General features: G+C 69.0%; 57 protein-coding genes (2 of these 57 only partly in view). 31 read left to right on the forward strand and 26 right to left on the reverse strand.

The annotated features are described in order from the left end of the window. The 6 genes from HWX00_RS16615 to HWX00_RS16640 form a co-directional block, all read left to right on the forward strand. On the forward strand, positions 1 to 844 hold the 3' portion of the coding sequence (locus HWX00_RS16615; RefSeq protein WP_034189426.1) for a substrate-binding domain-containing protein. It extends 101 nt beyond the left edge of the window; only the last 844 of its 945 coding nucleotides appear in the window; its start codon lies beyond the left edge, outside the window; its stop codon occupies positions 842 to 844. 62 nt (positions 845 to 906) lie between these two features. Beyond that, complete coding sequence (locus HWX00_RS16620) at positions 907 to 2,427, forward strand: sugar ABC transporter ATP-binding protein (protein WP_069246049.1); 1,521 nt, start codon at positions 907 to 909, stop codon at positions 2,425 to 2,427. Then, on the forward strand, positions 2,414 to 3,421 hold the full coding sequence (locus HWX00_RS16625; protein WP_069706864.1) for an ABC transporter permease: 1,008 nt from the start codon (positions 2,414 to 2,416) through the stop codon (positions 3,419 to 3,421). Before HWX00_RS16620 ends, HWX00_RS16625 begins: the two co-directional genes overlap by 14 nt. Before the next feature lie 46 nt (positions 3,422 to 3,467). Beyond that, complete coding sequence (locus HWX00_RS16630; RefSeq protein ID WP_175028410.1) at positions 3,468 to 4,556, forward strand: alcohol dehydrogenase catalytic domain-containing protein; 1,089 nt, start codon at positions 3,468 to 3,470, stop codon at positions 4,554 to 4,556. 31 nt (positions 4,557 to 4,587) lie between these two features. Beyond that, positions 4,588 to 6,132 (forward strand): FGGY-family carbohydrate kinase, encoded by a 1,545-nt coding sequence (locus HWX00_RS16635; protein ID WP_175028409.1) that lies wholly within the window; start codon positions 4,588 to 4,590, stop codon positions 6,130 to 6,132. Continuing rightward, entirely contained in the window at positions 6,129 to 6,887 is a 759-nt protein-coding gene (locus HWX00_RS16640) for an SDR family oxidoreductase (protein ID WP_175028408.1), read from the forward strand. Before HWX00_RS16635 ends, HWX00_RS16640 begins: the two co-directional genes overlap by 4 nt. 68 nt (positions 6,888 to 6,955) lie before the next feature. Here the strand turns inward: HWX00_RS16640 and HWX00_RS16645 are convergent, their stop codons facing one another. From HWX00_RS16645 to HWX00_RS16680, 8 genes are all read right to left on the reverse strand, one after another. Then, on the reverse strand, positions 6,956 to 7,096 hold the full coding sequence (locus HWX00_RS16645; RefSeq protein WP_021158153.1) for a hypothetical protein: 141 nt from the start codon (positions 7,094 to 7,096) through the stop codon (positions 6,956 to 6,958). Between the two features lie 178 nt (positions 7,097 to 7,274). After that, positions 7,275 to 7,859: a nucleotidyltransferase family protein gene (locus HWX00_RS16650; protein WP_175028407.1), complete on the reverse strand. Its 585-nt coding sequence runs from the start codon at positions 7,857 to 7,859 to the stop codon at positions 7,275 to 7,277. Positions 7,860 to 7,961: 102 nt separating this feature from the next. Continuing rightward, positions 7,962 to 8,600: a M15 family metallopeptidase gene (locus HWX00_RS16655; RefSeq protein WP_226194099.1), complete on the reverse strand. Its 639-nt coding sequence runs from the start codon at positions 8,598 to 8,600 to the stop codon at positions 7,962 to 7,964. A 186-nt stretch (positions 8,601 to 8,786) separates the two neighbouring features. Continuing rightward, complete coding sequence (locus HWX00_RS16660) at positions 8,787 to 9,182, reverse strand: type II toxin-antitoxin system VapC family toxin (protein ID WP_059556955.1); 396 nt, start codon at positions 9,180 to 9,182, stop codon at positions 8,787 to 8,789. After that, entirely contained in the window at positions 9,179 to 9,418 is a 240-nt protein-coding gene (locus tag HWX00_RS16665) for a type II toxin-antitoxin system Phd/YefM family antitoxin (protein ID WP_048245635.1), read from the reverse strand. The genes HWX00_RS16660 and HWX00_RS16665 overlap by 4 nt, the downstream gene beginning before the upstream one ends. Positions 9,419 to 9,538: 120 nt before the next feature. After that, positions 9,539 to 10,222 carry a Fe2+-dependent dioxygenase gene (locus HWX00_RS16670; protein ID WP_034189433.1) on the reverse strand — a complete coding sequence of 228 codons (684 nt, stop codon included), beginning with the start codon at positions 10,220 to 10,222 and terminating at the stop codon, positions 9,539 to 9,541. Next, positions 10,219 to 10,974 (reverse strand): tetratricopeptide repeat protein, encoded by a 756-nt coding sequence (locus tag HWX00_RS16675; RefSeq protein ID WP_175028406.1) that lies wholly within the window; start codon positions 10,972 to 10,974, stop codon positions 10,219 to 10,221. The genes HWX00_RS16670 and HWX00_RS16675 overlap by 4 nt, the downstream gene beginning before the upstream one ends. A 3-nt stretch (positions 10,975 to 10,977) precedes the next feature. Further along, positions 10,978 to 13,221, reverse strand: coding sequence for a TonB-dependent receptor (locus HWX00_RS16680; protein ID WP_175028405.1), 2,244 nt, complete (start codon positions 13,219 to 13,221; stop codon positions 10,978 to 10,980). 321 nt (positions 13,222 to 13,542) lie between these two features. On the opposite strand from HWX00_RS16680, the gene HWX00_RS16685 reads away from it, so the two are divergent. Both HWX00_RS16685 and HWX00_RS16690 read left to right on the forward strand, forming a co-directional pair. Beyond that, entirely contained in the window at positions 13,543 to 13,782 is a 240-nt protein-coding gene (locus tag HWX00_RS16685) for a FitA-like ribbon-helix-helix domain-containing protein (RefSeq protein ID WP_069706871.1), read from the forward strand. Next, positions 13,779 to 14,198, forward strand: a complete 420-nt coding sequence (locus tag HWX00_RS16690; protein WP_059556772.1) for a type II toxin-antitoxin system VapC family toxin — start codon at positions 13,779 to 13,781, stop codon at positions 14,196 to 14,198. Before HWX00_RS16685 ends, HWX00_RS16690 begins: the two co-directional genes overlap by 4 nt. A gap of 131 nt (positions 14,199 to 14,329) precedes the next feature. On the opposite strand, the gene HWX00_RS16695 is transcribed toward HWX00_RS16690, so the two are convergent. Beyond that, the gene (locus HWX00_RS16695; RefSeq protein WP_034189438.1) at positions 14,330 to 15,625 is read right to left on the reverse strand and encodes an aspartate carbamoyltransferase; all 1,296 of its coding nucleotides are present in this window, start codon (positions 15,623 to 15,625) and stop codon (positions 14,330 to 14,332) included. 232 nt (positions 15,626 to 15,857) lie between these two features. On the opposite strand from HWX00_RS16695, the gene HWX00_RS16700 reads away from it, so the two are divergent. Further along, positions 15,858 to 15,992 (forward strand): entericidin A/B family lipoprotein, encoded by a 135-nt coding sequence (locus HWX00_RS16700; RefSeq protein WP_021158165.1) that lies wholly within the window; start codon positions 15,858 to 15,860, stop codon positions 15,990 to 15,992. 97 nt (positions 15,993 to 16,089) lie between these two features. Here the strand turns inward: HWX00_RS16700 and HWX00_RS16705 are convergent, their stop codons facing one another. From HWX00_RS16705 to HWX00_RS16715, 3 genes are all read right to left on the reverse strand, one after another. Continuing rightward, complete coding sequence (locus tag HWX00_RS16705; protein ID WP_049030176.1) at positions 16,090 to 16,638, reverse strand: hypothetical protein; 549 nt, start codon at positions 16,636 to 16,638, stop codon at positions 16,090 to 16,092. 187 nt (positions 16,639 to 16,825) lie between these two features. Then, entirely contained in the window at positions 16,826 to 17,779 is a 954-nt protein-coding gene (locus HWX00_RS16710; protein WP_175028404.1) for a DMT family transporter, read from the reverse strand. Positions 17,780 to 17,959: 180 nt separating this feature from the next. Further along, the gene (locus HWX00_RS16715) at positions 17,960 to 18,754 is read right to left on the reverse strand and encodes an AraC family transcriptional regulator (RefSeq protein WP_049029533.1); all 795 of its coding nucleotides are present in this window, start codon (positions 18,752 to 18,754) and stop codon (positions 17,960 to 17,962) included. 170 nt (positions 18,755 to 18,924) lie between these two features. Here HWX00_RS16715 and HWX00_RS16720 point away from each other — a divergent pair, with 170 nt between their 5' ends. Both HWX00_RS16720 and HWX00_RS16725 read left to right on the forward strand, forming a co-directional pair. Then, on the forward strand, positions 18,925 to 19,758 hold the full coding sequence (locus HWX00_RS16720; RefSeq protein WP_175028403.1) for a molybdenum cofactor biosynthesis F family protein: 834 nt from the start codon (positions 18,925 to 18,927) through the stop codon (positions 19,756 to 19,758). Then, positions 19,755 to 20,564: an SDR family oxidoreductase gene (locus HWX00_RS16725; protein WP_124670303.1), complete on the forward strand. Its 810-nt coding sequence runs from the start codon at positions 19,755 to 19,757 to the stop codon at positions 20,562 to 20,564. Before HWX00_RS16720 ends, HWX00_RS16725 begins: the two co-directional genes overlap by 4 nt. A 104-nt stretch (positions 20,565 to 20,668) precedes the next feature. Here the strand turns inward: HWX00_RS16725 and HWX00_RS16730 are convergent, their stop codons facing one another. The 6 genes from HWX00_RS16730 to HWX00_RS16755 form a co-directional block, all read right to left on the reverse strand. Continuing rightward, positions 20,669 to 21,391, reverse strand: coding sequence for a dihydrodipicolinate reductase C-terminal domain-containing protein (locus tag HWX00_RS16730; RefSeq protein ID WP_175028402.1), 723 nt, complete (start codon positions 21,389 to 21,391; stop codon positions 20,669 to 20,671). A gap of 151 nt (positions 21,392 to 21,542) precedes the next feature. Next, the gene (locus tag HWX00_RS16735; protein WP_175028401.1) at positions 21,543 to 22,310 is read right to left on the reverse strand and encodes a DUF4410 domain-containing protein; all 768 of its coding nucleotides are present in this window, start codon (positions 22,308 to 22,310) and stop codon (positions 21,543 to 21,545) included. 227 nt (positions 22,311 to 22,537) lie between these two features. Then, a complete protein-coding gene (locus HWX00_RS16740; RefSeq protein WP_175028400.1) occupies positions 22,538 to 23,884 on the reverse strand; it encodes an ATP-binding protein in 1,347 nt (448 codons plus the stop codon). After that, entirely contained in the window at positions 23,884 to 24,597 is a 714-nt protein-coding gene (locus HWX00_RS16745; RefSeq protein ID WP_175028399.1) for a response regulator, read from the reverse strand. The genes HWX00_RS16740 and HWX00_RS16745 overlap by 1 nt, the downstream gene beginning before the upstream one ends. 45 nt (positions 24,598 to 24,642) lie before the next feature. Next, on the reverse strand, positions 24,643 to 24,948 hold the full coding sequence (locus HWX00_RS16750; RefSeq protein WP_226194096.1) for an EF-hand domain-containing protein: 306 nt from the start codon (positions 24,946 to 24,948) through the stop codon (positions 24,643 to 24,645). Positions 24,949 to 25,040: 92 nt separating this feature from the next. After that, on the reverse strand, positions 25,041 to 26,117 hold the full coding sequence (locus HWX00_RS16755) for a hypothetical protein (protein ID WP_059556952.1): 1,077 nt from the start codon (positions 26,115 to 26,117) through the stop codon (positions 25,041 to 25,043). A gap of 710 nt (positions 26,118 to 26,827) precedes the next feature. On the opposite strand from HWX00_RS16755, the gene HWX00_RS16760 reads away from it, so the two are divergent. From HWX00_RS16760 to creD, 5 genes are all read left to right on the forward strand, one after another. Continuing rightward, on the forward strand, positions 26,828 to 27,736 hold the full coding sequence (locus HWX00_RS16760) for a sterol desaturase family protein (protein ID WP_175028398.1): 909 nt from the start codon (positions 26,828 to 26,830) through the stop codon (positions 27,734 to 27,736). 56 nt (positions 27,737 to 27,792) lie between these two features. Further along, the gene (locus HWX00_RS16765; RefSeq protein ID WP_069245965.1) at positions 27,793 to 28,506 is read left to right on the forward strand and encodes an SDR family NAD(P)-dependent oxidoreductase; all 714 of its coding nucleotides are present in this window, start codon (positions 27,793 to 27,795) and stop codon (positions 28,504 to 28,506) included. A 79-nt stretch (positions 28,507 to 28,585) separates the two neighbouring features. Continuing rightward, a complete protein-coding gene (creB, locus tag HWX00_RS16770; RefSeq protein WP_034189447.1) occupies positions 28,586 to 29,296 on the forward strand; it encodes a two-component system response regulator CreB in 711 nt (236 codons plus the stop codon). Positions 29,297 to 29,311: 15 nt separating this feature from the next. Beyond that, positions 29,312 to 30,763 (forward strand): two-component system sensor histidine kinase CreC, encoded by a 1,452-nt coding sequence (gene creC, locus HWX00_RS16775; protein ID WP_175028397.1) that lies wholly within the window; start codon positions 29,312 to 29,314, stop codon positions 30,761 to 30,763. 103 nt (positions 30,764 to 30,866) lie between these two features. Then, positions 30,867 to 32,252, forward strand: coding sequence for a cell envelope integrity protein CreD (gene creD / locus HWX00_RS16780; protein WP_175028396.1), 1,386 nt, complete (start codon positions 30,867 to 30,869; stop codon positions 32,250 to 32,252). 76 nt (positions 32,253 to 32,328) lie between these two features. Here the strand turns inward: creD and HWX00_RS16785 are convergent, their stop codons facing one another. After that, positions 32,329 to 32,751, reverse strand: coding sequence for a RidA family protein (locus HWX00_RS16785; protein ID WP_049032533.1), 423 nt, complete (start codon positions 32,749 to 32,751; stop codon positions 32,329 to 32,331). A gap of 161 nt (positions 32,752 to 32,912) precedes the next feature. On the opposite strand from HWX00_RS16785, the gene HWX00_RS16790 reads away from it, so the two are divergent. Beyond that, positions 32,913 to 33,110, forward strand: a complete 198-nt coding sequence (locus HWX00_RS16790) for an oxidoreductase-like domain-containing protein (protein ID WP_034189451.1) — start codon at positions 32,913 to 32,915, stop codon at positions 33,108 to 33,110. 68 nt (positions 33,111 to 33,178) lie between these two features. Here the strand turns inward: HWX00_RS16790 and HWX00_RS16795 are convergent, their stop codons facing one another. After that, positions 33,179 to 34,639 carry an MFS transporter gene (locus tag HWX00_RS16795; RefSeq protein WP_059556765.1) on the reverse strand — a complete coding sequence of 487 codons (1,461 nt, stop codon included), beginning with the start codon at positions 34,637 to 34,639 and terminating at the stop codon, positions 33,179 to 33,181. A 144-nt stretch (positions 34,640 to 34,783) separates the two neighbouring features. Between HWX00_RS16795 and HWX00_RS16800 the strand changes: the two genes are divergently transcribed. After that, positions 34,784 to 35,656, forward strand: coding sequence for a LysR family transcriptional regulator (locus HWX00_RS16800; RefSeq protein WP_034189453.1), 873 nt, complete (start codon positions 34,784 to 34,786; stop codon positions 35,654 to 35,656). A 60-nt stretch (positions 35,657 to 35,716) separates the two neighbouring features. Continuing rightward, positions 35,717 to 36,037 carry a DUF7660 family protein gene (locus HWX00_RS16805; protein WP_034189454.1) on the forward strand — a complete coding sequence of 107 codons (321 nt, stop codon included), beginning with the start codon at positions 35,717 to 35,719 and terminating at the stop codon, positions 36,035 to 36,037. A 31-nt stretch (positions 36,038 to 36,068) separates the two neighbouring features. On the opposite strand, the gene HWX00_RS16810 is transcribed toward HWX00_RS16805, so the two are convergent. Continuing rightward, positions 36,069 to 36,971 (reverse strand): LysR family transcriptional regulator, encoded by a 903-nt coding sequence (locus HWX00_RS16810; protein ID WP_049033348.1) that lies wholly within the window; start codon positions 36,969 to 36,971, stop codon positions 36,069 to 36,071. Positions 36,972 to 37,069: 98 nt separating this feature from the next. Here HWX00_RS16810 and HWX00_RS16815 point away from each other — a divergent pair, with 98 nt between their 5' ends. After that, entirely contained in the window at positions 37,070 to 38,050 is a 981-nt protein-coding gene (locus HWX00_RS16815) for an NAD-dependent epimerase/dehydratase family protein (protein ID WP_175028395.1), read from the forward strand. Between the two features lie 348 nt (positions 38,051 to 38,398). Here HWX00_RS16815 and HWX00_RS16820 read toward each other — a convergent pair whose 3' ends face one another. The 5 genes from HWX00_RS16820 to HWX00_RS16840 all read right to left on the reverse strand — a co-directional run bounded on the left by HWX00_RS16820 (position 38,399) and on the right by HWX00_RS16840 (position 43,333). Continuing rightward, the gene (locus HWX00_RS16820) at positions 38,399 to 39,100 is read right to left on the reverse strand and encodes a DUF2848 domain-containing protein (RefSeq protein ID WP_034189531.1); all 702 of its coding nucleotides are present in this window, start codon (positions 39,098 to 39,100) and stop codon (positions 38,399 to 38,401) included. Between the two features lie 46 nt (positions 39,101 to 39,146). Further along, the gene (locus HWX00_RS16825; protein ID WP_049033354.1) at positions 39,147 to 40,454 is read right to left on the reverse strand and encodes an MFS transporter; all 1,308 of its coding nucleotides are present in this window, start codon (positions 40,452 to 40,454) and stop codon (positions 39,147 to 39,149) included. An 83-nt stretch (positions 40,455 to 40,537) separates the two neighbouring features. Continuing rightward, positions 40,538 to 41,227: a DUF4286 family protein gene (locus HWX00_RS16830; RefSeq protein WP_175028394.1), complete on the reverse strand. Its 690-nt coding sequence runs from the start codon at positions 41,225 to 41,227 to the stop codon at positions 40,538 to 40,540. 99 nt (positions 41,228 to 41,326) lie between these two features. Next, the gene (locus tag HWX00_RS16835; protein ID WP_175028393.1) at positions 41,327 to 42,370 is read right to left on the reverse strand and encodes a LysR family transcriptional regulator; all 1,044 of its coding nucleotides are present in this window, start codon (positions 42,368 to 42,370) and stop codon (positions 41,327 to 41,329) included. Positions 42,371 to 42,541: 171 nt separating this feature from the next. Further along, on the reverse strand, positions 42,542 to 43,333 hold the full coding sequence (locus tag HWX00_RS16840; RefSeq protein ID WP_034189532.1) for an SDR family NAD(P)-dependent oxidoreductase: 792 nt from the start codon (positions 43,331 to 43,333) through the stop codon (positions 42,542 to 42,544). Between the two features lie 401 nt (positions 43,334 to 43,734). Here HWX00_RS16840 and ypfJ point away from each other — a divergent pair, with 401 nt between their 5' ends. The 11 genes from ypfJ to HWX00_RS16895 form a co-directional block, all read left to right on the forward strand. Next, positions 43,735 to 44,616, forward strand: a complete 882-nt coding sequence (ypfJ, locus tag HWX00_RS16845; protein ID WP_034189460.1) for a KPN_02809 family neutral zinc metallopeptidase — start codon at positions 43,735 to 43,737, stop codon at positions 44,614 to 44,616. 161 nt (positions 44,617 to 44,777) lie between these two features. Then, complete coding sequence (locus HWX00_RS16850) at positions 44,778 to 45,506, forward strand: helix-turn-helix transcriptional regulator (protein WP_175028392.1); 729 nt, start codon at positions 44,778 to 44,780, stop codon at positions 45,504 to 45,506. A 37-nt stretch (positions 45,507 to 45,543) separates the two neighbouring features. Next, positions 45,544 to 45,783 (forward strand): hypothetical protein, encoded by a 240-nt coding sequence (locus HWX00_RS16855; RefSeq protein WP_226194094.1) that lies wholly within the window; start codon positions 45,544 to 45,546, stop codon positions 45,781 to 45,783. 179 nt (positions 45,784 to 45,962) lie between these two features. Next, a complete protein-coding gene (locus HWX00_RS16860) occupies positions 45,963 to 47,465 on the forward strand; it encodes an aldehyde dehydrogenase family protein (protein ID WP_034189463.1) in 1,503 nt (500 codons plus the stop codon). Positions 47,466 to 47,528: 63 nt separating this feature from the next. Beyond that, positions 47,529 to 48,869, forward strand: a complete 1,341-nt coding sequence (locus HWX00_RS16865) for an aspartate aminotransferase family protein (protein WP_034189464.1) — start codon at positions 47,529 to 47,531, stop codon at positions 48,867 to 48,869. Between the two features lie 239 nt (positions 48,870 to 49,108). Continuing rightward, a complete protein-coding gene (locus HWX00_RS16870) occupies positions 49,109 to 50,611 on the forward strand; it encodes an APC family permease (protein WP_175028391.1) in 1,503 nt (500 codons plus the stop codon). Further along, positions 50,608 to 51,195, forward strand: a complete 588-nt coding sequence (locus HWX00_RS16875) for a DUF3156 family protein (RefSeq protein WP_175028390.1) — start codon at positions 50,608 to 50,610, stop codon at positions 51,193 to 51,195. The genes HWX00_RS16870 and HWX00_RS16875 overlap by 4 nt, the downstream gene beginning before the upstream one ends. Before the next feature lie 69 nt (positions 51,196 to 51,264). Further along, entirely contained in the window at positions 51,265 to 52,203 is a 939-nt protein-coding gene (locus HWX00_RS16880) for a helix-turn-helix domain-containing protein (protein WP_034189533.1), read from the forward strand. 166 nt (positions 52,204 to 52,369) lie between these two features. Further along, a complete protein-coding gene (locus HWX00_RS16885) occupies positions 52,370 to 53,578 on the forward strand; it encodes a porin (RefSeq protein WP_034189467.1) in 1,209 nt (402 codons plus the stop codon). 195 nt (positions 53,579 to 53,773) lie between these two features. Further along, entirely contained in the window at positions 53,774 to 55,012 is a 1,239-nt protein-coding gene (locus tag HWX00_RS16890; RefSeq protein WP_175028389.1) for an ABC transporter substrate-binding protein, read from the forward strand. A gap of 34 nt (positions 55,013 to 55,046) precedes the next feature. Next, on the forward strand, positions 55,047 to 55,487 hold the 5' portion of the coding sequence (locus tag HWX00_RS16895; RefSeq protein ID WP_034189469.1) for a carbohydrate ABC transporter permease. 429 nt of this gene lie beyond the right edge of the window; 441 of the gene's 870 nt are visible here — the first part of the coding sequence; the start codon lies at positions 55,047 to 55,049; the stop codon falls past the right edge of the window.

The following is a 55,487-nucleotide window of genomic DNA, read 5'->3' on the forward strand; positions in this document are numbered from 1 at the left end:
GGCCGCGCCGCTGCGGATCGGCATGACGTTCCAGGAGCTGAACAACCCGTATTTCGTGACGATGCAGAAGGCGCTGAACGACGCGGCCGCGTCGATCGGCGCGCAGGTCGTCGTCACCGATGCGCATCACGACGTCAGCAAGCAGGTGAGCGACGTCGAGGACATGCTGCAGAAGAAGATCGACATCCTGCTCGTGAACCCGACCGACTCGACCGGCATCCAGTCGGCGATCACGCAGGCGAAGAAGGCCGGCGCGGTGGTGGTGGCCGTCGACGCGAACGCGAACGGCCCGGTCGACTCGTTCGTCGGCTCGAAGAACTACGACGCCGGCGTGATGTCGTGCGAATACCTCGCGAAGGCGATCGGCGGCAGCGGCGAGGTCGCGATCCTCGACGGCATCCCGGTCGTGCCGATCCTCGAACGCGTGCGCGGCTGCAAGGCCGGGCTCGCGAAATTCCCGAACGTGAAGCTGGTCGACACGCAGAACGGCAAGCAGGAGCGCGCGACCGCGCTGTCGGTCACCGAAAACATGATCTCCGCGCATCCGAACCTGAAGGGCATCTTCAGCGTGAACGACGGCGGCTCGATGGGCGCGCTCGCGGCCATCGAAGGGTCGGGCAAGGACATCAAGCTGACGAGCGTCGACGGCGCGCCCGAGGCGATCGCCGCGATCCAGAAGCCGAACTCGAAGTTCATCGAGACGACCGCGCAGTTCCCGGCCGACCAGGTGCGCATCGCGCTCGGCATCGCGATGGCGCGCAAGTGGGGCGCGACGGTGCCGAAGGCGATCCCGGTCGACGTGAAGGTGGTCGATCGCGGCAACGCGAAGGGCTTCAGCTGGTGAACGACGTGCGACGCGACGCGAAGGGCGGCGGCACGGCCGAGGCCCTTCGCACGGAGAATCCGATGGACACGATACTCAGGCTCAGCCACATCACGAAAAGCTTTCCGGGCGTGAAGGCGCTGTCCGACATTCATCTGGATATCGCGCGCGGCGAGATTCATGCACTGCTCGGCGAGAACGGCGCGGGCAAGTCGACGCTGATGAAGATCCTGTGCGGCATTCATCAGCCGGATGCCGGCACGATCGAGATCGACGGCACCGCGCGCCATTTCGCGGACTATCACGACGCGGTCGCGGCGGGCGTCGGCATCGTGTTCCAGGAATTCAGCCTGATTCCGCACCTCGATGCCGTCGACAACCTGTTCCTCGGCCGCGAGCTGCGCAACCGCTGGGGCGCGCGCGACCGCAAGCGGATGCGCCACGCGGCCGCCGCGATCTTCGCGCGCCTGGGCGTCGCGATCGATCTCGATGCGCCGATCCGCGCGCTGTCGGTCGCGCAGCAGCAGTTTGTCGAGATCGGCAAGGCGCTGTCGCTCGACGCGCGCATCCTGATCCTCGACGAGCCGACCGCCACGCTCACACCGGCCGAGGCCGGGCACCTGTTCGCGATCATGCGCGAGCTGAAGCGCCAGGGCGTTGCGATGATCTTCATCTCGCACCATCTCGACGAGATCTTCGCGGTGTGCGACCGCATCACGGTGCTGCGCGACGGCCAGTACGTGGCGACGACCGACGTCGCGCGCACCGACGTCGAGCAACTGGTGCGGATGATGGTCGGCCGCCGGATCGAGAGCAGCTTTCCGCCGAAGCCCAGGTTGCCGAGCGACGCGCCGGCCGTGCTCGAAGTCGACGCGCTGCAGATCGAGCGCGACGGCCCCGTGAACCGCTTCACGCTGCGAGCCGGCGAGATTCTCGGTTTCGCCGGGCTGGTCGGCTCGGGCCGCACCGAGACCGCGCTCGCGGTGATCGGCGCGACGCGTGCGCACCGCAAGGACGTGCGCGTGCGCGGCACGGCGGCGAAGCTCGCCGATCCGGCCGATGCGTTGCGCGCCGGTATCGGCATCCTGCCGGAGAGCCGCAAGACGGAAGGGCTCGTCACGTCGTTCTCGATCCGCGACAACATCTCGCTGAACAATCTCGGCAAGTACCGGTCGATGCGCTGGCTGATCGACCGCGGCAGCGAGGCGCGCACGACGCACGACGTGATGCGGCGCGTCGGCGTGAAGGCGCCGTCGATCCACACGGAAGTCGCGACGCTGTCCGGCGGCAACCAGCAGAAGGTCGTGATCGCGCGCTGGCTGAACCATCACACGTCGGTGCTGATCTTCGACGAGCCGACGCGCGGCATCGACGTCGGCGCGAAAGCCGAAATCTACGGGCTGATGCGCGAACTCACCGCGCGCGGCTACGCCATCATCATGATCTCGTCCGAGCTGCCGGAAATCGTCGGCATGTGCGATCGCGTCGCCGTATTCCGGCAAGGACGCATCGAGGCGACGCTCGCCGGCGACGAGATCGATCCCGACACGGTCATGACCTATGCCACGGCCGGCACGCGAGGAGCGACCCATGAACCTGCCTGATTCTTCTTCCACGCCTTCCACGACGCTCGCGGCGACGGCCGGCGACGCGCCGCCGCCACGCGCGCCGTGGATGCAGCTGCGGCGCTCGACGCTGTTCTATCCGCTCGTCGGCCTGATCGTCGTATGCATCGCGATGATGATCGCGAGCCCGAGCTTCCTGTCCGCCGCGAACCTCGAGAACGTGCTGCGCCAGGTGTCGATCAACGCGATCATCGCGGTCGGCATGACCTGCGTGATCCTGACCGGCGGGATCGACCTGTCGGTCGGCTCGGTGATGGCGCTGTCGGGCACGCTCGCGGCCGGGTTGATGGTCGCGGGCGTCAATGCGGTCGCCGCGCTCGCGATCGGCATCGCGGTCGGCCTCGGCTTCGGCTTCCTGAACGGCGTGTTCGTCGCGTTCGCGGGGATGCCGCCGATCATCGTCACGCTTGCCACGATGGGCATCGCGCGCGGCCTCGCGCTGATCTATACGGGCGGCTATCCGATCGACGGCTTGCCCGACTGGGTCGCGTTCTTCGGCAGCGGCAAGGTGCTCGGCATCCAGGCGCCCGTGCTGATCATGCTGGTGGTGTACGCGATCGCGTGGCTGCTGCTCGACCGCATGCCGTTCGGCCGCTACGTGTATGCGATCGGCGGCAACGAGCAGGCGACGCGGCTCACCGGCGTGCGCGTCGCGCGCGTGAAGCTGATCGTCTACACGCTGGCCGGCGTCACGTCGGCGCTGGCCGCGATCGTGCTGACGGGCCGGCTGATGAGCGGGCAGCCGAACGCGGGCGTCGGCTTCGAGCTCGACGCGATCGCGGCCGTCGTGATGGGCGGCACGTCGATCTCCGGCGGGCGCGGCGCGATCCTCGGCACGCTGGTCGGCGCGCTGCTGCTCGGCGTGCTCAACAACGGGCTGAACATGATCGGCGTGAACCCGTATGTGCAGAACGTGATCAAGGGCGGAATCATCCTGCTCGCGATCTACATCAGCCGCGAACGGTCGCGGTAACGATCGATTCATCGGTCTTCCGAATCATCAACGAAAGAGACAACTCATGACGACACCCGAAGCCCAGCCGCGGATGACCGCGGTCGTCTGCCACGGCCCCGAGGATTACCGCGTCGAGCAGGTCGCGAAGCCGCGCCCCGGTGCGAACGAGCTCGTGATCCGCATCGCCGCGTGCGGGATCTGCGCGAGCGACTGCAAGTGCTATACCGGCGCGAAGATGTTCTGGGGCGGCCCGAGCCCGTGGGTGAAGGCGCCCGTGATTCCCGGCCATGAATTCTTCGGTTACGTCGAAGCGCTCGGCGAAGGCGCGGCCGAGCATTTCGGCGTGGCGCCGGGCGATCGCGTGATCGCCGAGCAGATCGTGCCGTGCGGCAAGTGCCGCTATTGCAAGTCGGGCCAGTACTGGATGTGCGAAGTGCACAACATCTTCGGCTTCCAGCGCGAGGTCGCCGACGGCGGGATGGCCGACTACATGCGCATCCCGCCGACCGCGATCGTCCACAAGATCCCGCTCGGCGTATCGCTCGAGGATGCGGCGATCATCGAGCCGCTGTCGTGCGCGATCCACACGGTGAACCGCGGTGACGTCCAGCTCGACGACGTCGTCGTGATTGCCGGCGCGGGCCCGCTGGGGCTGATGATGACGCAGGTCGCGCACCTGAAGACGCCGAAGCGGCTCGTCGTGATCGACCTGATCGACGAACGGCTCGAACTCGCGCGGCAGTACGGCGCCGACGTGACGATCAACCCGACGCGCGACGATGCGCGCGAGATCGTCCGCGCGCTGACCGACGGCTACGGCTGCGACGTGTACATCGAGACGACCGGTGCGCCGGTCGGCGTGAACCAGGGGCTCGACCTGATCCGCAAGCTCGGCCGCTTCGTCGAATTCAGCGTGTTCGGCGAGGATGCGACGGTCGACTGGTCGATCATCGGCGACCGCAAGGAGCTCGACGTGCGCGGCGCGCACCTGGGGCCATACTGCTATCCGGTCGCGATCGACCTGCTCGCGCGCGGGCTCGTCACGTCGAAAGGCATCGTCACGCACGATTTCGCGCTCGAGGACTGGGACGACGCGATCCGCGTCGCGAAATCGCCCGAATCGATCAAGGTGCTGCTGAAGCCGGCCCGCTGATGCGGCCGGCGTGCGCGTTACCGGAGACATCATGGAATACGTGATTGGCGTCGACATCGGCACGCAAAGCACCAAGGCGCTGCTGGTCGACCGGCATGGCACGATCGTCGCGCGGCACGCGGCCGGCTACCAGCCCGATACGCCGCGCCCGCTGTGGGCCGAGCAGTGGCCGCAGGTCTGGTTCGACGCGGTGCTCGAGTGCATCGCGGGCTGCGTGCGCGACGCGCGTGCGCAGGGCGTGCCGGCCGCTGCGATCCGCGCGGTGTGCGTGAGCAGCCTGTACGGCGGCTCGGGCATTCCGGTCGACATCGACATGCGGCCGCTGCATCCGTGCCTGATCTGGATGGACCGGCGCGCGACCGCGGAAGTCGACTGGGTCAACGAACACGTGAACGTCGAGCGGCTGCGCGTGATCACGGGCAATGGCGTCGACAGCTACTACGGCTTCACGAAGATGCTGTGGTTGCGCGGCCAGCGGCCTGATGTGTGGGCGAACGTGCGCTATTTCCTGCCGCCGAACGCGTACGTGATCTACCTGCTGACCGGCGAAGTGGCGGTCGATCACAGTTCGGCCGGCAACATCGGCGGCGTGTACGACGTCGCGCGCCGCGAGTGGTCCGACGACGCGCTCGACATGCTCGGCATTCCGGCGACGATGATGCCCGAGCGGCTCGTCGATTCGACGGAGATCGTCGGCGGGCTGCTGTCGCAGTGGACGGAGCAGCTCGGCTTGCCGGCCGGCACGCCTGTCGTCGCGGGCGGTGTCGACGCGGCCGTCGCGACCTTCGCGGCCGGCGCGACGCGTACCGGGCAGCATGTCGCGATGATCGGCACCAGCATGTGCTGGGGCTACGTGAGCCGGCATGTCGATGCGCGGCACGGGCTCGTCAGCATGCCGCACGTGTTCGACGGGCAGCGCGACCTGTACGTGTTCGGCGGCGCGATCACGGCCGGCGCGTCGGTTGCGTGGTTCCGCGACCAGTTCTGCCAGGCGGAAATCGATGCGGCGCGCCTGCTGCCGCACGGCGATCCGCACGTGCTGCTCGAGGCGGCGGCCGAGCACGTGCCGGCCGGCGCCGACGGCGTGCTGTTCCTGCCGTACCTGATGGGCGAGCGCAGCCCGGTGTGGGATGCGAAGGCCAGCGGCGCATTCGTCGGGCTGAGTCTCGCGCATACGCGCGCGCACCTGTATCGCGCGGTGCTCGAAGGCGTCGCGTTCGCGTTGCGCCACAACATCGAGGCCGGCCGGCGCGGCGCGGTCGCGCTGGACGACCGGTTGATCGTCGTCGGCGGCGCCGCGCATTCGGCGCTGTGGATGCAGATCATCGCCGACGTGACGGGTTTTCCGGTGTGGACGATCGAGCAGGACGTCGAAGCCGCGATGGGCGCCGCGCTGCTCGCGGCTGTCGGGGCGGGGCTCGTGCCGCACGACGAGGCGCAAGGGGGCTGGGTCACGCTCGTCGAGCGTGCGCGGCCCGACGCCGGCCGCGCCGCGACGTACGACGCGCGTTTCTCGCTCTACACGGCGCTGTATCCGGCACTCAAGCCGATCATGCACAGGCTGGGCACATCATGAACTCACGATTCGATTTCAGCGGTGCGCGGGTGCTCGTCACGGGGGCATCGAGCGGGATCGGGCGCGCGTGCGCGGTCGCGCTGGCGCAGGCCGGTGCGCAGGTCGTCGCGGCGGCGCGCGACATGGCCGCGCTCGATGCGCTGGCCGGCGAGACCGCGTGCGAGACACTGCGCATCGACGTCGGCGGCGACGAGCGTGCGATCGACGCGGCGCTCGCCGCGCACGATGCGTTCGACGGCCTCGTCAATTGCGCGGGGATCGCGTCGCTCGAACCGGCGCTCGAGGTCGGCGCCGAACAGTTCGATCGCGTGATGGCCGTCAATGCGCGCGGTGCGGCGCTCGTCGCGCGCGCCGTCGCGCGGAAGATGATCGAACGCGACGCGCGCGGCGCGGCCCGTGCACGGGGCAGCATCGTCAACGTGTCGAGCCAGGCCGCGCTGGTCGGCCTGCCCGCGCATTTGAGCTACTGCGCGTCGAAGGCGGCGATGGACGCGATCACGCGCGTGCTGTGCATCGAACTCGGGCCGCACGGCATTCGTGTGAACAGCGTGAACCCGACCGTCACGCTCACGCCGATGGCGCAGTTCGCGTGGAGCGAGCCGGAGAAGCGCGCGCCGATGCTGGCCGCGATTCCGCTCGGGCGCTTTGCGGAACCCGACGAAGTCGTCGAGCCGATCCTGTTTTTGCTGAGCGACGCGGCGTCGATGATCAGCGGCGTGTCGCTGCCGGTCGACGGCGGGTATACGGCGCGCTAGGCCGCGTCATGCGGCGATCGCGCATGACGGAAACCCGGCCATGAAGGCGCGCGGCAGCCGATGCGCGGCTAAACCGGGTCCTTGCTCGGCGGTCCGTCCGGTTGTTGCGGGTTGTCGTGATGACCGGGCGGCGACGACAGCGGGTCGTCTTCCGGATCGCGGTTCGGGTCGGCCGGTGGCTCGGGCGTCGGGGTCGTGTGGTCGGTCATGGAGAACTCGCGCAGTGCGTGACGGCGGCGCGGCGGGTGCGCCTCGTCTCCGTTATAGCCAATCGGGCGCACGTTTGCAGCGGGATTGTTGCCGCCGGTCGGCGAGCGTCGGGGAAGTTCGCGCGTGGGCGGTTTGCGTGCGGGATCGTGCCGGGCGCGGGCTCCCGCGCGATCGCGGTCAGCGTAAATCCGCAGGCGTATCGACGTCGCGCAGGATGCCGGGATCGTCGACCTCGAGCAGTTTCACCGGCGCACTGGCGAACAGCGCGCGGGCGCCCGTGTCGCCGTCGAGGGCGGCGAGCGCATCGAAATGGTGCGCGGCGAAACCGACCGGATGGCCGCGTACGCCGCGATAGGCGGGCGCCACGATCGAGGCGTCGTCGGCTTCGAGCGCGCGTGTGACCGTTTCGTAGGTGGCCGCGGCGATCCACGGCATGTCGGCGAGCGCGACGAGCCAGCCGCTTGCGTCGGGCGCCGTGCGGACGCCGGCCGCGAGGCTGGCGCCCATGCCGCGCAACGCGTCGGGCGCATAGACGACATGACAGCCGGCTTCGTTCAGCAGAATCGCGAGTTTCTCGGCGCCGGGACGGACGACCGCGATCACGTCGGCCGTGGCCACCGCGAGACGGCGGGCGGCGGCGACCGCCACCGGCGTACCGTCGGGAAGCACCGCGAGCAGCTTGCTGTGCAGGCCGCTCGGGTCGAAGCGTTGACCAAGGCCGCCCGCGAGCAGGACGCCGGTGGCAAGTGATGCATAGGACATCGGCGCGGGGGGAGTGAGGCAGGTGCTGCGATTGTGCGGGAGCGGGCGGGGATCGGCAAGTGAGGATGTTACCGAGGCGCGCCCGTCAGGCCGGCAAGACTGTCATCGCGATGTCTCGTCGAGCATGCTTTCCTCGACAGGACCGTAAATGGCGTGCGATTCGTTCTTGATGAGGGCCCAATAGCGATCGCCGAACGACCAGTGCCACCATTCGGACGGGTAATTCGTGAAGCCGGCGCTGGCCAGCGCGGCGCTCAATATCTGGCGGTTGCGTGCGGCCGGGCGGCTGATGAACGCGTTGTGCGTGTAGCACGCACCGGACGATTCCTGGTCGGTGGCGTTCATGATGCTGCCCATGTCGGCTTCGACGCCGTCTGCCGAAATCAGCGTGAGGTCGACGGCGGCACCGGTCGGGTGAGCGGCGACCTCGGGCGGCGCGACATAGTGGCTCGCGAGTTCGACCAGCACGTCATCGGCCGGCAGCGGATTCAGCGTCGCGCGCAGCGCCGCGAGGTGGCTGGCGAAGTATTCGCGCTGAAGGGCGAGCGGGCGATAGCCTTCCTTCACATACAGGCGCAGGCCGGCCGGGAGCGCGTGCGCGGCGGCGGTCAGCCTTTGCGCGACACCGCGGCGAACCTTCAGGAAATGCGGACTCGTGTTCGCCACGACGCTGCGCGAGTGGTCGACGGCGATGCGTTCATCGAAGGAAGCGAGATCGACGAACCCTTCGTGCGACTCCATCAGGGGGATCGACCGGACGGCGGGATCGGAGAGCGATATCACGGTAGCGGGCAAGTGGCGCGACGACGGTGGCAGGCCACGAACCGATGGGGTGAGGCGGCCGTGGTCGTTCTGGTCAGACGAATCGTCAATATGCCAGAGTCCGGCCGGGGACGCGCGACGATTGGGCCCGCAGGCGGGCGATGCTTACCAGAGTGTCTTCACGTGCGCGTACGCGCGGATTTTTTCGTCTCGGGTGACGAGCGGCGCGCCGAGCCGCCGTGCGGTTGCAACGATCATGCGGTCGGCCGGATCCTTGTGGAACGTGCCGGGCAGGTCGGTGGATTTCGCGGCGATGTCGGCGTCGACGGGCACGAACCGCATGCCGTCGATCTGCGCGACGGTGGCGAGCCACGCGTCGACATCCATCGTCAGGGCGAGGCGATCGTTGCGCACCAGCATGGCGATCTCCCACGCGGAGATCGCCGACGCGGCGAGCCCGCCTTCGCTGCGTGCGCGATCGATCGCGCTGCGCGCTTTCTTGCTGAGCGATGCGTCGCCCGCCGCCCACCATACCAATGCATGCGTATCCAGCACGATCACCGCGACGCCTCCCAATCATCTTCCGCAATCGGATCGAGAGGATTGTCGTAGCGCATGACCGAGCCGCGCAATATGTCCAACGGCTGAGCCTCGCGTGCGTGATACGGCCGGATTTCGAGCGTCGGCTTGCCGTGATCGGTGACGATCAGGCTTTCGCCCGACGACTCGACGAGCCGGAAGTATTCGAGTGCGCGAGCCTTGAATTCGGATTTCGATACGGGAGCGTGAGGCATCATGATATGAGCATGGTCATATGACGATGGTCATTTTAGGCCAGCATTTCGACCCGACGCAAGCGCCGGGCGTCACGCGTGCGCAACGCGTGGCGCCGGAAAGGGCGGCGTTACCGGTTCGCGCTACGCATCGGCCCACTTCCTCAACAGGTTGTGATAAATCCCCGTCAACGCAATGACCATCGGATCCTTCGCGCCTTTTTCCGCGGAAAGCGCCTGAATCTGCGTATCGAGCTGGAACAGCAGCGTGCGGTCGCCGTCGTCGCGCACCATGCTCTGGATCCAGAAGAACGACGCGACGCGCTCGCCGCGCGTCACCGGCGTCACGTGATGCAGGCTCGACGCGGGATACAGCACGAGATCGCCCGCCGGCAGCTTCGCGCGATGCACGCCGTACGTATCCTCGACGCACAGCTCGCCGCCGTCGTACGCATCGGGTTCCGCGAGAAACAGCGTCGCCGACAGATCGCTGCGCACGCGGAAATCGGTGCCGCGCAGCAGCCGGATCGCGTTGTCGACGTGCGTGTCGAACGTCTCGCCGCCGGCATAGCGATTGAACAGCGGCGGGAATACCTTCAACGGCAGCGCCGCCGAAAAGAACAGCGGATGGCGCGCGAGCGCATCCTGGATCGCGTCGCCGACGGCACGCGCGACGGGCGAGCCTTCCGGCAACTGCCGGTTGCGTTTCGCGAGCGCCGACTGCGCGCCGGACGTCGCGTTGCCGTCGACCCATTCGGCGGCATCGAGCAGGTCGCGGCATTGCGCGACCTGCGCCTGGGTCAGTACACCGGGGACATGAAGCATCATGATGCGGATTCCATCGGGTGCGGCGCCAGTTGCATGGCTGCCGAGCGAAAGGCGTCGACGGGCGACGACGCGAGATACGCGCGCATCTTCGCGACGAACGCGGGCGTCGCGGTGGCCGGCACGCGCGCGAGCCAGTCGAGCGCTTCGTCGATGTGCCCGCGCTCGGCGAGCAGCCGCGCATAGTTGAACTGGCCGCGGAAGTCGCCGGCTTCGGCCGCGCGGCGATAGTGGTCGAACGCGGCACCGGTGTCGACCGGTACGACCCAGCCATCCTCGTAGAAGCCGCCGATCAGGTTGATCGACTTCGCATGGCCGAGCGCGGCCGCACGGCGGAACCAGTCGAGCGCGTCGGGGCGGTTCTCGTCGACGCCGTTGCCGAGCGCGAGCGCCGTCGCGTAGTTGTACATGCCCCAGTCGAGCCCCGCCTGCGCGGCGAGCCGGTACCAGTACACGGCGACCGGCGCGCAGGCGGCCGTGCCCCAGCCGAACTCGTAGCAGCGGCCGAGCATGTTCATCGCCATCGGATGGCCGGCTCGGGCCGCATACCGGAACCAGTCGAACGCGGCCGCCGGATCGCGCGCGACGCCGTGCCCGTCGAGCAGGTACTGCCCGTAGACGGCCTGCGCATCGACGATGCCGTGGCCGGCGGCCGCCGCGACCCACGCGGCGGCGCGCTCGGGCGGCCCGGCCAGGATGTCGGCGAACTCGCGCGGCGATACCGACGCGAGCGCCTTCAGCGACACGGCCTCCATCGATCAGTAGCGCGCGTTCAGCGTGACGAACGCCGAGCGGCCCGGCGCGATCGACGCATAGTGCGCCGGATACGCCTGATCGAAGTACGTGCGGTTGAACAGGTTGTTCACGTTCAGCTGCAGATCCAGCTTCTTGTTGATCCGGTACTGCGCCATCGCGTCGAAGCGCCAGTACGACGGCACGGCGCGCAGGTTCGCGGGATCGCCGAACACTTCCGACATGTAGAACGCGCCGCCGCCGACCGTGAACTTCGGCGTCACGTCGTAGTTCGACCACATCGTGAGGCTGTGTTTCGGCGTGTTGGGGAAGCGGTTGCCGTTGTTCGCGCGGTCCTTGCCGTTGTCGCGCAACTCGCTCTTCATGTAGGTGTAACCGCCGAACACCTGCCACTGCTTCGTGATCTGGCCGGCGAGGCCGAGTTCGAGGCCTTGCACGCGCTTGTTGCCGACCATCGCGTACTGGTTGTTCGGCAGCGTCACGCGCGCGTTCGTCGTGTCGATCTGGAACAGTGCGGCCGTCAGCGACAGCTTGTCGTTCAGCACGTTCCACTTCGTGCCGAGCTCGATGCTGCGGTTCTTTTCCGGCGACAGCTGATCGGCGTTCGCACCGACGCCGCCGCGGCCCGGCGTGAGCGACTGCGTTTCGCTGCCTTCGCCGAGCATCATGCCGGCCGGCGTCGACGACGTCGCATACGACGCATAGATGCTGCCGTTCCGTGCGGGCTTGAACACGAGGCCGGCTTGCCAGTTGAACAGCGTGTCGTCGCGGGTGGTGGTCTTGCCGCCGTTGGCCTTGGTGTCGGTGAAGCGGGTCGAGTAGTCGTCGACACGCACGCCGGCGTTCACCTGCCAGCGCGGCGTGATCTCGATCGTGTCGAAACCGTAGATCGACTTCGTCGTGGTGCGCGCATGCGTGTAGTCGTTGTTGCGCGTGATCGAACCGGCCCACGGGTCGTTCGGGTTCGGCGACCACAGGCTCGTGCAGTTGTAGCCCGACGCGGCGCCGATGCCTTTCTGGCAGATCTTGCCGGTGTCGGTCGCGACCGTGTACGAATCGCGCTTGCCCCATTCGCGCGACAGCTCGATGCCGGTACTGAAGCTGTGCTTGAACGGGCCCGTGCGGAATTCGCCGAACAGTTCGGTCTGGTTCGCGAGGCTGTTGATCGAGCTGTTGCGGTTGTTGTTGCGGCGCCAGACCTTGCCGTTCACCACGTTGCCCTGACTGTCGTCCGGCTGCGTCCAGATGTAGTCCTGCGTCGATTCCGTGTAGCGCGTGGTGTTGCGGATCGTCAGCGACGACGTGATGTCGTGCTCGATCCTGATCGTGCTGATGTCCGACGTGGTCTTGCGGAAGTCGCGGTCGATCAGGCCGTAGAAGTTGTGGCGGTCGACGGGCGCCGGATAGATCGTGTCGACGTTCGCGGGCTTGTTCGACGTCGTGTAGAAGTACGGGATGCCGCCGTCGGGCATGTCGTCCGTCGACAGGTGGTAGTAGCTCGCGGTCACGCGCGTCGGCGTGCCGAGGCCGAACGCGATCGACGGCGCGACGCCCCAGCGCTCGTTGTTGACGGCATCGCGGCCGGCGACGTCGTTGTTGTGGCTCATCAGGTTCAGGCGGAACGCGGCGTGATCGGCGAACTGCCAGTTGCCGTCGGCCGTGAAGCGGCGGTAGCGGTCGGTGCCGAGGCCCGCGCTCGCGGCGGCCGTCGTGCCGAGGTGCGGGGCCTTCGTGATCAGGTTGATGCTGCCGCCTGCGCCGCCGCGGCCGCCGTAGGCGCCGTCGGAACCCTTGGTGATCTCGACGCGCTCGGTGTTGAAGATCTCGCGCGTGGTCGCGCCCGTGTCGCGCATGCCGTCGACGAACAGGCTGCCCTGCGTGTCGTAGCCGCGGATGAACGGACGGTCGCCGAGCGGGTTGCCGCCTTCGCCGGCGCCGAACGTGATGCCGGGTACGGTGCGCAGCGCTTCGGTCAGCGTCGACGCGCCGCTGCTGCGGATCAGTTCCTGCGGGATCACGGTGACGGATTTCGGCGTGTCGACGAGCGGCGCGGTGAATTTCGCGGAAGCGGAAAAGTCGGCCTTGTAGCTGGGCTCGGTCTTGCCCTGGATCTCGATCGGCGCGAGATGGCCTTCGGTGCTGGCGGGGGCGGCGGGCGGCGTGCCGTCGGCGAATGCCGGGCTCGCGGCGAGCACGCCGCAGAGGGTGGTGAATGTACCGAGCTTCAGCTCGTCGGGACGGGACTTCATGATGCGCTTCGACCTCGCGAGGTGGCCCCGGAGACGGTGTGGTGCAGGAATGTGCATGCCGCCGGGAATTATTACGATTTGTTTTCAGGCGGCATTCTATGTAATTTCATGTTGAATGAGAAGCATTCTTGTTTGTATTTGTGACGGAATCGTTAACGAATGTGTCGGAGGGCTGCGGGCCGGCGATGCGCGGAGAGATGGCCGATCGGGCCGAGTATGGCGCGGGTATCGGGCGGGCTAGAGTGGTTGCGACTCGACTCGGTCCGTGTGACTGCAAGATGATAAATGACTGCATTGAAAGCAATCTTGGTGGAACGCGTCATGCCAGTGCTCACCGTTCGAAATTTGCCCGACGAAGTGCATCGCGCACTTCGGATTCGTGCTGCCCGGCATGGTCGCAGTACCGAAGCCGAGGTGCGCGACATCCTCGAACAAGCCGTTCTGCCCGAGGGGCGGCTCAAGCTGGGAACATTGCTGGCGGAATTCGGGCCGGAGGCAGGCGATGGCGATTTCGGCATCCAGCGCGACAAGGCGCCAGCCGCTCCGATGAGCTTCGAATGATCCTGGTCGACACGAACGTCATTTCGGAGCCGTTGCGGCGCGAGCCGAGCGCGGCAGTCGTCGAGTGGCTCGATGCGCAGCACGTCGAGACGCTGTTCCTGTCGGCGGTCAGTCTTGCGGAATTGCGGTTCGGCGTCGCCGCGTTGCCGGAGGGGCGCAGGCGGGACTGGCTGCATCAAGGCATCGAGCAGCGCGTCGTCCCGCTGTTTCGAGGTCGGATCCTGCCGTTCGACGATGCGGCGAGCAAAGCGTATGCGAGCCTTTGCGCGCGGGCTCGTGCCGCAGGCAACGCGGTCGCCGTCGCCGACGGTTACATTGCCGCCACGGCCGAGGCGAACGGGCTGATCGTGGCCGCGCGCGACGTCGCGCCGTTCAAGGCGCTCGGGCTTCGCGTCATCGACCCTTGGGCGCGATAGTTCGCGATTTTCTGCCTCTTTCCTTGCGCCGAAATTGAAAACGCGCCGTGCAAGACGGCGCGTTCCGCGTCAGGCCAATCCGGTGCGCTCCCGCAGCGATGGCGGGTGGGCGCTAAATGTCCGGTGCGATGTCAGTCCACCCCGTGAAACACCGCGTCTTCCGGCCCGAGGTAGGCAGGCGGGCGCCACGTCGCGTCGCGCATCGAATGCTGAACGAGATTCTCGACGCCGAGCAGCACCGCGAAGATCGCCATCCGCACCGGAATGCCGTTGTCGGTCTGCCGGAAGATGGCTAGACGCGGGTCGCGGTTCAGGTCGACCGACAGGTCGTTCGCGCCGGGCCGGCTGTCGCGCGGCAGCGGGTGCATGATCAGTGTGTCCGGCTTGCACGCCGAATCGACGAGCGCCTGGTTGATCTGGAAATCCGGTGTGTAGCCTTCGAACGATTCGTCGGTGAAGCGCTCCTTCTGGATCCGCGTCGCGTACACGACGTCCGCACCGCGCAATCCGGCCGCGAGGTCGGTCGTCTGCTCGATCACATGGCCGTTCGTCGCGATCTGGTCGACGATGTACGCCGGCATCTCGAGCGTCGGCGGCGACACGAGCGTGAACTTCAGCCCGCGGTACAACGCGAGCAGCTTGACGAGCGAGTGCACGGTACGGCCGTACTTCAGGTCGCCGACCAACGCGATGTGCGCGCCGTCGACGATCTTGCCGAGCCGCGAGAACTCGCGCTGGATCGTATAGAGATCGAGCAGCGCCTGGCTCGGATGTTCGCCGGGGCCGTCGCCGCCGTTGATCACGGGCAGGTTGGTGGCGCGCGCGAACTCGGCCACCGAGCCTTTCTCCGGATGGCGGATCACGAGCGCGTCGACGTAGCCGGCCATCACGCGGCTCGTGTCGTAGATCGATTCGCCCTTGGCCATCGACGAGAACGTGAAGCCCGTCGTGTCGCATACCGAGCCGCCGAGCCGGCAGAAGGCCGCGCCGAACGATACGCGGGTGCGCGTGCTGGCCTCGAAGAACAGGTTGCCGAGCACCGCGCCTTCCAGCACGCGCGAGATCTTGTGGCGGCGCGCGATCGGTTGCATCACGTCGGCCACGCGGAACAGCGCCTCGACCGAGTCCCGCGAGAACTGGTCGACCGAGATCAGCTGCGGCTTGCCTTCGAACAGGAACTGCTTCGAGAGTCCTTGCTTGTCTACGCTTTGCGTATAGTCCCCGCCATCCGGTGCCGAGCGCTCGACGATTTCCGACACGAAGCGCTCGACGATCTCGGGCATCCCGCGCGATTCCTGCGAGTCGTCGGGCAGCAGCCACGTATCGAGCGCGCGCCGGCTGACGCCGATACGATTGGCGAACGCTTCGCGGGTCATGTTGAGGCGGCGCATCGCGTCGCGGAGGAAGGCTTGCTGGGGAACGGTCATCGGCGGCTCCTGACGGAAAATATACGCGATGCGTATATTAGTTCGTGACGCAATGAAGTCAAGGAAAATCTGCGCGACCGGCTGTGTGGCGCGGGTAACACGCGGCGGGTTGGTGCTGGCGCGCCGCTTCCGTCTCCGTATAATCAGGTCAGGCCCCGTGTCCGGCACCTGTCGTGCGCCGGGCCACACACGATTCGCCCGGTCGGGCTTGTTGATTCGAAGGAGAATGAGAATGACGCGTACGATTGCTGCAATGCTGCTGGTGGTGACCGCCGCGCTCGCCGGATGCAATACGGTCGCCGGCGTGGGCCAGGACATTTCGAAGGGTGGTCAGGCGATCAGCGATACGGCCGAAAAGGCCAAGTAAGGCGACCGGTTCCGGAATGCAGAAGGCGCCGGGCCGTCCCGCGATTGCGGGGCGGCCCGGCGCCTTTTTTGTGTCTGGCGTCGGCGCGGGTGCGGCGTCAGGCGTGTTCGACGAACGCGTAGCGGCCTTCGACCTTGCGCGGCGTGAACCAGCCGTAGTCGGGGAACATCCGGTTGCGCACGTACCACACGTAGCCCACCAGCAGAGCCGTGATCAAGAGGCTGGGCAGCGCGGTCGACGGGTCGCGTCCGAGCTCGGCGATGGTCTTCGGCAACTGCAGCAGCGACAGCAGGATGAACGCGTGATAGGCGCCGACGCGATTCGTCGCAAAACCCCAGATGAACAGCAGCGACAGCGGCACGGTCAACGCGAGGAACACGAGCACGAGGACATTGCCGGCGCCGCTTGCGAAGAAGTAATACGCGAGCATGAGGCTGATCGCCAGCTGGGCGATACCGAGCGCGACCAGGATCCGGATGTGCACCTTGTTCTTGCGGCAGCGCTCGGGGTCGGGGCGCGACGCGATCAGGTGCGCGAGCACGCGATCCTTGAGCCCCTGTCCTGACAGTTCGGCCAGTGCGTCGGCCTTCCTCGTTCCCGCGGAGAGCAGCACCGCGATTCTTGTTTTGGCTTCCTTCCTGTTCATTGCTGGGCGGATTGTCGTTCGGTGGTTGTCAAAGGTTCCGGCCAAGCGAATATTGCATCTTGCGAGGTGGCGCGCAATCGATTTGCGGCCCGCGGACACATTCCTACAGTTGCCGGAGCGTGCGGGCGATGGGCCATATGACGACGGGAAGCGGCCGCCGTTGCCGTCATCCCGCGATGGGCGCGGGTCAGTCGGCGGCGGCTTGCGCGGTGGTGGGCGCGGGGCTCGCGGGCTTCGCATCGCGTGTGTCTGCGCGGCGCTCGCGCCGCCGAGTCGCACCGACGAGCATGCCCGCGACGACGAGCGCGATGCCGGCGACTCGCGTGCCGGTCAGCGTTTCACCGAACAGCGCGACCGCGAACAGCACGGCCGAGACCGGCGCGACCGCCGTGAAGAGCGCGGCCTCGGTGCCGCTGGTGCGGGCCGAGCCGGCGTACCAGCACAGGTAGCCGAGCACGGTCGGTACCAGCGCGTAGTAGGCGATCGCCGATACCGCGCCGACGGTCCAGCCATGCGCGGCCGCGCGCCATTCGAATGCCGCCGGCACGAGCGCGAGCACGAAGCCGAGGCCCGACATCGCGGTGGACAGCGCGAGCGGCGTCAGCGGCGCGGCCAGCCGCCGGTTGAGCAGGATGAAGACGGCTTCGCACGCGACGGCGGCCAGCACCAGCGCGTCGCCGGCAAGCGTCTGGAACGACGGCATCGCGTGGCCCGGTGCGAACGTGACGAACAGCACGCCGGCCGTGGCGAGCGCGGCGGCCGCCCAGTCGCGCGGCGTCTGCCGCTCGCGCAGCACGACGGCCGCGATCAGCGTGGACATGGCCGGCAGCGTGCCGAGCATCACGCCCGCGTCGAGCGGCGACGACAACTGCGTGCCGCTGATCAGCAGCACCGTATAGCCGACGCCGCCCGCCGCGGCCTGAATGACGAGCAGGACGGCGTCGCGCGCGGAAAGGCGCGGCCAGCGCATGCGCTGCGCGCGCATCAGCGCGAACAGCAGCGGCGTCGCGATCAGGAAACGCAGTGCCGTGGCCGCGAACGGCGGCAGGCCGCCGGCCGCGAGACGGCTCGCGATGACGGTGCTGCCGACGCCCGCCATCGCGGCGGCGAGATAGAGATAGCCGATCAGTCGTGTTTTCATGCGCCGCATCGTCGCGTGCGGCGGCCACGTGCGTCTTGAATGAAATTGCAGCGACGGAGGCCTGATTGCGGTGTGCTGCTTGCGTGCGCCGGCGATCCGCGGACCACCGGTGACCGTCGTGCGGGCGACTGCCTTCAAATGCGGTGCGACTGGGCCCGGCGCATCAAGAGGGCGCTCGCGTCAAACCGCCTGCGCGAACCGCCCGGGCGTGATTCCGAACTGGCGCGCGAATGCGCGCGTCAGGTGGCTCTGGTCGGCAAAACCGGCTTCGGCCGCGGCATCGGCGATCGGCATTCCGCTGGCGAGCAGCGCGCGCGCCAGCCGGGCGCGCGACTGGATCAGGTAGGCATGCGGGGTGATGCCGAGCTCGCGCGCAAAGCCGCGCAGCAGCTGGAAGCGGCTCACCCCGCTCAGGCCGGCCAGTTCGGCGAGCGAAACGGGCGCGGCCGGCGCCGCGTCGAGCCGCTCACGGGCCACGCGGACCGCCGGTGCGACGCCGGCCGCCGGCAGCGTGCGGTTCGCATGCCGGGCGAGCAGCCCGGCGACGAGCATCACGAGCGCCTCGTCGCGGGCGATCGACTCGGATGCGCCGGCGACGATGCGAGCATGCAGCCGGCCGACGGCGGCCGCGAGCCGCGCGTCGCGCACGGCCGGATGCGCCAGCTCGACGCCGCCAAGGCCTTCTTCCGCCGCGACGCCCGCCACCAGCGCGGGTGCGAGGTACAGCATCCGCCAGCGCCGGCCCGTGCCGGCATCGATCGGCGATCCGTCGTGCATTTCGCCCGGGTTGACCATGATCGCATCGCCGGCCAGCGCGTCGACCTGCCCGCGGCCGCTCCACGACCGGTGCGCGCCGCTGACGATCACGCCGACTCCGAATTCGTCGTGCGCGTGACGCGGAAACGCGCGGTCGGATTCGAGGCTGATCGCCTCGATGCCTTCGCCGGTGCGTCGGTAGTGGGTGACACGGTGCATGTGCGCTCCTCGCGCCGGTCGCGGCGCGGATCACGTGCACTTTAGCGCGTTCCGGCGCCGCGCGCCCTTCATCCTTTTGGCGGATACCGCGCGGCATGCGCAGCCCGCACCATGTGCATATCGGCAGCGTACACGGCCCGTCGGGCCTGAAGCTGCGCGGGAGACGGCAGGTGGAACGACAGGATCCGGTATTCATTCAGGTTGGTGCGCTCGCGGACGGCTTCGCGCCGGAAGCGAACATCCTCGCGTCCGTCGACGCGCTCGCCGGGCGCACGCTCGTGCTCGGTGATGCAGCGGGCGCATGGCGCGTCTATTCGTTCGAGCCGGGCGCGCTGCAGTGGCGCGACGCGGCGACCGACACGGGCGGCCGCGAGCCGTGCCGCGTGACGCGGCTGCGCGAGGGGCTGTACTTCGTCGACTACATCGACACGGCTGCCCGCGCGACGTCGGTCAGTCTCGTGATCGATCTCGACCAGGGCGTATGGACGTCGGTCGTCGGCGTGCTGCCGACCGAAGCCGACACGCGCATCGACGCATTCACGCGCGTCGCGCGCGGGTTGCCGCTGACGGGCGTCGACGCGGCATTCCGGCACGGCACGCTCGGCGGCCACGCGCAGCCGGGGCCGCTGCATGCACCCACGCGCGAGTTGATCGGCAAGCGCACGATGTACCGTTACAGCCCGACCGAATGCTACGAGCACATCTACCTGAACGAGAACTTCTACGCGTGGCAGTGCCTGCAGGGCGTCGAAGGCGGGCTGGCCGATGTCGACCGCTGTCACTACTTCAGGATCGCCGACGCGCTGTATCTGTTCGTGTGGCGCGAAAAGGTGGTGCCGACGCTTGGCGTCGTCCTGATCGATCTCGCGCAGCGCAAGACCGACGGCAAGATCTTCGGCTATCAGGGCGGCGATTTCGGGTCGCTGTCGAACTTCCAGATCGGCGCGTACGCGCAGGTGCTGAACGAAACCGTGCACCCGCTCGGCGGCGAGGCGCAGCGATGAATGCGGTGCCGGGCAGCGGCCGCCTGCGCGCGGATTTCAGCGGGCGCGTCGTGCTCGTCACGGGCGCCGCGCAGGGGATCGGCGCGGCGATCGCACGCCGTTTCGCGGAGTCCGATGCGTTCGTCGCCGTCGCCGACCTGAACGGCGACGCGGCTGCCGCGCAGGCCGAAGCGCTGGCCCGCGCGGGCGGCGACGCGCGGGCGTACCGGGTCGACGCAGCCAGCCGGGACGAACTGGGCGCGCTCGTCGCGGCAGTCGAGCGCGACGGCGGCCGGCTCGATGTCGTCGTTCACAACGCCGCGTATTTTCCGCTGACGCCGTTCACGCACATCGACGAGCCGACGCTCGCGCGCACGCTGTCGGTCAACCTGTCGGCGCTGTTCTGGCTCGCGCAGGCCGCGTTGCCGGCGTTCGAGCGTGCGGGGGCGGGCCGGCTGCTCGTCACGTCGTCGGTGACGGGGCCGCGCGTCGCCTATCCGGGGCTCGCGCATTACGCGGCGTCGAAGGCCGGCGTGAACGGCTTCATTCGCGCGGCGGCGCTGGAGCTTGCGCGTCGCAACGTGACGGTGAACGGCGTCGAGCCGGGAATGATCCGTACCCCGGCGGCCGGCAATCTCGGCGACGCGTCGGTCACGGCGCAGATCGCACGCGATATCCCGCTCGCGCGGATGGGCGAGCCGGAGGACATCGCGAACGCGATGCTGTTTCTCGCATCGGCCGACGCGGCGTACATCACGGGGCAGACGATCGTCGTCGACGGCGGGGCGACCTTGCCGGAAAGCGGTGCGGTGCTGGGAGACGCCTGACGGCGGGCGCGAACCGTCGCAAGCCGCCTCGGCGGGAAGGCCGCGGCCGGCAGGCGTGGCGGGCGTGGCGGGCGGCGTCACCGCTGGCCCGCCTGTCGCCGTGACTACAGCCAGCCGTTGCGGATGAATTCGACGATCGAATACCGGCGGTTCTCGAGATCCTGTTGCAGGACGGCTTCGACGATGCGCGATACGCCGTCCGCGTAAGGGGTCGCGCCGTACACACGCGATTCGAGCCGCAGGCTGCATGCACCGTCGTCGATGTGTATCCGGTGCACCGCATGGCGGCCGAGCTGATCGTCGGGGATGCCGAATTCGCCGCGCTGCACGTCCGGGTCGCGCACGGAGCGGATGTCCTCCGCCGGCACGCCGAGCGACTGGGCGATGCCGACGGCCGTGCCGGGGACGGACGTCTTGGCGGCCTGATGCGACTCGGTCAGGCTGATCTCGCAACCGCGAAACAGGTGGCCGCTGGTTTCCAGCATGCTCATGAACTTGAGCATCAGGATGTTCGTGTTCGGACAGAGCACGACCGGAAAATCGTGCGACGCGGTTTCGAGGTCGGAGCCGGTGGACAACTCGATGAGCGGCGACACGGTGGCGCGGCAGAACGCGATCGCGGCGGGGAGTTCGCGGCCGGAACCGGCGTGCACGACGATCGATCGGGCGTCGGTACGTCGGGCGTCGCTACGTCGGACGTCGGTACCTCGGGTGTCGGTTCGCGTGCTGTCCGCCCAGGGCAGCACGCGACAGATTGCCGGGTCGAGCGTGTGCGCATCGAGCAGTTCGTGGGCCAGCTTGCCGGTTCCTACGACGATTACTTGCATGGACTTGACGGGTTGGGATTCGGGATTCGGGCCGCGGTCGACGCGGGCCGGCGGGTGGCCCGGTACGGCGGCGCGGCGCGCTGGCCTCGCGCATTATGCCCGGCCGTCCGCCTCCGTGCCGGCCGGGCCGTGCGCGAGACGTCGCGGCGCGTCAGCTTGCCGACGTGGTCGGCAGCCATGCATTCGCCGCATTCTGCGCGGCGAATTGCTTCGCGATCGAACGCGCGAGGCGGTCCGTATCGGAAGCCACCGTGTCGTGCTTTGCTTCCGACGCGCCATGCAGGCCGGCGCCGACTGCCGCCGACGTCGCGAGCCGGCCGGCCACCGCGCCCACTCCGGCGGTTTCGATCATGCCGGGCAGGTGGCCGCTGTTCGCGCTGGCCGAGAACGTGCCGAGCGGCTGCGCGATGCCGTGCGCCGGCTGAAACAGCACCGTGACCGATGCGCCCACTTCGCTCTTGCCCGCGCCGAGCCCGATCAGGATGCGGCGGCGACGGTTGCCGGCGTCGATCGTGTCGAACCGGCCTTCGATCACCAGCGCGTCGCGGCCGTCGGGTACCGGGCCGCGCAGCGCGGGCATGCCCTGCGCCCGGAGTTCACGCACGAGCGCATCGGCGAGTTGATCGCGGGTCTTCAGCGCGCGCTGCTGGCGCTGTGCGTCGGCGGACGAACCGGTGGCGAGCGTCGCGAGCGTGTGGATCATTCCTCCGTCGACCTGGACGTCGGTGGTGCCCACGTCGAACGCGGAGACGTAGACGACCTCGGCATGAACCCGCGGCAGCGTGCGGGCTGCCGGCGCGGCGGCCGTGGTCGTGGTTGCGGTCGATGCGCAACCGGTCATCGCGAGCGTGCCGGCAATCAGCGCGACGCGGGTCAGATGTTTGGCATGGGCGGCAAATGCGCGAAGGGAAGGGAACATGTCGATCTCCGTGGTCTGGATGAAGGTGCCGATACCATCGCGGCATTCAGGAACGCGAACGATCGGAAGCGGGGCGTGATCGCTGGCGAGGGAGAGGGTTCATGCCGCTGCGCAACACGCAGGCGCAAGTATGCTGAGGTCGGGTGTCGCGCGCCACGCAGGAATTATGTCGGCGCATGTCACGCGCCGGTGCGCGACATGCGCCGCGCAGTCGGGCTGTCAGGCCGTCACGCCGACAGCGGCGGCCGGGCCGGCGCAGGCGGATCGAGCGGCAGCGCGACGACGGCCTCCAGGCCGCCGCCATCGCGGTCGCGAAACGTCAGCGAACCCCCGTGCAGGCGGGCGATCCGTTCGACGATCGCAAGGCCGAGCCCCGTGCCGCCGGCATGGCCGCGCGCGTTCGCGCCGCGGCTGAACGGTGCCTTCAGCCGTTCGAGTTCGGCGGCGCCGACGCCGTTGCCGCGATCGCTGACGACCGCATACGCGATGCCGTGCTCGGTCCAGGTCCGTACGCCGAGGCCCGTGCGACCGTAGACGACCGCGTTCTGCATCAGGTTCATCAGCAGCCGCATCAGGCCGATCGGGCGGAACGCAAACGCGGGCACGTCGCCGTCGTCGAATTCGAATGCGTGTCCGAGCCCCGCGAAATCCGCGACGAGCTGGCCGATCAGCGCATTCAGGTCGCCGGTTTGCGGGGTCTCGCGCTCGCCGCTGCCGGCGTAATCCATGAATTGCTGCAGGATCGTATCGATCTGGTCGAGGTAGTGCTCGGTCGATGCGGTGAGCGTGTCGTGCGTGCCGCGCGGCAGCGCCATCGCGATCGCCAGGCGCAATTTCGTGAGCGGCGTGCGGATGTCGTGCGACACGCCGGCCAGCATCAGCGAGCGGGTTGCGTCCGCCTGTTGCAGCGCATCGGCCATCCTGTTGAACGCACGGCTCACGTCGGCGATTTCGGTCGGGCCGTCGGTGGGCAGCGGCGGCGGGCGTTCGCCCGCGCTGACTCGCTGCGCCGCGCGCGCCAGCGCGTCGAGCGGCCGGTTCAGGTGGAGCTGGATCAGGTAGCCGGTCAGCGCCGCGAGCAGCGCCAGCGCGACCGACAGCACGAGGGCCGTCGTGATGCCGCTCGCCTGTGCGTCGGCGGCCATCGGCAGCGGCACCCACACCGGCGAGCCGGCGGCATGGAGCCGGATCCACAGGCGTTCGTCGTCGCCCGACTGCCAGCGCGCCGGCAGGTCGGACGGCAGGTGGCGTTCGAGCGCCTGCATGAATACGTCGCGCTGCCAGGTGCGGAAGAAGGCCGCGAGGTCCGGCGCATGCGGCGGTGCCGCAGGCGGCGGCGAGGCCCGCCCGCCGAGGTGCACGACGAGCGCGCGGCCCGCATCGGGCGGCATGCCGGCGAGTGCCCGGTCGAGCAACTGCACGTAGTCGGAAAAGATGATCGACGCGCGCTCGATACGCGGACGCTGCACGTAGTGCAGCAGCACGCCGAGCGAACAGACGAGCGACAGCGCGACGAGCGCGACCAGCAGCGCGATGTTGCGCGCGAGCAGCGAGCGCGGCAGCGGGATGCGCATCACGATTCGACGCCGGCCACCAGCATGTAGCCGATGCCCCAGACCGTCTTGATGAAGCGCGGCTTGCCGGGATCGTCCTCGACGATCTGGCGCAGCCTCAGGATCTGCACGTCGACGCTGCGGTCGAGTGCGGCGTGGTCGCGGCCGCGCGCGCGGGCGAGCAGGTTTTCGCGGCTCACCGCGCGGTTCGGCGACGAACCGAGCGCATGCAACAGCAGCATCTGCGCCGAATGGATCTCGACGGGCACGCCGTCGCGCATCAGGGTTTGCTGGCCGACGTTGAACGTAAACGCGCCGAAACGCAAGCGCTGCGACGTGACCGTCGGTTCGCCGGCCGCCATTCTCTGCCGTCGCAACAGCGCACGGATGCGGGCCACGAGTTCGTCGGGGAGAAACGGCTTGGCCAGGTAATCGTCGGCACCCGTCTCCAGGCCGACGACCTTGTCCGCGGCGTCGCCTTTCGCGGTGAGCATCAGGATCGGCAGCGTCTGGCCTTCGGCGCGCAGGCGCCGGCACACGCTCAGGCCATCCTCGGGTTCCATCATCAGGTCGAGCACGAGCAGGTCGTACGGTTCGCGCTGCAGCAGGCGGTCGAGCCGCTTGCCGTCGGCCACCGCGCGCACCTGGAAGCCGTGGCCGGTCAGGAAGCGTTGCAGCATGTTGCGCAACTCGGCTTCGTCGTCGAGCACGACGATCCTGCAAGGCTGTTCCATTGGCTGCCTCCCGGTGCGTACTGCGGGGCCGCACGCGCGCCGCGATCAGCGGGCCGCCATGCGCTGGCGCATGAAACCGGCGAGCTGCGAGAGCGTGACGTAGCCGTTGTGCTGCACGTCGATCTCGTCGAAATGCTGCGCGACCATCGGCATGCCCGCGGCGGCCTGCTCGCGGGTGAGCTTGCCGTCGTGCGTCGTGTTCGCGCTGGCGAAACGGGTCTGCAACTGCATCAGCGCATGTTCGGCGCGCAGGCCGCCAGCCGCCGCACCCGGCGGCACCTGCTGGGCCGACGCTGCTGCAGAAACGATACACAAAACGACGGCGGCAATCATCTTCTTGATGGACTTCATGGGGTTTCTCCTTGCGTGGCTGACGGGTCTGCGCCGGCCGGGTGGGTTGATGAAACGGAATCGGGTGGAATGCGAAACGGGCTTCGGCGGAATTACGCCCAGTGCGCGGGGACCCAGACGCGGCCGGCCCAGTGCGCGGGCACCCAGATGACGGCGCGCGGCGGGTGAGCGGCATAGACGGCGCGCGGGGCGGCGTACACGGCCCGGGGCAGCGGCGGCGCGAGGTACAGGACCTTCGGCGGCGGCGGTGCGACGTAGACGACGTGTGGCGCGGCGGCGACCACGACGGCCTTCGGTGGCGCGACATGCACGACTTTCGGTGGGGGCGGCGGCGTGACGATGACGGCAGCCGGTGCGGGCGGCGGTGCCGCGGCCACGGCTGCGGCAGGTGCCGGCGCAGGCGCGGCAACGGCGACCGTGGCGGCTGCCGGTGGCGCGGCCACGATCACGGCGGCCGGCGGGGGCGGCGCGACAGGTACCGGTACCGGCGCCGTCCCGCCTGCCACGACGACCGTACCGCCTGCCGCCGTGCCGCCGTGGATCACCGTCGTGCCGCCGGTCGACACCGTGCCGCCGTGGACGATCGTCGAGCCGCCCGACGTCGTTACGACACCCGGCGCCACGCGCGTCGCGCTGCCGGAACGGGTGACGCTCCCGCCGTCGGTGCCGGTCACGGTGCCCGAGCGCGAGCAGGTCGAACCCGCGCAGTTCGTCGATGCGGCGTGGCTGGCCGTGTTGCCGCCCGAACCCGTGATCGTGCCGCTCGACGTGTACTGCCCCGGGCCGTTGCGCGTCACGCTGCCGGACGTCGACGCGCTGCGGCCGTCCGAACCCGTCAGCGAACCGGTGTGCGAGCAGGTGCCGTCCGCGCAGCTCGTGTCGCCGCCGTGCTCGACCGAGCGCCCGTTCGGGCCGACGGCCGTGCCGCTGTTCGAGAACTGGCCGGGCGCGGTGCGCGTGACGGTGCCCGTATTGGTGGCGAGGCCGCCGCCAGGGCCGATCACGCCGCCGGCATGCGAGCAGCTGCCGCCGCCGCACGAGCCGGCATGCGCGCCGCTGTAGGTGCCGCGCGGCGTGTAGGCGGTGCCGTGGCCGGACCAGCCGGCGAAGGCCGGCGCGCTGGCGAGTGTGACGAGGGCGGCGGCGGTGACGAGGAAGCGGTTTTTCATCGGGTGTCCTTGCGGTTCGTTGCGGTGCACGCGGTGGCGTGGCGACGGGACGAACTTTAGGACGGCGACGCGCATCCGTCGCGTCATGAAAGATGTCGCGGTGTTACACGCGGCGCGGTGTTTTTCGGTACGACGAATGCGTGCGTCGGCCGCGTCGATCGCGGGCGTGCCGCACCAGGCAACGGATCACGGCGATGCAGTCACGAGCGGGGAGGTTTGACGGCAGGGGGCGGCACATCCAGTTCACGGCGCGCAAACGTGTCGCGGTGACATGCGGCGACATATTTGCCGACCGGTTCATGCATGCACCGCGCCGATCCACATATGTCGTCCAGTCGCTGCCGATTCCATCGAACACCTGTTGCACACGCCGCCGGCCGGCTCAACCGCGACATACCACGACATACCGCGACATACCGCGACATACCGCGACATACCGCGACATACCGCGACATACCGCGACATACCGCGACATACCGCGACATATTTTTCGCCGGACACGCACGCGTTCGCCTTCCGCCGGCCCGATCTCCAGTCCACACGCGTCCGCGACCGCTGCCGGCCGCGCGAACCCACTTCATCGCGACATACGGCGACATATTTCCTGCGTGGCCTTTCCGTTCCTTGCCCCCTACAGTGCATTCCATTCGACGCGACAGCGGCATGTGCTGCCCATGACGCGTCCGGCTCAACCGAAGGAAAGGCCCATCATGCTCACCACCACCGGAAAGCTCGCGTACATCGTCACGCTCTTCATCGTTGCCGTCTCGCTCGTCGAGGCGGCCGTGCTCACCTGGCGCCGCAGCCGCCAGCCCGAACCGTTCGACTGGGACGAGGTGTGGCTGTCGCTTGCCGATCTCGCGGGCCGCAAGCTGCTCGCGCTCGTGCCGCTGTCGCTCGCCACGCCCGTGTTCGATCTGGCATGGGCGCACCGGCTCTTCACGATCCCGCTCCACAGCGTCGCGCTCGCGCTGCTCGTGTTCGTCGGCCAGGAATTCTGCTACTACTGGTATCACCGCGCGTCGCACCGCGTGCGCTTCTTCTGGTCGACGCATGCGGTGCATCATTCCCCGAACCAGTTGACGCTGTCGTCCGCGTTCCGCCTCGGCTGGACCGGCAAGATCGCCGGCGCCGCGATGTTCTTCACGCCGCTCGTGTGGCTCGGCGTGCGTCCCGAAGCGGTGCTCGCGATCCTGTCGTTCAACCTGATGTACCAGTTCTGGCTGCACAACACGTGGATGCCGAAGCTCGGCTGGCTCGAATACGTGTTCAACACGCCGTCCGCGCATCGCGTGCACCATGCGTCGAACCTCGATTACCTCGATGCGAACTACGGCGGCGTGCTGATCGTGTTCGACCGGCTGTTCGGCACCTATGTCGCCGAGCGCGACGACGAACCGTGCCGCTACGGCCTCGTCACGCCGACGCGTTCGCGCAATCCGTTCGTCGTCGAGCTCGAGCACTGGGCGAGCCTGGCACGCGACGTCGCGACGGCCCGCGACGTGTGGACCGCGCTCCGTTTCGTGGTGCTGCCGCCGGGCTGGCGGCCGGGCAACCAGGGCGAAACGACGGAGGAGCTGCGCCGCCGCAGCCTCGTCGCCGTGCGCACGGATGCGTGAACGGCGCTACGCTGTCGGATCTTCGTCAATCACCCTCGATCCAGGAGAACGCATCGATGGAACACGACCTGAAAGGCAAGGCAGTCGCGATCACCGGCGGATTCGGCCATCTGGGCGTCGCGACAGCCGCATGGCTCGGCGCGCGCGGCGCACGCGTCGCGCTGATCGGCCGCGGCGCGGCCCCCGGTGCACCGGCGCTGCCCGGCGTGCCGGCCGATGCATTGCGCATCGGCGGCATCGATCTCGTCGATCCACAGGCGGCCGCGCGGGCACTCGAGTCGGTCAACCGCGAATTCGGCCGGGTCGACGCGCTGCTGAACATCGCGGGCGCATTCGTGTGGCAGACGATCGCCGACGGCGATGCCGCCACGTGGGACCGCATGTACGAACTGAACGTGAAGACGGCGCTGAACGCATCGAAAGCCGCGCTGCCGTACCTGCTGGCGAGCCCGGCCGGCCGTGTCGTCAACATCGGCGCGGGCGCGGCCTTCAAGGCGGGCGCGGGCATGGGTCCGTATGCGGCCGCGAAGGCCGGCGTCGCGCGCCTCACCGAGGCGCTGGCGGCCGAGCTGCTCGACCGCGGCGTGACGGTGAACGCCCTCCTGCCGAGCATCATCGATACGCCGCCGAACCGCGCGGACATGCCCGACGCGGATTTCACGCGCTGGGTGCGGCCGGAACAGATCGCGGCGACGATCGGGTTCCTGCTGTCGGCCGACGCGCAGGCGATCACCGGCGCATCGATTCCGGTGAGCGGCCGCGTGGCGTAACGCACCAGCCGGGAAGGGGCTCGCGCGGCCGGTCGTGCGTACAATGTCGCACCGGATTGCGCGACCCAGACCCGAGACCATGAATCAGCCCAATATCCTGATCGTCGAAGACGAAACGGCGATCGCGGACACGATCGTCTACGCCCTCGGCACCGACGGCATGCAGACCGTCCACTGCACGCTCGGACAGGCGGCGCTCGACCATCTGCGCGACACGCGCTTCGATCTCGTGGTGCTCGACGTCGGCCTGCCGGACCTCAGCGGCTTCGAAGTGTGCCGGCGGCTGCGCACGTTTACCGACATTCCGGTGATTTTCCTGACCGCGCGGCACGACGAGATCGACCGGATCGTCGGGCTCGAGATCGGCGCCGACGATTACGTGATCAAGCCGTTCTCGCCGCGCGAGCTGGCGGCGCGGGTACGTGTGATCCTGCGCCGCTTCCATCGGACGGCCGCGCCGGAACCGGCGCCCGGGCCCGCGGCGGCGCCGGCGGAACCGACCGCGCCGGGTTTCACGCTCGACACCGACGGCGCGCGCGTATCGTGGCTCGGCCACGCGCTGGACCTCACGCGTTATGAATTCGGCCTGCTGGCGCTGCTGGTCCGGCATCCGGGGCGCATCTACTCGCGGGAACAGCTGATGGACCTCGTGTGGCACGAGGCATTCGATTCCGCCGATCGCACGGTCGACACGCACATCAAGACACTGCGCGCCAAGCTGCGCGCGATCGATCCCGAGCGCGACCCGATCCGCACGCATCGCGGCATGGGTTATTCGCTGCAACCGTAACGACCGGCACCGCCCATGCATATCGGCCTGCGCATCTTCTTCGGTTTTTTCCTGATCGTCGGTCTCGCCGCGCTGATCACGCTGCGCGTGTTCGTGCAGGAGGTGAAGCCCGGCGTGCGCGAGGCGATGGAGGACACGCTCGTCGATACCGCGCAGGTACTCGCGGCGCTGGCCGCCGACGACCTGGCGAACGGGCACATCGCCGACGGCGCGTTCGCGCGTCAGCTCGGCAAGCTGCACGAGCGTCCGGTCAGCGCGAACGTGTGGGGCATCCAGAAGAACGCGATCGGCTACCGCCTCTACGTCACCGACGCGCACGGCATCGTGCGCTACGACTCGTCCGGCAGCGCGGTCGGCCAGGACTATTCGCGCTGGAACGACGTGTACCGGACGCTGCGCGGCGAATACGGCGCGCGCAGCACGCGCAGCGATCCGAACGACGACGGCAGCACCGTGATGCACGTCGCGGCGCCGATCCGGCGCGGGAACGAGATCATCGGCGTGCTGACGATCGCGAAGCCGAACCAGACGGTCGCGCCGTTCATCGCGCGCAGCCAGCGCAAGATCATGCTGTACGGCGCGTTGCTGATGGGCGGCGCGATCCTGATCGGCGCGGCGTGCACGTGGTGGCTGGTGCTCGGGCTGCGGCGCCTGCAGCGCTATGCGCGCGCGATCGCGGCCGGCGAGCGCGCGGCGATGCCGCTGCAGGGCGCGAACGAGCTGGCCGAGCTGGGGCGCGCGGTGGAAAGCATGCATCGGCGGCTGGAGGACCGACAGTACGTCGAAACCTACATCCACACACTCACGCACGAGATGAAAAGCCCGCTGGCCGCGATCAGCGGCGCGGCCGAACTGCTGCAGGAAGACATGCCGGTCGCGAACCGCCGGCGCTTCACCGAGAACATCCGCCGCCAGGCCGGCCGCCTCGAACAGATGATCCGCAAGCTGCTCGCGCTGGCCGAGGTCGAGCAGCAGCAGCGCCTGTCGGTGCGCGAACCGGTTGCGCTGCGGCCGGTGCTCGACCAGCTCGTCGACGATATCGAGCCGCGCGCGCGGCAGCGCGGCGTGAGCTTGCGGATCGACGCGAACGAGGCGGCCGATCCGGCGGTCGTCGAAGGCGATCCGTTCCTGCTGCGGCAGGCGCTCGGCAACCTGCTCGACAATGCACTGGATTTCGCGCCACGGGGCAGCACGATCCGGATCGCGCTCGAACGGCGGGCGGCGGGCAGGGCGCACGTCGCGGTCGTGCGCGTCGACGACGACGGCCCCGGCGTGCCCGACTACGCGCTGTCGCGCGTGTTCGAGCGCTTCTATTCGCTGCCGCGCCCCGACGGGCAGGATCGCAGCACGGGCCTCGGGCTGTGTTTCGTCCGCGAGGTCGCGATGCTGCACCGCGGCCAGGTTGCGCTCGCGAACCGCGACGAAGGCGGCGCGTGCGCGACGCTCACGCTGCCGTCGGCCGGCTGAGTGCACTTCACGTTCGCCACACATTCGCTTCACACCGGCTTCAATCGCCCTTCACCGGGGCCGCTCATGCTGACCGCATCTTCCACTACGGTGTCGGTCGGCAATGAATCGAGTCCTGTTGTTCAAATCCATGATCACCGCGTTGCTCGCGCTGGCGATCCTGATCCCGCTGCAGATGGTCCAGAGCATCGTGCGGGAACGCGCCGAGTATCGCGAGAGCGCCTTGCAGAGCATCTGGGCGAGCTATGCGGGCCCGCAGACGGTGACGGGGCCGGTGCTCGTCGTGCGTTACACGGAAGTCACGCGCGTACGCGACAGCGCGCCGCCCCGCGGCGCGCCGAAGACGAGCCTCCGAAGCGAGACGAAACGCATGCTCGTGTTTCCGAAGACGCTGAACGTCGACGGTGCGCTCGACATCAAGGTCCGTTATCGCGGCATCCACAAGGCGCTCGTGTACGACCTGGCGAGCCGGATGACGGGCACGCTCGCGCTGCCGGACCTGAAGAAGCTGCCGCAGGCGGACGGCCACGTGAGCTTCGCGATCGACGACGCGTATGTCGCGCTCGGCATCGGGGACATTCGCGGGCTGAAGGCGCAGCCCGACCTGCGCATCGGCGGCGAGCGACTCGAGATCGAGCAGGGCACGCGGCTGGAGAGCCTGCACCAGGGCGTGCATGCGAACGTCGATCTCGCGGCGCTCGCGAAAGCGGGCGCGGTCGTGCCGTTCAGCATCGACCTGCCGCTGGTCGGCGCGGAATCGGTCGCGTTCGCGCCGGTGGCCGACCAGAACGATTTCTCGCTGAAGTCGAAGTGGCCGCATCCGAGCTTCGGCGGCGCATTCCTGCCGGGCGAGCGCACGATCGATGCAAACGGCTTCACCAGCAACTGGCACGTGACGTCGTTCAACACGAAGGCGCGCGAGCAGGTCGCGTCGGGCAACGGCAACGGCGAGGGCGCGATCGAGATGGCGTCGGTGTCGGTGATCGAGCCCGTGAACGTCTATCTGCAGGCCGAGCGCGCGACGAAGTACGGTGCGCTGTTCGTGTTGCTCACGTTCGCGAGCTTCTTCATGTACGAGCTCGTGAAGCGGTTGCGCATTCACCCGATCCAGTACACGCTGGTCGGCTTGTCGCTCGCGCTGTTCTTCCTGCTGCTGTTGAGCCTGTCCGAGCACATCGCGTTCGGCTATGCGTATCTCGCGGCGAGCAGCGCATGCATCGGGCTGCTCGGCTTCTACCTGTCGTTCGTGCTGCACAGCGTGAAACGCGGCGCGACGTTCGCGGTGCTGCTCGCGATGCTGTACGCGGCGCTCTACGGGCTGCTGTTGTCGGAAGACAATGCGCTGATGCTCGGTTCGCTGCTGCTGTTCGCGATCCTCGCCGGCATCATGACGCTCACGCGCCGCGTCGACTGGTATTCGCTCGGTGCCGCGTGGCAGCCGCTGGCCGACAAGCCGGGGGCCGCGAAGACCGGCGGGTCGGCGAAATAAGCGGGCGGGTGGCGAGCAGGCGCGCGCCGGGCGGGAATGCCGCGCCGGCGCGCGATCCCACGCGGGCCGATGCCCGTCACACGGCCGTCTCCGGGCGACGAAACCGCGCCGCCGGAATCTCGGCGATGGCCGCGATCTCGATCAGCAGGTCGGGATGGTAGAGACGCTCGACCTGGACGGTCGTCGTCACCGGATAAGGTGCGGCGAAGTACGTGTTGCGGATGTCGCCGGCCTGCATGAATGCCTCGATGTCGGTGGCGTAATGGACGAGCGAGATCACGTCGCGCATCTGCCCGCCCAGCGCCGCCAGCACATCGCGGACGTTGTCGAGTGTCCGGCGAATCTGGGCGCGCATGTCGCCGGCACCGACTACCTGCCCGTCGCGGTCGAGCGCGACTTGCCCTTTCAGATGCACGATCCGGCCGTCACCCTGGATCACGGCCATCGAGAACGCGCCGAACGGCGCCCAGACTTCCGGTGGATTCACGGCTTCGGCCATCGCGCGGCTCCTGTTGGGGGAAATGGGGCGAACGCAGCGGAGTGCCGCGGTCGGCAGTCGCGCCGTGACGGATGCGTTGATCGTCGATCCGCCAGGCTTGCCGAAAGCGGCGGCGGCCCGGATCGCCCTATACTGACCGTTCCACATCACCGGAACACGCCGTGCCGAATCAAGCTTCAGAGGATCCGTCCGTCGACGATCCCCGTCCGACCCCGCCCATCCAGCCCGAACTGGAAGACTGTTGCAACAGCGGCTGCTCGCCGTGCGTCTTCGACCTGTATGACGAGGCGCTTGCGCAGTATCGCATCGACCTGGCCGAATGGGAGGCGCGGCAAGCGCAGCGCAAGCAACCGCATTGAACCGGGGGCGCCGGGGGGGGGCTGCTCCCGGCCCGGTCGGCCTGCGGGCGAGTCCGTCTCGCTCCCGTTCACGCGCCGGCATGCAGCCGGCGATGCAGCGGCCCGAGCGCCGTCGACAAGGCGATGCACGCCAGCAACACGACCGTCAGCGTGAACATCGACGTCCTGAATCCCTGCACGTAATCGACCGCGGCCGGATGGCTGCCGAGCCGGGCGAAGAACACGCCGCCGATCGTCGCGGCACCAACGGCCGCGCCGATCTGCAGCATCGCGCTGACCATCCCGGACGCGACGCCCGCGCGGGCCGCGTCGACTTCCGCGAGCACGATCCGTACGACCGACGGCAACACGAGCCCTTGTCCGATCCCGATCGCCGCGATGCCGGCATAGAAGCCGGGCCCCGGCGCGCCTTCGCTCGCGAGCGCGGCAGCGGTCGTGACGCCGGCCGCGAGCATCACGAAGCCGAGCGTGAGGACGCGATGGCCGCCGAACCGGCCGACGAGGCGCGGCATCAGCAGCGGACTGGCGAGGAAGCCGAGCCCGAGCGGCAGGATCGCGAACCCGGACGCGAGCGGCGACCAGTTCAGGCAGCCCTGCAGATAGATCCCGTAACTCAGGAAAAACGCGCTCAGCATGTAGAACAGGAACGCGAGCAGGAGCCCGAGCGCGACGACCGGGTTGCGGAACAGGCGCACGTCGAGCAGCGGATCGCGGCCGCCGGCGAGCCGGCGCGATTCGACGGCCAGCAGCGCGCCGAGCATCGGCAGCGCGCCGACGAGGCACGCGACCATCCACAGCGGCCAGCCGGCCTCGCGGCCGTGCGTGAGCGGGTACACGAGCATCAGCAGGAACAGCGACATCAGCACCGTGCCGGGCACGTCGATGCGCTGGCCGCGCGGCGGCCGGTTCTCCGGAATGAAGCGCCAGCTGCCGATCAGCGCAAGGATGCCGATCGGCAGATTGACGAGGAAGATCGCGCGCCAGCCGAGCCCGAACGGATGCAGGCTGATCAACGCGCCGCCGCCGAGCTGGCCGATCACGGCCGCGAGGCCGAACGCGAACCCGTAGAAGCCCATCACGCGCACCTGTTCCTGCGGGCTGAACACGCTGCGGATCGTCGCGAGCACCTGCGGCGCGAGGATCGCGGCGAACAGGCCCTGCAGCACGCGGCCGCCGACGAGCACGGTGCCGTTGCCGGCGAGCCCGCACAGCGTCGACGCGAGCACGAAGCCGGCCATGCCGGTCATGAACATGCGCTTGCGGCCGTACAGGTCGCCGAGGCGGCCGCCCGTGATCTGGACGACCGCGCTCGCGCATGCATACGCGGACACGACGAGCTGCAGTTCGGCGGGGCGCGCGCCGATGCCGTCGCGGATGGCCGGTAACGCAAGATTCACGATGAAGTAGTCAAGCGGCGGCAGAATGGCGCCGACCAGCAGGACCACGAGCGCCCAGCCGTGATGGCTGCGCGGCGTCGCCGCGGCGGCCGCGCCGGCCGGCGCGCAAGGAGCAAGGGTGGGGTTCGTCATGGCAGCAGGGTCCAAAAAATGAGGGCCGTATGTGCAGGCGACGCACGCCGGCCGTTGACCCCGTATTCTGGCGATCGCCTATGGTTCGGAAAAGCGGGAAAGAGTGGTAGCATCCATCGGGTTATTCGATGGATGGAGAGGGCGATGCGCGGTTTCGACCTGGATCAGTTGCGCACTTTCGCGGCGGTCGCGGACGCCGGCAGCCTGTCGGCCGCCGCGCCGCTGCTGCACCTGTCGCAGTCGACGGTCAGCGAGCAGGTGCGCAAGCTCGAATCGCGCGCCGGCGTGCCGTTGTTCGTGCGCAGCAAGCGCGGCGTCGAGCCGACGCCGGCCGGCACGCGGCTGCTGCAGCACGCCCGGCGGATCGTCGCGTTGAACGAGGCCGCGTTCGACGAGCTGCGCGGGCAGGCGATCAAGGGCGAGCTGCGCGTCGCGATCACCGACTACTACCGTACGAATGAAGTGGCGGGGATGCTGGCACGGCTGCGCGAGTGCTATCCGCAGTTGAGCCTGCACGTGAGCGCGATGAAGAGCGTGGACATCGAGGCCGCGCACGCGCGCGGGCAGATCGATCTCGGCGTCGTGATGAACCTGTCGAGCGGGCCGTTCCGGCCGGCGTCGGCCGATGCGCGCTGGGTGTTGCGGCGCGAGCCGCTGTCGTGGGTCGCGTCGCCCGCGCTCGCCGAGCAGTTGCCCGAGCCCCTGCCGCTCGTGCTGCTGCCGGACGACTGCATGATGCATCAGGTCGCCGTGCGCTCGCTCGACGAGCAGCACACGCCGTACGTGCTGGTGCACAGCGCATCGGGGGTCGCGGGGCTGCAGTCGATGCTCGCGGCCGGGCTCGGGGTCGGCTGCCTGTGCGCGTCGGCGATCGGCGACGGCCTGATGCGGCTCGGCACGAAATTCCGCTTGCCGCCGCTGCCCGACGCGGTGTTTTCGCTGACGCCGCCGATGCCGGGCGAACGCGAGACCGTCACCCAGGCGCGCGAAGTGCTGTCGCGCCAGCTGCTGATGTAAAACCTTGCCGCGCGACACGCGGCGGTGCGTATCCGGGAGGCGCGCCAGGGGACGACAGGCATGAACGACGATCTGAAGAACCAGATGGCCGAAAGGCTGCAGGACGCGCTGGAGCGCGTGGTCGACGAGCGCTCGCTGATCCACTTCCTCCGCGTGCTCGGCCATGACTGGCACAAGGAGCGGCAGCTCGAGGCCGACATGCCGCCGTCACCGTACGCGCATGCCGCGCTCGGCTGGGAAAACCGCTCGATCGGCGAGTACCTGGAGGCGATGGTCGACTGGGCCGAGGCGTCGGAGGAAGGGCTGCGGTTCTACGACGTGCCCGAGAACCCGTGGCGCCGTCTCGCGGACATCCTGTTCGCCGGAAAAAGCTACGAATAGCGCGGCCCGCGCGATTCACGCCAGCCGCCGTCTACTCGGCGGTTTCGCCATCGACATAAGCACGCAACCCGTTGGCGAGCGCGTCGAACACGGCACGGCAGCGCGGGCTCGTCCGCAGGTCCTCGTGCATCACGACCCAGGTTTCCAGCCGCATCGCGAGTGCGTCCGGCAGCACGCGCACGATCCGGGCGTCGCGTTTCGCGAGCGCCGACTGGCAGAAGCCGATTCCGTAGCCGGCGCGGATCATCGCGAGTTGCGCGAGGTTGCTGTCGGTGCGCAGCGCGAACGCGTCGCGTTTCCATGACGGCATCCCGCGCCCCGCCGAACGGATGAACGGCGTGACCGTATCGAAGCCGATCAGCGCATGATGCGCGAGTGCATCGATCGTCGCGGGTGTCCCGTTGTGCGCGAGGTAGTCGTCGCGGGCATACAGCCCGACCTCGATTTCGCCGATGCGCCGCGCGACGAGCGCCTCCTGCGCGGGCGGCGCCATCCGCACCGCGATGTCGGCCTCGCGCTTCAGCACGTCCTGGATGCGGTCGGTCGGCACCAGTTCGATCACGAGCCCCGGATGCTCGCGCCGCAACCGCGCGAGCATCGGCGGCAGCACCTCGACGGCGATCACGTCGCTGGCCGAGATCCGCACGATGCCGCGCACGCCCGCGCCGTGGCTCGCGGCCGCGCGCTCGAACGCGGCCGCCGCGCTGCGCAGCGCTTCGGCGTGGCCGCGCAGCGCAAGCGCCGCCTCGGTCGGCAGCAGGCCCGACGGCGAGCGCGTGAACAGCGTCTGGCCGAACGCGGCTTCGAGCGCCGCGACGTGGCGGCCGGCCGTCGGCTGCGTGATGCCGAGCGCGCGCGCCGCGCCGGAAAGCGAGCCCTCCGTCAGCACGGCGAGAAAGGTCCGGTAGCGTTCCCAGTTCAGATCGATGGTCATACATAAATGTATAGTCGATCTTCGAGGTTAGGCAATTTATTGTTAGTCGCCGGCACGCCAGAATGCGTCTCACGATGGTTCATTCAAGGAGAGCGGCGATGACGACGGATACAGGCATGGCGCACCGGCAGGTACTGGTGCTCGGTGCGAGCGGCGGGATTGGCGGGGAAGTCGCGCGGCAGTTGCGCGATGCAGGCTGGCAGGTGCGTGCGCTCAAGCGCGGGCTCGATGCCGAGGTCGTGGAGCGCGACGGCATCGTGTGGATGCGCGGCGATGCGCTGGATCGCGACGCGGTGGTCCGTGCCGCAGGCGGCTGCAGCGTGATCGTGCATGCGGTGAATCCGCCCGGATACCGGAACTGGCCGACCCAGGTGCTGCCGATGATCGACAACACGATCGCGGCGGCGACGGGGGCGCAGGCGACCATCGTGCTGCCCGGGACCGTCTACAACTATGGCGCGGATGCGTTCCCGCTGCTGCGGGAGGATGCCCCGCAGCATCCGGCGACCCGCAAGGGCGCGATCCGCGTCGAGATGGAGCGGCGGCTGCAGGACGCGACCGCGCGGGGCGTGCGCACGATCATCGTGCGGGCGGGCGATTTCTTCGGGGCGAGCGCCCGCAACAACTGGTTCTCGCAGGGGCTGATCAAGCCCGGACGGCCCGTCGCGACCGTCAATGTACCGGGGCGGCCGGGCGTCGGCCATCAGTGGTCGTACCTGCCGGACGCCGCCCGCGCGATGGTCGAACTGATCGAACGGCGCGATGCGCTGGAGCCGTTCGCGCGTTTTCATCTGGGCGGGCACTGGGATGCGGACGGCACGCAGATGGCGCAGGCCGTGCAGCGCGTCGCGCAACGGCACGGGGCGCGCCCGGTGGTGCGGCGCTTTCCGTGGTGGCTCGTGTGGGCGGCGGCGCCGTTCGTCACGACGCTGCGCGAGATGCTGGAGATGCGTTACCTGTGGCGCGAGCCGCTGCGGATGGACAACGCACGCGTCACCGCGGTGCTCGGCCGCGAGCCGGTGACGCCGCTCGATACGGCGGTGGAGGCGACGCTGGCGGGGCTGGGGTGTCTCAAGTGAGCCTGGGCCCTTGCGACGGGCTTCGCCCGGGCACGGGAAAGCGCCGTCGCGCATTGAAGCACCCGCGGGACAACAATTCTCCACATACCCGCGCACGTCCGATGCGCATCATGTCGGTGATACCGATCATGCGAAAACGGGGGCGCGATGTGGCAATTCGGATGGAAAGCGTCGGTTGCGGGAGCAATCGTGTTCACATTGAGCGGGTGTACCAACCTGGCAGGTGTGCTGTACTGCGACAACTCGCAGTTCAACTTTCCGGACTACCGCTGCTTTGAATCGTACAGGTAGGAACGGGCGCGCCGGCCGAACGCCGCCGCGCGCGTCCCGTGCGGTTTTCCGCTGCCGTTACGCCACGACCGGCAACACCTCGACCGCATACCGGTGCCGCAGGCTGCGCCCGAGCACCGGATCGTGCAGTTCCATCTCGAACGCATCGCCGTCGCCCATCGCCGCGATCGCGCCATGCACGGCGACCGTCCCGCCATACATCGCGCAGCGCGCGGGCATCGTGCGGCGGTCGTCGAAACGCCGCCACAGCACGTCCGGCGCGAGCAGGCCGCTCACCGCGCCGTGCTGGTACGCGACCCGTTCGCCATCGCGCGCAATCAGCCACGCACGCATCTCGATCGCGTCCCAGTGACCGGCGACGTCCGCATACCGCCATGCATCGCGGCCGAGCGGTTTCGCGCATACCTGCTTCGACACCGCGACGCCGTACGCCTCGACCTCGCGATCCGTGTGATCGGACCCGACCGTCACCAGCGTGCCGGCCGGGCTGTCGACGAGCACGCACTCGATCTCGCCGCCCGAGCGTGTACCGAGCACGCCGATCGACGGCGCCTGCGTGAGCAGCGCGGACGATACGCGATAGAAGCACGGCGTGGTCGACGGCGGCGCGACGCCGAGCGCTGCGAGTTCGTCGATATGCGCCTGGATCGCGGCCGGGTCGCGGCCGGCCCAGCCGGCAATCACGACGCGCTCGATGTCGACGTCGACGGCGGCCGGTGCATCTTGCAGGGAAATCACGTTGAACGACAGGGCTTGCATGCGGATATCCATTTGAAGTGCGAAGCAATGAATCGGCTGGCGGCGCTCAATCCTCGAGAGCCCGGTGTGCGGTCTCGCGCGCGGCGAGCAGCGCGATCGACGTGACGACGAGCGCGGCGGTGACGTACAGCGACACGGCCGTCGTCGTGCCCGTCTGCCGGAACAGCGTGGCGATCACGAGCGGCGCGAAGCCGCCGCCGACGATGCCCGCGAGCGTGTAGGCGAGCGACGAGCCCGCATAGCGCACGCGGGTGGGGAACTGTTCGGTCACGAACGCGCCCTGCGGGCCATACATCACCGCATGGATCACGAGACCGACCGCAACCGCCGCGACGATCGCGCCGGGGCGCGCCGAATCGAGCATCGCGAAGAACACGAACGCCCACACGATGCCGGCCAGCGCGCCGGCGAGATACACGGGCCGGCGGCCGAAGCGGTCCGACAGCGCGCCGAAGAACGGCACCGCGAGTGCGTTGCATGCGGTGCCGATCATCACGGCCGTCAGCGCGACGGGGCGCGACAGGTGCAGCACGGTCGTCACATAGGTCAGCGTGAACACGACGATCAGCGCATACAGCACGTCCGAGCCGATCCGCGAGCCGCCCGCGATCAGCAGACGCTTCCAGTGATACTTCAGCACGTCGGCGACGGGGACGTCGGCGGTCGCGTGCGATTCGGCGAGTTGCTCGAACTGCGGCGTTTCGTCGACGCCGCGCCGCAGCCAGAAACCGAACACGACGAGCAGCGCGCTGGCCGCGAACGGCACGCGCCAGCCCCACGACAGGAAGGCGTCGGACGTGGTCGACAGCGTCACGAGCGCGATGCAGCCGGTGCCGAGCAGCGTGCCGAACGACGGGCCGATCTGCGTCCACGACGCGGACAGCCCGCGCCGCTTCTGGTCGCCATGCTCGACCGACAGCAGCACCGCGCCGGCCCATTCGCCGCCGAGCGCGACGCCCTGCACGAAACGCAGCGCGACGAGCAGGACCGGGCTCAGGATACCGGCCTGCGCGTAGGTCGGCAGCGCACCCATCAGCGCGGTCGTCACGCCCATCAGCACGAGCGTGAGCATCAGCACCGCGCGGCGGCCGATGCGGTCGCCGAGGTTGCCGAACACGAAACCGCCGAGCGGGCGCGACACGTAGCCGACCGCATAGGTCGAGAACGCGAGGATCGTGCCGGCCAGCGGATCGACCGACGGGAAGAACAGGTGATTGAAAACGAGCGCGGCGAGCGTGTTGTAGATCGTGAAGTCGTACCACTCGAGCGACGTACCGATCATGCTCGCGGTCGCGAGTCGGCGGGTGCGGACGCGGCGGGGCGCGTGGGCGGCGGGCTGGGCGAGAGTGCTCATGGTATCGGGCGGGTCGTGACGGATGACGGGAGAGGGACCGGCGTGCGGACCGCGTGCGGTGCGGCGAGCGCCGGTGTCGGCGTTCAGGCAGGCAATGCGGCCGCGGCGGCCGGTTCGGCTTCGGCGTCACGGTGCGCAACCCGCGGCGGCGCGGCGGCGCGCCACAGCAGGTCGAACGTGCGGACGTCGTCGTGCCCGGCGAGCGCGGCGGCCACGCGGCGCGTGATGGCTGCGTCGCTGCCTTCGACCAGTACGAGTGCATCGGCGGCCGGGCGGGCGGCCGCATCCGCGCCGATCGGCGCGGACAGGTCGGGCGCGGTGCGGAAGAGTCGTGCGGCGTGGATGCCCGGTTCGTGCAGCGCGTCGTCGAAGCGCGCGCGCAGTGGCGGCACGTCGATGTGCTGCGGCGGCAGCATGAACAGCGCGAGATGCGCGCCTTCGCCGTCGCCGGCCTCGATCGTCAGCTCGCCGACGCGCCGCTGCGTGCCCGTCATGCGTTCGAAGTTCGCGAGCGACCAGGCGGTCTGCTGCGTGAACGCGCGGCGGTACGCGTCGCCGCGGAACACGTCGAGCGCCTCCGTCACGTACAGCGCGAGGTACTTGCGCGGGCCGCCGTCGGTCGCGCGAAAGCGCCGTGCATGCGTGAAGCCGGGAATCGCGACACGTTCCTGCATGTGCTCGCGGTCGTACCACGCGTTGAAGTCGGCTTCGTGCGCGGGGTCGACATCCGTCCAGACGCAAAGCTGGCCGTGCGGGAGGGAAAGGCGGGTCATCGCGGGGTTCCTCGTGACGGGGGTGTCAGGAACCGCAGTGTCCCGAAGACGGGCCGCGCCCGTCCAACAAGAAAACAAATTCGCGGTGAACAGGTTTTCTTATGAGCGGCGCGGGCGGCGTGTCGCGGCGGGGGACGCCGGTGCGGCTCGCGTCGTGCGTTTCGTTTTTGTCGGCGTTGCTGTTGTCGTCCGGGTTGCCTTGCGTGCCGCCGCCGTGTCGATGCGATCGGGCGCGGCCGGGGCGGCAGGCTTTGCGAAGCTCGTAGCCGGGGCCGTTGCACGTGCGACTTCGCTCGCGAGTTCGGCGATGCGCGCGGCCACCGGCAGCCCCTGGCTGCGGTACGTCGCGACGAGCGGCAGCGCGGGGAATTCCGGTTCGACGTCGAGCAGTTCGAGCGCGCCTTCCTGCAGCTCGCGCCCGATGATCGCGGGCGGCAGCGCGGCGACGCCGAAGCCGTCGGTGACGAGGCGGATCATCGCGGCGACCGACGTGATGCAGTTGATGCTGGCCGGCCGCTCGACGGCCGCGAACAGGCGCTCGATCGTCGCATGCGGACCCGAGTGGCGCGAGAAGCTGATGATCGGAAACCCGGCCAGGCGCGCGACGTCGAGCGGCTGGCCGCCGAGCCCGAGGCGCGGGCTCGCGGCCCAGCGTACGGGGAACTCGCACAGCGGCAGGTTCGTGAAGTCGGGGCCCGGCACCGGGTCGGTCTGAAGGATCAGGTCGACGCCGTCGGTGCTGAGCAGACGGGTCAGGTGCAGCGTCGTGTCGCTCGTGATCTCGACGTCGAGGCGCGGATAGCGCTCGCGCAGTTGCGCCATCAGCGCCGGGAACCAGCTGTGCACGATCGATTCGATCACGCCGATCCGGATCAGGCCCGCGTCGCTCGCCGCATCGATGTCACGGCGCATTTCGCCGTCGAGCCGCACGATCCGCTCCGCATAGGCCAGCATGCGCCGCCCCGCGGGCGTGAGCGTGGCCGAGCGCGTGTTGCGGTCGAACAGGCGCACGTCGAACGCCTCCTCGAGCGATGCGATGCGGCTCGACACGGCGGCCTGCGTCGTGTGCAGCTTTTCGGCCGTGAGCCGGAAATTTTCCAGCTTCGCGAGCCAGACGAAGGTTTCAAGAAACCGGATGTTCATCGATGTCCGAACGCAGAGGCCGGCCGGGAGCGGCGGCGGGATCGGTCGATGGTAGCGGATTTCCGGGGTGGTAAACGCGCGGGCGCCGCGTGTGTCGTCGCGGGTACGGGCGGCCGGCGGCCGACTCGCCGGCCGCCACCCGGCGTCACGCGGGCGGCGTGCCGGCTTGCATCAAAGCCGGTCGAACGCGAGCGTCGGCACGTCGACGGCCATCGCGCCGCCGTCGGCGACGAGCGTCGCGCCGGTGACGAACGACGCATCCGGCGACGCGAGGAACGCGCAGATGGCCGCGATTTCGTCCGGATCGGCCGCCCGCCGCAGCGGCACGTCGGCGCTGACGCGGGCGTACGCGCCGTCGAGCGAATCGCCGTGCGCGGCCATCAGCGGCTCCATTTCCGCGTCGGCCATCGGCGTGCGGACCCAGCCCGGGCAGACGGCGTTCGCGCGCACGCCTTGCGGGCCATAGTCGCGCGCGAGCGAGCGCGCGAGCCCGAGCAGCGCATGCTTGCCGACCGTGTAGCCGCATACGCCGGGCCCGGCCGCGAGCGCCGCGATCGACGCGACCAGCACGATGCTGCCGCGCTGCGCGATCAGGTCGGGGAGGCACGCGCGTGCACTGACGAATGCGGTGTCCAGGTTCGCGTGCATCGCGTCGCGCCACCGCGCATCGTCGGTTTCGTCCGCGCGGCCGACGCCGTGGCCGCCCGCGCATGCGACGAGCGCGTCGACGTGACCGAAGCGTTCGGCGATCCGCGGCAGGAAGCCGGCCCAGTCGGCCGTGCTCGCGGCGTCGCCCGCGAGCGCGAGACCGCCCGTTTCGGCGGCCAGCGCGTCGAGCGGCGCCTGACGGCGCCCGATCAGCACGACGCGGTCGCCGCGGCTGGCGAAGCGGCGCGCGCACGCGGCGCCGATGCCGGTGCCCGCGCCGGTGATCGCGATCGTGCGGGAGGGCGGGTGCGTCATGTCGTTCTCCGGAAAGGTGTCGTGAGCGGCCACTTTAGGCGGTGCCGGCACGTGGCGGTATCCGCCGAAAGGATGAATGAAGGCCGTCCGGACGGCCGGTTCGGTCCTGCCCATTTTGCAAAGGCTGACGATGTCCTGCGCCGAATCGCTCTATCCTCCAAATTTTTGGGATAAGTCGCGAAAGCCCGGCAAAATAGCGCGGGCGTACGCGCGCATCGACGCGCGGCGCGTCGGCCGGCCGATTCCGTCGTGCGAGCGGCGCGGCGGGCCGGCAGGAACGGCGCGAGCGTGCATCCGCTGCGCGGGGATCGCGTCCGCCGCTGGATCGAGTCGTCGCGACGTATCGCCCGGTTGCGCGCTGGCGCGGCCGGACCATCGACAAGGACAGGGAGGGGCCGGCAATGAGGCTGGACGACGAAAGAGAAAGCATGAACGTCGAGGATCGCCGCGGCGCCGGCGGTTTCGGCGGCGGGCGCGGTGCGACGATCGGCATCGGCACGATCGTGGTCGCGCTGGCCGCGTCGTATTTCTTCGGGATCGACCCGCGCGTGGTGCTCGAGGGCGCGTCGGCGCTGCAGGGCCGCCAGCAGCAGGCGCAACCCGCGCCGGAGCAACGCCAGGGCGCGCCGGCCGCCGATCCGGGCGCGGTGTTCACGCGCAAGGTGCTCGCCAACATCGAGGACACGTGGACGGGCGTCTTCTCGACCCAGCTGCACGCGCAGTATCAGGCGCCGAAGCTCGTGATGTTCACGAACTCGACGCCGACCGCCTGCGGCACGGGCCAGACGGCGATGGGGCCGTTCTATTGCCCGGCCGACCGCAAGGTGTATATCGACCTCGGCTTCTACGACGAACTGCGCAAGCGTTTCGGCGCGGGCGGCGATTTCGCGCAGGCCTACGTGATCGCGCACGAAGTCGGCCATCACGTGCAGAACCTGCTCGGCATTTCCGACAAGGTCGATGCGGCGCGCCGCCGGTCGAGCCAGGCGCGCTCGAACGCGCTGTCGGTGCGGATGGAGCTGCAGGCCGACTGCTTCGCCGGCGTGTGGGCGAACAATGCGCAGCGCGCCAACCAGCGGCTGATGGAGCCCGGCGATTTCGAGCAGGGGCTGAAGGCGGCCGCCGCGATCGGCGACGATCGCCTGCAGCAGCAGGGGCAAGGCTACGTCGTGCCGGAAAGCTTCACGCACGGCACCAGCGAACAGCGCGTGTACTGGCTGCGGCGCGGGATGGAATCGGGCGAGGTGAGCGCCTGCGACACGTTCTCCGCGAACGCGCGCTGAATGATGGCGCGCGCATCGTCGCGCGCGTATCGTCCCGGCCGGACCGGCCACCGTCGCCGGACCGGGACGATTTGCCGATTTGTGCTCACCGGCGCTTTTCGGCGCCGGTAGGCTGGCCCGGACTTCGCTATTCGATCCGTTCGCCCGCCGCCGATTCCACCATGCCGATCCCATCCGTTCCCGTCGATCACGCCGCCGCCGACTGGCAGCGTGCGCTGCGCGCGTGCGTGGAGGTGTTCGACGCGTTCGCGAGCCCGTCCGCGATCGTGTTCTACCGGCTCGACCAGAGCGGCGAACCGGCCGATTTCGAGCTGTTCGGGATGCCGGAATCGATGCATCGCACCTATGTCGCCCGCTACCGGATGCTCGATCCGCTGCATCCGTCGCGCTGCGCGGCCGGTGAGCGCGCGGTCGTGACGCTCGCCTCCCAATTGCCTGACGAAAGACGCGAGGCGTCCGCGTACTGGACCCGTTTCCTGCGGCGCCACGACGTGGCCGACGTCGTCGAGATCTGGCTGCGCGACGCGGGCCGCACGATCGGCGCGTTTTCGCTGTTGCGTTTCGGGACCGGGGACGCGTCCGGCCACCGCACGGCAGGGCGGTTCGCGCCCGGCGAAATCGACGCGCTCGCGCGGCTGCAGCCGATGGCCGAAGCCGCGCTGGGCCCGCTGCTGCGCGCGCGGCGGGGGATCCACCGGATCGGCTGCGAGGAGCGGCTCACCTATCGCGAGGAACAGATCGCGCGCCTCGTGCGGGACGGGCGCTCGAACAAGGAGATCGCGCGCGATCTCGCGCTCGGGCAACCGACGATCAAGACCCACCTGATGCGCATGTATCGCAAGCTCGGCGTGTCGAACCGTACCGAACTGGTCGGGGCGCTGTTTCTGTAGTCGTCCTGCAAGCGGGGCCCCGACGTCGTGCAGTACCATGCACGATCGTCGTTTTGATAACAATCAAAGGGCCGGGAAAATGGATGTCGCACTCACTGCCGCTTCGCTGGTGGTCGTCGCCTTGAGCATTGCGCTGCCGATCTTCATCGTCAGAACCGTGCGAAGCGGGACGTACGATTCGCTGTATTTTCTGATCCCGCTGGCACTCGGGGTGTACTGGCTGGACTACCAGGCATACGACTTCCTCGCGTCGATGTCGCAGGGTTTCAAGAACTAGCCTGTCGGTCGGTTCCTCCGTCACGCCCCGCCATCCGACCCGCGGGGTTCGAACCCGCCGCCTTCCGTCACGCGCTGCCAATTTGCGCTCACCGGGCGCGATCCCTCGTCGATACAGTGGTCCGACGCCCGCGTGCCTCACCGGCACGCGGTCCAGCCACGACAATCATCGAGACGCCCATGAGCAACACGAACTTCGTCGCCGTCAGCGACACCGTGCGCACCTTCGTCGCGCGCGATTTCGGCCTCTTCATCGACGGCGACATGCAGCCCGCGCAATCGGCTGCGCGGCTCGACGTGTACGACCCCGCGACGGGCGAGCGGCTCGCGACGGTCGCGGACGCCGACGCTCGCGACGTCGACCGCGCGGTCGCCAGCGCGAAGCGCGCGTTCGACACGCGCGTATGGAGCGGGCTGCGCCCGGCCGACCGCGAACGCATCCTGCTGAAACTCGCCGACCTGATCGAAGGCGACGCCGAGACGCTCGCCCAGCTGGAAACGCTGAACCAGGGCAAGTCGATCCACGTGTCGCGCGCGATCGAGGTCGGCGCGAGCGTCGAATACGTGCGCTACATGGCAGGCTGGGCGACCAAGATCACCGGCCAGACGCTCGACGTGTCGATCCCGTTCCCGCCCGGCGCGCGCTATACGGCCTACACGCGCAAGGAGCCCGTCGGCGTGGTCGCCGCGATCGTGCCGTGGAATTTCCCGCTGATGATCGCCGTGTGGAAGCTGATTCCCGCGCTCGCGGCCGGCTGCACGATCGTGCTGAAGCCGTCGCCGGAAACGCCGCTCACCGCGCTGCGCCTCGCCGAACTCGCCCGCGAGGCCGGCGTGCCGCCCGGCGTGTTCAACGTCGTCACGGGCGGCCGCGTCTGCGGCTCGGCGCTCGCGAGCCACCCGTCGATCGCGAAGATCTCGTTCACGGGCTCGACCGCGACCGGCAAGCTGGTCGGCGCGGCGGCCGTGCAGAACATGACGCGTTTCTCGCTCGAGCTCGGCGGCAAGAACCCGATCGTGATGCTCGATGACGTCGACGTCGCGCAGGCGCTCGACGGGGTCGCCGCCGGCGCGTTCTTCAACCAGGGGCAGGTGTGCGCGGCCGCGTCGCGCCTCTATGTGCACCGCAGCAAGTTCGCGCAGCTCGCCGACGGCCTCGCCGGCGTCGCGCAGTCGATGAAGCTCGGCGCGGGCCTCGACACGACCGCGCAGATCAACCCGCTCGTGTCCGCGCATCATCGCGACAAGGTCGTCCAGCACATCGAAGGCGCGCGCCGCGCGGGCCTCACGTTCCTCGCGGGCGGCACGCCGGCCGACGACCTGCCCGGCTACTACGTGAAGCCGGCCGTGATCGCCGATCCGCATCCGGACAGCGCGATCGTGCGCGACGAGGTGTTCGGCCCCGTGATCGTCGTGGTGCCGTTCGACGACGCGGCCGACGCCGTGCGTCTCGCGAACGCGTCGCCGTACGGCCTTGCCGCGAGCGTCTGGAGCAACGACCTGAAGCGCGTGATGAACCTCGTGCCGCAGATCGAGGCCGGCACCGTCTGGGTGAACTGCCATATCCCGCTCGATCCGTCGATGCCGTTCGGCGGCTACAAGCAATCGGGCATCGGCCGCGAATTCGGCCAGTACGCGATCGAAGGCTTCACCGAAACCAAATCCGTCTGCATCGCGCACTGACGCGCGGCGCGGCCCCCGAATCCGAACGACCCAGGTTCAAACGATCCGACAGTGGAGATTGCAATGAGCTACAACGAAGCGAAATTCTGGCACCCGATGGTGCACCCGAACGAGATGAAGCAGCGCAAGCCGATCCGCATCGTGCGCGGCGACGGCTGCTACGTGTTCGACGAACAGGGCCGCAAGCTCGTCGACGGCGTCGCGGGCCTGTGGAACGTGAACGTCGGCCACAACCGCCAGGAGGTGAAGGACGCGATCGTGCGCCAGCTCGACGAGCTCGAATACTTCCAGCTGTTCGACGGCATTTCGCATCCGCGCGCGGAAGAACTGTCGAAGAAGGTGATCGACATGCTCGAACCCGAAGGGATGCGCCGCGTGCTGTACAGCTCGGGCGGCTCCGATTCGATCGAGACCGCGCTGAAGATCGCGCGCCAGTACTGGAAGGTGCGCGGCCAGGCCGACCGCACGAAGTTCATTTCGCTGAAGCAGGGCTATCACGGCACGCACTTCGGCGGCGCGTCGGTCAACGGCAACACGGTGTTCCGCCGCAACTACGAACCGAACCTGCCCGGCTGCTTCCACGTCGAGACGCCGTGGCTGTACCGCAACCCGTTCACGCAGGATCCCGAGGAACTCGGCCGGATCTGCGCGGAACTGCTCGAGCGCGAGATCCAGTTCCAGAGCCCCGACACGGTCGCCGCGTTCATTGCGGAGCCGATCCAGGGCGCGGGCGGCGTGATCGTGCCGCCGGCCAACTACTGGCCGCTCGTGCGCGAGGTGTGCGACCGCTACGGCGTGCTGCTGATCGCCGACGAGGTCGTGACGGGCTTCGGCCGCAGCGGCAGCCTGTTCGGCAGCCGCGGCTGGGGCGTGCGCCCGGACATCATGTGTCTCGCGAAGGGCATCTCGTCGGGCTACGTGCCGCTCGGCGCGACGGTCGTGAATGCGCGGATCGAGGAGGCATTCGCGGCGAATGCCGATTTCGGCGGCGCGATCATGCACGGCTATACGTATGCGGGCCACCCGGTCGCATGCGCGGCCGCGATCGCGAGCCTCGACATCGTCGTGAAGGAAGACCTGCCGGCGAATGCGGCGAAGCAGGGGGCGTATCTGCTCGAGGCGCTGAAGCCGTTCGCGGAGCGTTTCGCGGCGGTCGGCGAGGTGCGCGGCAAGGGGCTGATGCTCGCGCTCGACCTCGTCGCGAACAAGGACACGCGCGAGCCGATCGACCCGCTGTCCGGCTATGCGAACGCGGTCGCGGAAGTCGCCCGCGAGAACGGCGTGCTGGTGCGCCCGGTCGGCACCAAGATCATCCTGTCGCCGCCGCTCGTGATCCAGCGCGAGCAGCTCGACCGGATCGTCGACGCCCTCGCGGCGGGCTTCGAGGCCGTGCCGTTCGCGTGACGGCGTAGCCGCATGACGGCAAACCGGCGGCGGGACGCGCGAACGCCGCCGCGGGTTTGCCGATTTGCGCTATGACCTGGTTTTTTTGCCTGCGTATTTTTTCGACATCGGATCACGCCGTGATCGACAGGGGTCCGGGAACGAAGCGCTGAAGCGCCGCCCCGGGCCGATCGCAAGGCAAATTTGGCACCAGCCGCCGACGAAGCGCGGGTTCGGGCCAGCACTGGAAGGAGACGAAGATGTCGGGATGGTCAGGCGTTTCCGGCGCCGCGGGCGACACGTCCGCCGGCTCGCCGGCGCAAGCGGGCGGCGGCACCGCGCTGAAGGCCGGTGCGGTCGGTTTTCCGACCGCGCTGGCGAGCGCCGTCGGCCTCATCATGGCGAGCCCGGTGATCCTCACCGCGACGTCGGGCTTCGGGATGGGCGGCTGGGCGTTCGCGGTCGCGATGATCATCGCGTTCGTGATGATGCAGGCGCAGGCCACCACGTTCTCCGAAGCCGCCGCGATGCTGCCGACGGCCGGCTCGGTCTACGATTATCTGTCGTGCGGGCTCGGCCGCTTCTGGGCGATCACCGGCACGATTTCCGCGTATTTCCTCGTGCACGTGTTCGCCGGCACGGCCGAGACGATCCTGAGCGGCATCATGGCGCTGGTCAACTTCGAATCGCTGAACGCGGCGTTCGAGAGGCACAACAGCTCGTGGCTCGTCGGCGTCGGCCTCGTGGTCACGTTCGCGGTCACCAACATCGTCGGCATCAAGGTGTTCAGCAAGCTGGAGATCGTGCTGACGGCCGGCATGTGGCTGTCGCTGATGATCTTCGGGATCCTCGGTCTCGCGGCCGCGCCCGCCGTGCATCTCGACGGCTGGTTCGGCGGCTCGGAAGTCGGCACGTCGGTGCCGGCCGTGCTGTCGCTCGTCGGGATGGCGATGTTCATGTTCGTCGGCTGCGAGTTCGTCACGCCGCTCGCGCCGGAAATGAAGGCGCCGGGCAGGACGATTCCGCGCGCGATGGCGCTCGGCCTCGTCGGCGTCGCGATCTGCATGTTCCTGTACGGCGCGGCGATCCGCCGCCAGGTCGCGAACGTGCCGGTGAGCCCCGACGGCCTCACGCACCTGCTCGACACGCCGGGCGCGATTCCCGCGTTCGCGCTGCAGGTGCTCGGCCCGTTCGGCCGCGTGTGGTTCGGCATCGCGTTCCTGTGCGCGGGCGCCGCGACGATCAACACGCTGATGGCCGGGCTGCCGCGCATCCTGTACGGGATGGCGATCGACGGCGCGCTGCCGCGCTGCTTCGCATACCTGCATCCGCGCTTCAAGACGCCCGTGGTCGGCATCGTGGCGGCGGCGATCGTGCCGATTTTCCACGCGTGGCTGATCAACGGCAATCTCGACAGCATCCTGCACCTCGTGCTCGCCGCGACCTGCGCGTGGGGCACCGCGTACCTGCTGGTCACGGCATCGGTCGTGATGCTGCGCATCCGCCGCCCGGACCTACCGCGCCCGTACCGGTCGCCGCTGTTCCCGCTGCCGCAGATCGTGTCGAGCGTCGGCATCGTGCTCGCGATCTGGTACATCACGCCGCCGGGCATGAACGCGCGCGACATCTACGTGCCGTTCGGCGCGATGCTCGGGCTCACCGCGCTGTACGCGCTGTTCTGGACGCTCGTCGTGCAGCGCCGGCATCCGTTCAGGCCGGTGCCGGTCGAGGAAGTGCTGCGCAACGAGCACGTTGCGTCGTGAAGGCCGCGCTCGCCCGCTGGCGCGCGGCGCCCGACGCGCCGCCGCCCGGTCATCGGCCCGGCGCGATCGCCGCGCGGGTGCTGGCCGACCTGCAGGCCGCGCGCGAGGCCGACGATATGGGCGGCGCCACGGCGCGCCTGCCGAACGGCGTGCGCGTGAGTGTCGACGAGCGCGTCGAGCGGCAGTTCCTGATGCATACGGTCAGCGTGAAGGTGGCCGCGACCGTGCGCGGGCCGGCCGCGCAGGGTAGCGCCCGCGTGCGGCAGACCGGCTGGATGCGCCGGACGGGGATCGACGGGGTACGCGACTCGGGATGCGACCCCGTATTCGCTGACACGCTGACCGCGCTGGTCGCCGAGCCGTCGCTGGTCGACGCGCTGCGGCCGCTGCACCTGACCGAGTGCACGATCGGCGCGCGCGACGGCCGCTGGACGCTCGTGATCGTGCCGTTCGGCGGCAGCGAGGTCGTGAACCGGATGCCGTCGTTTCGCCGCTACGTCCGGCTGACCGGCGAGCAGGCCGCCGCGCTGTCGGCGGCCTTGCTTGCGTTCGAAACCGCACTACGCAGGATTTTGCGAGGGTAAGCTGTGGCGCTGCGTGCCGTGCGAATCCGGCGGCCGCATCCAGGACCAAGGGTTTTACCGGAGATGCCGATGCTGTTCCAGTCACGCTCACACGAAGACGTGCACGATCACGGGCTCGCGATCGCGGGCTGGCATCAGGTCTACCGCCAGATGACGCCCGGCCCCTTCAAGGGCACCGTCACGCAGGTGCTGTACGACGATTTCCACTTCTTTCGCGAAACCACCAACCGGCGCGTCGCGCAAACCGGGCTTGCGCCGGCCGGGCGCACGTCGCTCGCGGTGCCGTTGTCCGTCCCGCTCGCGGGCACCTTCCAGGGCCAGCCGGTCGACGGTTATGCGCTGCTCGCGCTGCGCGCCGGCGAGGATTTCGAATTCCACACGCCGGAAGGAATGGGGCTCGTCGGGATCAGCGCGGCGTCCGACATGGTCGACGAGTTGTGCGAGGCCGAATTCGGCGCGGCCGGCGCGCGCAAGCTGCGGCACGTGACGCGGCTGTCCGACGAACAGGGCGTTGCGCTCGGCGTGCGGCTGTCGGCGCTGATCGACGACGCGCAGCGCAACCCGGGCCACCTCGAGCACGCGGCCACGCGCAAGATGTTTCGCGACGCGATGCTCGGCATGTTCCTCGATGCCCTCGAACAGGGTATCGGTGTCGAGCGCCGCGACATCACGCATGCCACCTACAGCGATATCGTGAGCCGTTGCGAGAAGCATCTGCGCGACCGGCCCGAGGAGCCCGTCACCGTGCTCGAACTGTGCCGCGCGCTGCGCTGCAGCCGCCGGACGTTGCAGACGAGTTTTCAACGCGTGGCCGACGTCACGCCGGTCGGCTACCTGCGCACGATCCGGCTGAACGCGGTGCGCCGCATGCTGCGCACGACGTCGGCGCAGCAGCTCGGCGTCGGCGAGGCCGCCGCGAGCTGGGGATTCACGCATCTCGGCTATTTCGCGCGAGAGTATCGCGACCTGTTCGGCGAACTGCCTTCCCAGACGACGCGCCCCGAATGATGCGCGCTGCCCGCGACGGCGCCGCCGGGCAGCGTCGCGGGCAGTGCAATCCACCGTTTGCCGATTTGCGATAGAGGTCCTGAATTTTCGCTGGATAGAGTCCCGTCACCCATATCGACAACGCCATCGATTTGCACTGCGAATCGATGAACACAGAGGGCGGGACATGAAAATCGGACGACGACTGGCCGCAGCCGCGGCGACGCTGGGTTGCATGCACGCACACGCGCAGACCTCGGGAAGCGTGACGCTGTACGGCACCGTGGATACCGGCATCATCTACTCGACGAACCAGCAGTTCACGCGTGCGGACGGCAGCACGGGCGGCGGCCATGCGTGGCAGATGGGCGGCGGCAACCTCGTGCCGTCGCGCTTCGGTTTCCAGGGCGCCGAGCCGCTGGGCGGGGGGCTCGACGCGGTGTTCACGCTCGAGCAGCAGTTCCTGTCCGCGAACGGGCAGGCGCTGCAGGGCGGCACGGCGTTCAGCCGGCAGGCGTGGGTCGGGCTGCGCCAGGACGGCATCGGCACGCTCGGTCTCGGCCGCCAGTACGACTCGTACACCGACATGCTCGGCGCGTACGTGTCGAGCAACAACTGGGCGACGCCGTACGGCTCGCATCTCGGCGACGTCGACAACCTGAATGCCGCATTCAACTTCAACAACGCGGTGAAGTTCACCAGCGCCGATTTCCACGGGCTCACGTTCGGCGGCACGTTCAGCTTCGGCGGGCAGGCCGGCGACTTTTCCGCGAAGCGCGGTTATGCGGTGGCCGCGACGTACACGCGTGCGCCGGTGGCTTTCTCGGTCGGCTATCTCGACCTGCACCAGCCGCTCGACGCGGCGCTCGGCGGCGCGAGCGGCTACATCGGCGATTTCGCGTGCAGCAACGCGGGCGCGATGTACTGCCTGCTGCAGGATGCGGGCTCGATGCGCGCGTTCGGCGCGGGCGGCTCGGTCGCGCTCGGCGCGGCGACGGTCGCGCTGACGTACACGCATACGCGCCTCGGCGACAGCCGCTATTTCTCGACCGCCGCGCAGCCGCGCACGCAGGCGTTCACGTTCGACATCGGCGAGCTGAACGTCACGTACATGTTCACGCCGGCGCTGCAGGGCGGCGTCGCGTACATCTTCAACGCGGCCCATACCGACGGGCGCGGCACGACGCGCTTTCATCAGGTGAATGTCGGCACGAACTACAGCCTGTCGAAGCGCACCGCGCTGTACGCGGTCGCGATCGGCCAGATCGCCAGCGGCACGGGGCTCGGCACCGATGCGAACGGCAACGCGGTGAACTACGCGCAGATCCCGGTGCTCGCGAACAGCAACGCGAGCCGGCAACTGGCCGTGATGGCCGGGATCCGCGTGAACTTCTGACCGGGGCGCAGGGGCGGAGCGGCAGGCGGGGCGGGGCAGCCGGGCGCGGCGGCGGCCGTTCCCGCCGTGTGCCATAAATTCTTAACGATCGGCGTGAACAATGGCGTTCGCATCCGGCGGCCAGCCGCGTCACCCGCGTTGCACACGTGTGCAACGCCTGGCCGCTCCGCCACCACGCCGAACGAGAGAGACCTCATGACCTTGCTGAGCCGCCTGCGCGCGCTGTCCGCCGCCCTTGCGCTGTCCTTCGCCGCCACGCACGCCGCTGCGGCCGATCTCGTCATCGCGGGCCGCGACGACATCTACGGCAAGGGGCTGGCCGACGCCGTCGCCGGCTTCAACAAGCTGCACCCGGGCACCGAGATCGAGCTGCTCAAGCTGCCGAACGCGAACCTGTACCAGAAGCTCAAGCTGTCGATGCGCGAAGGCACCGGCACGTACGACCTCGTGATGATGGACGACACGTGGGCGCCCGAATTCATCGGCAACGGCTGGCTGAAGCCGCTGCCGGCGTCGCTCGCGGACGCCGATCTCGTGCCGTCCGCCGTCGCGCTCGGCCGCAACGCGGCCGGTGCGCTGTACGCGCTGCCGATCGTCGGCAACGTCGAGATGTTCGCGTACCGCAAGGACCTGCTCGCGAAATACAAGCTGCAGCCGCCGCGCAACTGGGACGACGTGCTGAAGATCGCGCAGACCGTCGGCGGCGCGGACAAGAGCGTGTCGGGCGTCGTGTTTCGCGGGACCAAGGGCAATCCCGTCGTGACGGGCTTCCTGCCGATCCTGTGGGCGTACGGCGGCGACGTGTTCGACCAAGCCGGCAACGTGACGATCGATTCGCGCGAAGCGCAGGCCGCGCTGAAGACGTTCCTCGCGCTGAAGGCGTCCGCACCGAAGGACGTCGACGTGTACGGCGCCGCGGAAGTGCGCGACGCGCTGCAGCGCGGGACGGCCGCGCAGTCGATCGAGGTGTGGCCGGCGTGGGTGCCGGCGCTCGACGATCCGAAGCAGTCGCGCGTGGTCGGGCAGATCGCGCTGCAGCCGCCGCCCGGGCAGACCGCCGGCCCGGCGCCGATGCTCGGCATCTGGCAGATGGGCATTCCGAAGGACGCACCGCACGCGAAGCTCGCGCAGGACTTCCTCGCTTACCTGACCGCGCGCGATACGCAGACGCGCCTCGCCGGCATCGGCATTCCGCCGACCCGCCGCAGCGTGTTCAACGATCCGGCGCTGGTGCGCCAGTACCGCTGGTATCCCGATCAGCTGAAGGCGCTCGAAGCCGGCCGCGCACGGCCGCGCGTGAAGGACTGGCAGCAGGTCGAGAGCATTCTCGGCGACCAGCTGCAGCTCGCGCTGACCGGGCAGGCCGCCCCCGACGCCGCGCTGCGCCAGGCGCAGCAGAAGATCGCGCAGGCGACGGCCGCGGCCGGCAAGTGACCGCCCGCGTCAACCCGGTGGCCGGAGGTCGCGCATGAAGTCCTTCGGCCGCAGCCTGCCGTTCGTCGCCCTGCTCGGGCCCGCGCTGCTGGTGCTCGCCGCGCTCGCGCTGTATCCGGTCGCGCAGGTGCTGATCGATTCGTTCTGTCAGGTCGACTACTCGGCCGGGCGCCGCGCGTTCACGGGGCTCGCGAACTACCGCGCGGTGCTCGGCGACGACGCGTTCGCGGCCGGCTTCGGCAACACGCTGCGCTTCACGATCGTCGCGTCGCTCGCCGAAGTCGCGCTGGGCTTCGGTCTCGCGCTGCTGTTCGTGCGGGCGTTTCCGGGCCGGCGCATCGCGCTGCCGCTCGCGATCCTGCCGATGATGCTGTCGACGCTCGTGTGCTCGGCGATCTGGCGCAACTGGCTGAACTTCGACGGCTTCCTGAACACGCTGCTCGCGGCGTTCGGCATCGAAGGCGTGCGCTGGCTG

It is taken from the genome of Burkholderia seminalis DSM 23518 (genome assembly GCF_902832885.1).
Classification (GTDB): Bacteria; Pseudomonadota; Gammaproteobacteria; order Burkholderiales; family Burkholderiaceae; genus Burkholderia; species Burkholderia seminalis.

Bases quoted from the DNA above. Each gene is read 5' to 3' on its own strand.
- HWX00_RS16835 (WP_175028393.1), bottom strand. From the start codon at position 42,370: ATGAACATCCGGTTTCTTGAAACCTTCGTCTGGCTCGCGAAGCTGGAA.
- HWX00_RS16760 (WP_175028398.1), top strand. From the start codon at position 26,828: ATGCTCACCACCACCGGAAAGCTCGCGTACATCGTCACGCTCTTCATC.
- HWX00_RS16640 (WP_175028408.1), top strand. From the start codon at position 6,129: ATGAACTCACGATTCGATTTCAGCGGTGCGCGGGTGCTCGTCACGGGG.
- HWX00_RS16805 (WP_034189454.1), top strand. From the start codon at position 35,717: ATGAACGACGATCTGAAGAACCAGATGGCCGAAAGGCTGCAGGACGCG.
- HWX00_RS16830 (WP_175028394.1), bottom strand. From the start codon at position 41,227: ATGACCCGCCTTTCCCTCCCGCACGGCCAGCTTTGCGTCTGGACGGAT.
- HWX00_RS16625 (WP_069706864.1), top strand. From the start codon at position 2,414: ATGAACCTGCCTGATTCTTCTTCCACGCCTTCCACGACGCTCGCGGCG.
- HWX00_RS16810 (WP_049033348.1), bottom strand. From the start codon at position 36,971: ATGACCATCGATCTGAACTGGGAACGCTACCGGACCTTTCTCGCCGTG.
- HWX00_RS16820 (WP_034189531.1), bottom strand. From the start codon at position 39,100: ATGCAAGCCCTGTCGTTCAACGTGATTTCCCTGCAAGATGCACCGGCC.
- HWX00_RS16800 (WP_034189453.1), top strand. From the start codon at position 34,784: ATGCGCGGTTTCGACCTGGATCAGTTGCGCACTTTCGCGGCGGTCGCG.
- HWX00_RS16750 (WP_226194096.1), bottom strand. From the start codon at position 24,948: ATGAAGTCCATCAAGAAGATGATTGCCGCCGTCGTTTTGTGTATCGTT.
- HWX00_RS16690 (WP_059556772.1), top strand. From the start codon at position 13,779: ATGATCCTGGTCGACACGAACGTCATTTCGGAGCCGTTGCGGCGCGAG.
- HWX00_RS16860 (WP_034189463.1), top strand. From the start codon at position 45,963: ATGAGCAACACGAACTTCGTCGCCGTCAGCGACACCGTGCGCACCTTC.
- HWX00_RS16865 (WP_034189464.1), top strand. From the start codon at position 47,529: ATGAGCTACAACGAAGCGAAATTCTGGCACCCGATGGTGCACCCGAAC.
- HWX00_RS16710 (WP_175028404.1), bottom strand. From the start codon at position 17,779: ATGAAAACACGACTGATCGGCTATCTCTATCTCGCCGCCGCGATGGCG.
- HWX00_RS16880 (WP_034189533.1), top strand. From the start codon at position 51,265: ATGCTGTTCCAGTCACGCTCACACGAAGACGTGCACGATCACGGGCTC.
- HWX00_RS16755 (WP_059556952.1), bottom strand. From the start codon at position 26,117: ATGAAAAACCGCTTCCTCGTCACCGCCGCCGCCCTCGTCACACTCGCC.
- HWX00_RS16635 (WP_175028409.1), top strand. From the start codon at position 4,588: ATGGAATACGTGATTGGCGTCGACATCGGCACGCAAAGCACCAAGGCG.
- HWX00_RS16890 (WP_175028389.1), top strand. From the start codon at position 53,774: ATGACCTTGCTGAGCCGCCTGCGCGCGCTGTCCGCCGCCCTTGCGCTG.
- HWX00_RS16670 (WP_034189433.1), bottom strand. From the start codon at position 10,222: ATGATGCTTCATGTCCCCGGTGTACTGACCCAGGCGCAGGTCGCGCAA.
- HWX00_RS16840 (WP_034189532.1), bottom strand. From the start codon at position 43,333: ATGACGCACCCGCCCTCCCGCACGATCGCGATCACCGGCGCGGGCACC.
- creD (WP_175028396.1), top strand. From the start codon at position 30,867: ATGAATCGAGTCCTGTTGTTCAAATCCATGATCACCGCGTTGCTCGCG.
- HWX00_RS16650 (WP_175028407.1), bottom strand. From the start codon at position 7,859: ATGTCCTATGCATCACTTGCCACCGGCGTCCTGCTCGCGGGCGGCCTT.
- HWX00_RS16725 (WP_124670303.1), top strand. From the start codon at position 19,755: ATGAATGCGGTGCCGGGCAGCGGCCGCCTGCGCGCGGATTTCAGCGGG.
- HWX00_RS16795 (WP_059556765.1), bottom strand. From the start codon at position 34,639: ATGACGAACCCCACCCTTGCTCCTTGCGCGCCGGCCGGCGCGGCCGCC.
- HWX00_RS16825 (WP_049033354.1), bottom strand. From the start codon at position 40,454: ATGAGCACTCTCGCCCAGCCCGCCGCCCACGCGCCCCGCCGCGTCCGC.
- HWX00_RS16620 (WP_069246049.1), top strand. From the start codon at position 907: ATGGACACGATACTCAGGCTCAGCCACATCACGAAAAGCTTTCCGGGC.
- HWX00_RS16870 (WP_175028391.1), top strand. From the start codon at position 49,109: ATGTCGGGATGGTCAGGCGTTTCCGGCGCCGCGGGCGACACGTCCGCC.
- HWX00_RS16675 (WP_175028406.1), bottom strand. From the start codon at position 10,974: ATGGAGGCCGTGTCGCTGAAGGCGCTCGCGTCGGTATCGCCGCGCGAG.
- HWX00_RS16730 (WP_175028402.1), bottom strand. From the start codon at position 21,391: ATGCAAGTAATCGTCGTAGGAACCGGCAAGCTGGCCCACGAACTGCTC.
- HWX00_RS16815 (WP_175028395.1), top strand. From the start codon at position 37,070: ATGACGACGGATACAGGCATGGCGCACCGGCAGGTACTGGTGCTCGGT.
- HWX00_RS16850 (WP_175028392.1), top strand. From the start codon at position 44,778: ATGCCGATCCCATCCGTTCCCGTCGATCACGCCGCCGCCGACTGGCAG.
- HWX00_RS16700 (WP_021158165.1), top strand. From the start codon at position 15,858: ATGACGCGTACGATTGCTGCAATGCTGCTGGTGGTGACCGCCGCGCTC.
- HWX00_RS16855 (WP_226194094.1), top strand. From the start codon at position 45,544: ATGCACGATCGTCGTTTTGATAACAATCAAAGGGCCGGGAAAATGGAT.
- HWX00_RS16735 (WP_175028401.1), bottom strand. From the start codon at position 22,310: ATGTTCCCTTCCCTTCGCGCATTTGCCGCCCATGCCAAACATCTGACC.
- HWX00_RS16655 (WP_226194099.1), bottom strand. From the start codon at position 8,600: ATGGAGTCGCACGAAGGGTTCGTCGATCTCGCTTCCTTCGATGAACGC.
- HWX00_RS16715 (WP_049029533.1), bottom strand. From the start codon at position 18,754: ATGCACCGTGTCACCCACTACCGACGCACCGGCGAAGGCATCGAGGCG.
- creC (WP_175028397.1), top strand. From the start codon at position 29,312: ATGCATATCGGCCTGCGCATCTTCTTCGGTTTTTTCCTGATCGTCGGT.
- HWX00_RS16645 (WP_021158153.1), bottom strand. From the start codon at position 7,096: ATGACCGACCACACGACCCCGACGCCCGAGCCACCGGCCGACCCGAAC.
- HWX00_RS16885 (WP_034189467.1), top strand. From the start codon at position 52,370: ATGAAAATCGGACGACGACTGGCCGCAGCCGCGGCGACGCTGGGTTGC.
- ypfJ (WP_034189460.1), top strand. From the start codon at position 43,735: ATGAGGCTGGACGACGAAAGAGAAAGCATGAACGTCGAGGATCGCCGC.
- creB (WP_034189447.1), top strand. From the start codon at position 28,586: ATGAATCAGCCCAATATCCTGATCGTCGAAGACGAAACGGCGATCGCG.
- HWX00_RS16785 (WP_049032533.1), bottom strand. From the start codon at position 32,751: ATGGCCGAAGCCGTGAATCCACCGGAAGTCTGGGCGCCGTTCGGCGCG.
- HWX00_RS16765 (WP_069245965.1), top strand. From the start codon at position 27,793: ATGGAACACGACCTGAAAGGCAAGGCAGTCGCGATCACCGGCGGATTC.
- HWX00_RS16740 (WP_175028400.1), bottom strand. From the start codon at position 23,884: ATGCGCATCCCGCTGCCGCGCTCGCTGCTCGCGCGCAACATCGCGCTG.
- HWX00_RS16705 (WP_049030176.1), bottom strand. From the start codon at position 16,638: ATGAACAGGAAGGAAGCCAAAACAAGAATCGCGGTGCTGCTCTCCGCG.
- HWX00_RS16665 (WP_048245635.1), bottom strand. From the start codon at position 9,418: ATGATGCCTCACGCTCCCGTATCGAAATCCGAATTCAAGGCTCGCGCA.
- HWX00_RS16745 (WP_175028399.1), bottom strand. From the start codon at position 24,597: ATGGAACAGCCTTGCAGGATCGTCGTGCTCGACGACGAAGCCGAGTTG.
- HWX00_RS16630 (WP_175028410.1), top strand. From the start codon at position 3,468: ATGACGACACCCGAAGCCCAGCCGCGGATGACCGCGGTCGTCTGCCAC.
- HWX00_RS16685 (WP_069706871.1), top strand. From the start codon at position 13,543: ATGCCAGTGCTCACCGTTCGAAATTTGCCCGACGAAGTGCATCGCGCA.
- HWX00_RS16695 (WP_034189438.1), bottom strand. From the start codon at position 15,625: ATGACCGTTCCCCAGCAAGCCTTCCTCCGCGACGCGATGCGCCGCCTC.
- HWX00_RS16680 (WP_175028405.1), bottom strand. From the start codon at position 13,221: ATGAAGTCCCGTCCCGACGAGCTGAAGCTCGGTACATTCACCACCCTC.